This window comes from Streptomyces sp. O3 (assembly GCF_054788135.1).
Genome location: NZ_JBTVYK010000001.1, coordinates 1 through 55708, shown reverse-complemented (window position 1 = coordinate 55708; position 55708 = coordinate 1). Strand labels below are relative to the sequence as shown.

Annotated in this window: 53 protein-coding genes and 2 pseudogenes (1 of these 55 cut by a window edge); 14 read left to right on the top strand and 41 right to left on the bottom strand. The window is 71.5% G+C overall.

The genetic code is table 11. The features are described from left to right. From pheS to infC, 6 genes are all read right to left on the bottom strand, one after another. Window positions 1-108: the start of a phenylalanine--tRNA ligase subunit alpha gene (pheS, locus tag ACX6XY_RS00275; RefSeq protein ID WP_460324954.1), read on the bottom strand. It extends 1032 nt beyond the left edge of the window; 108 of the gene's 1140 nt are visible here — the first part of the coding sequence; its start codon is at window positions 106-108; its stop codon lies off the left edge, out of view. Window positions 109-223: 115 nt separating this feature from the next. Continuing rightward, window positions 224-1423, bottom strand: coding sequence for a sensor histidine kinase (locus ACX6XY_RS00270; RefSeq protein ID WP_460324952.1), 1200 nt, complete (start codon window positions 1421-1423; stop codon window positions 224-226). Between the two features lie 95 nt (window positions 1424-1518). Further along, complete coding sequence (locus tag ACX6XY_RS00265; RefSeq protein WP_460324950.1) at window positions 1519-2343, bottom strand: TrmH family RNA methyltransferase; 825 nt, start codon at window positions 2341-2343, stop codon at window positions 1519-1521. Window positions 2344-2463: 120 nt separating this feature from the next. After that, a complete protein-coding gene (gene rplT, locus ACX6XY_RS00260) occupies window positions 2464-2850 on the bottom strand; it encodes a 50S ribosomal protein L20 (RefSeq protein WP_156721572.1) in 387 nt (128 codons plus the stop codon). Between the two features lie 102 nt (window positions 2851-2952). Next, window positions 2953-3147, bottom strand: coding sequence for a 50S ribosomal protein L35 (gene rpmI, locus ACX6XY_RS00255; RefSeq protein WP_460324947.1), 195 nt, complete (start codon window positions 3145-3147; stop codon window positions 2953-2955). A gap of 95 nt (window positions 3148-3242) precedes the next feature. After that, window positions 3243-3896 (bottom strand): translation initiation factor IF-3, encoded by a 654-nt coding sequence (gene infC / locus ACX6XY_RS00250; RefSeq protein ID WP_460325320.1) that lies wholly within the window; start codon window positions 3894-3896, stop codon window positions 3243-3245. Window positions 3897-4281: 385 nt separating this feature from the next. Here infC and ACX6XY_RS00245 point away from each other — a divergent pair, with 385 nt between their 5' ends. Then, on the top strand, window positions 4282-4647 hold the full coding sequence (locus ACX6XY_RS00245; protein WP_460324944.1) for a DUF1844 domain-containing protein: 366 nt from the start codon (window positions 4282-4284) through the stop codon (window positions 4645-4647). Between the two features lie 41 nt (window positions 4648-4688). Here the strand turns inward: ACX6XY_RS00245 and ACX6XY_RS00240 are convergent, their stop codons facing one another. After that, window positions 4689-5426, bottom strand: coding sequence for an SseB family protein (locus tag ACX6XY_RS00240; protein ID WP_460324941.1), 738 nt, complete (start codon window positions 5424-5426; stop codon window positions 4689-4691). Between the two features lie 106 nt (window positions 5427-5532). Here ACX6XY_RS00240 and ACX6XY_RS00235 point away from each other — a divergent pair, with 106 nt between their 5' ends. After that, window positions 5533-6417, top strand: a complete 885-nt coding sequence (locus ACX6XY_RS00235; protein ID WP_460324938.1) for a serine hydrolase — start codon at window positions 5533-5535, stop codon at window positions 6415-6417. A 105-nt stretch (window positions 6418-6522) separates the two neighbouring features. Here the strand turns inward: ACX6XY_RS00235 and mycP are convergent, their stop codons facing one another. Together mycP and ACX6XY_RS00225 are read right to left on the bottom strand one after the other, a co-directional pair. Further along, window positions 6523-7716 carry a type VII secretion-associated serine protease mycosin gene (gene mycP / locus ACX6XY_RS00230; RefSeq protein ID WP_460324935.1) on the bottom strand — a complete coding sequence of 398 codons (1194 nt, stop codon included), beginning with the start codon at window positions 7714-7716 and terminating at the stop codon, window positions 6523-6525. A gap of 50 nt (window positions 7717-7766) precedes the next feature. Continuing rightward, window positions 7767-9176, bottom strand: coding sequence for a hypothetical protein (locus ACX6XY_RS00225; protein ID WP_460324932.1), 1410 nt, complete (start codon window positions 9174-9176; stop codon window positions 7767-7769). 194 nt (window positions 9177-9370) lie between these two features. Between ACX6XY_RS00225 and ACX6XY_RS00220 the strand changes: the two genes are divergently transcribed. Further along, window positions 9371-10573, top strand: a complete 1203-nt coding sequence (locus ACX6XY_RS00220; protein WP_460324930.1) for an amino acid deaminase/aldolase — start codon at window positions 9371-9373, stop codon at window positions 10571-10573. A 24-nt stretch (window positions 10574-10597) separates the two neighbouring features. Here the strand turns inward: ACX6XY_RS00220 and ACX6XY_RS00215 are convergent, their stop codons facing one another. Genes ACX6XY_RS00215 through ACX6XY_RS00200 form a run of 4 tightly spaced genes read right to left on the bottom strand, consistent with a single transcriptional unit; the run spans window position 10598 to window position 15207 of the window. Then, a complete protein-coding gene (locus tag ACX6XY_RS00215; RefSeq protein WP_460324927.1) occupies window positions 10598-11587 on the bottom strand; it encodes a DUF2510 domain-containing protein in 990 nt (329 codons plus the stop codon). 22 nt (window positions 11588-11609) lie between these two features. After that, a complete protein-coding gene (locus tag ACX6XY_RS00210) occupies window positions 11610-12404 on the bottom strand; it encodes a 3-oxoacyl-ACP reductase (RefSeq protein WP_460324924.1) in 795 nt (264 codons plus the stop codon). Window positions 12405-12409: 5 nt separating this feature from the next. Continuing rightward, window positions 12410-13834 (bottom strand): aldehyde dehydrogenase family protein, encoded by a 1425-nt coding sequence (locus ACX6XY_RS00205; protein ID WP_460324921.1) that lies wholly within the window; start codon window positions 13832-13834, stop codon window positions 12410-12412. A gap of 8 nt (window positions 13835-13842) precedes the next feature. Beyond that, window positions 13843-15207 carry a glutamine synthetase family protein gene (locus ACX6XY_RS00200; RefSeq protein ID WP_460324918.1) on the bottom strand — a complete coding sequence of 455 codons (1365 nt, stop codon included), beginning with the start codon at window positions 15205-15207 and terminating at the stop codon, window positions 13843-13845. A gap of 76 nt (window positions 15208-15283) precedes the next feature. Here ACX6XY_RS00200 and ACX6XY_RS00195 point away from each other — a divergent pair, with 76 nt between their 5' ends. The 3 genes from ACX6XY_RS00195 (at window position 15284) to ACX6XY_RS00185 (ending at window position 18373) form a co-directional block, all read left to right on the top strand. After that, window positions 15284-16024 (top strand): FadR/GntR family transcriptional regulator, encoded by a 741-nt coding sequence (locus ACX6XY_RS00195; protein WP_460324915.1) that lies wholly within the window; start codon window positions 15284-15286, stop codon window positions 16022-16024. Between the two features lie 158 nt (window positions 16025-16182). Further along, window positions 16183-17649 carry an ethanolamine permease gene (gene eat / locus ACX6XY_RS00190; protein WP_460324912.1) on the top strand — a complete coding sequence of 489 codons (1467 nt, stop codon included), beginning with the start codon at window positions 16183-16185 and terminating at the stop codon, window positions 17647-17649. 28 nt (window positions 17650-17677) lie between these two features. Next, window positions 17678-18373 carry a gamma-glutamyl-gamma-aminobutyrate hydrolase family protein gene (locus ACX6XY_RS00185; protein ID WP_460324909.1) on the top strand — a complete coding sequence of 232 codons (696 nt, stop codon included), beginning with the start codon at window positions 17678-17680 and terminating at the stop codon, window positions 18371-18373. A gap of 107 nt (window positions 18374-18480) precedes the next feature. Here ACX6XY_RS00185 and ACX6XY_RS00180 read toward each other — a convergent pair whose 3' ends face one another. Then, the gene (locus ACX6XY_RS00180) at window positions 18481-19473 is read right to left on the bottom strand and encodes a LysR family transcriptional regulator (protein ID WP_460324906.1); all 993 of its coding nucleotides are present in this window, start codon (window positions 19471-19473) and stop codon (window positions 18481-18483) included. Between the two features lie 70 nt (window positions 19474-19543). On the opposite strand from ACX6XY_RS00180, the gene ACX6XY_RS00175 reads away from it, so the two are divergent. Next, on the top strand, window positions 19544-20671 hold the full coding sequence (locus tag ACX6XY_RS00175) for a TDT family transporter (protein ID WP_460324903.1): 1128 nt from the start codon (window positions 19544-19546) through the stop codon (window positions 20669-20671). On the opposite strand, the gene ACX6XY_RS00170 is transcribed toward ACX6XY_RS00175, so the two are convergent. Further along, the gene (locus ACX6XY_RS00170) at window positions 20640-21386 is read right to left on the bottom strand and encodes a helical backbone metal receptor (RefSeq protein WP_460324900.1); all 747 of its coding nucleotides are present in this window, start codon (window positions 21384-21386) and stop codon (window positions 20640-20642) included. The two genes, ACX6XY_RS00175 and ACX6XY_RS00170, sit on opposite strands and share 32 nt — an antisense overlap. Before the next feature lie 7 nt (window positions 21387-21393). After that, window positions 21394-21942 carry a helix-turn-helix domain-containing protein gene (locus ACX6XY_RS00165; RefSeq protein WP_460324897.1) on the bottom strand — a complete coding sequence of 183 codons (549 nt, stop codon included), beginning with the start codon at window positions 21940-21942 and terminating at the stop codon, window positions 21394-21396. A gap of 315 nt (window positions 21943-22257) precedes the next feature. Between ACX6XY_RS00165 and ACX6XY_RS00160 the strand changes: the two genes are divergently transcribed. From ACX6XY_RS00160 to ACX6XY_RS00150, 3 genes are all read left to right on the top strand, one after another. Next, on the top strand, window positions 22258-23163 hold the full coding sequence (locus ACX6XY_RS00160; protein ID WP_460324894.1) for a 5'-3' exonuclease: 906 nt from the start codon (window positions 22258-22260) through the stop codon (window positions 23161-23163). Window positions 23164-23244: 81 nt separating this feature from the next. Next, complete coding sequence (locus ACX6XY_RS00155; RefSeq protein ID WP_460324891.1) at window positions 23245-24126, top strand: siderophore-interacting protein; 882 nt, start codon at window positions 23245-23247, stop codon at window positions 24124-24126. Window positions 24127-24316: 190 nt separating this feature from the next. Beyond that, the gene (locus tag ACX6XY_RS00150; RefSeq protein WP_460324888.1) at window positions 24317-25267 is read left to right on the top strand and encodes a pseudouridine synthase; all 951 of its coding nucleotides are present in this window, start codon (window positions 24317-24319) and stop codon (window positions 25265-25267) included. 322 nt (window positions 25268-25589) lie between these two features. Here the strand turns inward: ACX6XY_RS00150 and ACX6XY_RS00145 are convergent, their stop codons facing one another. From ACX6XY_RS00145 to ACX6XY_RS00090, 12 genes are all read right to left on the bottom strand, one after another. Beyond that, window positions 25590-28403 carry a DEAD/DEAH box helicase gene (locus ACX6XY_RS00145; RefSeq protein WP_460324885.1) on the bottom strand — a complete coding sequence of 938 codons (2814 nt, stop codon included), beginning with the start codon at window positions 28401-28403 and terminating at the stop codon, window positions 25590-25592. 73 nt (window positions 28404-28476) lie between these two features. Beyond that, window positions 28477-29370 (bottom strand): diacylglycerol kinase, encoded by an 894-nt coding sequence (locus tag ACX6XY_RS00140; RefSeq protein WP_460324881.1) that lies wholly within the window; start codon window positions 29368-29370, stop codon window positions 28477-28479. A 22-nt stretch (window positions 29371-29392) separates the two neighbouring features. Then, window positions 29393-30328 (bottom strand): twin-arginine translocase subunit TatC, encoded by a 936-nt coding sequence (gene tatC / locus ACX6XY_RS00135; protein ID WP_460324878.1) that lies wholly within the window; start codon window positions 30326-30328, stop codon window positions 29393-29395. Window positions 30329-30401: 73 nt separating this feature from the next. Further along, window positions 30402-30683, bottom strand: coding sequence for a Sec-independent protein translocase subunit TatA (gene tatA / locus ACX6XY_RS00130; protein ID WP_460324875.1), 282 nt, complete (start codon window positions 30681-30683; stop codon window positions 30402-30404). 200 nt (window positions 30684-30883) lie between these two features. Beyond that, window positions 30884-31081, bottom strand: coding sequence for a hypothetical protein (locus ACX6XY_RS00125; RefSeq protein ID WP_460324872.1), 198 nt, complete (start codon window positions 31079-31081; stop codon window positions 30884-30886). Window positions 31082-31091: 10 nt separating this feature from the next. Next, window positions 31092-31355 (bottom strand): hypothetical protein, encoded by a 264-nt coding sequence (locus ACX6XY_RS00120; RefSeq protein ID WP_460324869.1) that lies wholly within the window; start codon window positions 31353-31355, stop codon window positions 31092-31094. Between the two features lie 2 nt (window positions 31356-31357). Continuing rightward, window positions 31358-32344 (bottom strand): helix-turn-helix transcriptional regulator, encoded by a 987-nt coding sequence (locus tag ACX6XY_RS00115; RefSeq protein WP_460324867.1) that lies wholly within the window; start codon window positions 32342-32344, stop codon window positions 31358-31360. Window positions 32345-32358: 14 nt separating this feature from the next. Beyond that, window positions 32359-33312 carry a helix-turn-helix transcriptional regulator gene (locus ACX6XY_RS00110; protein WP_460324864.1) on the bottom strand — a complete coding sequence of 318 codons (954 nt, stop codon included), beginning with the start codon at window positions 33310-33312 and terminating at the stop codon, window positions 32359-32361. A gap of 153 nt (window positions 33313-33465) precedes the next feature. Continuing rightward, on the bottom strand, window positions 33466-33840 hold the full coding sequence (locus ACX6XY_RS00105) for an FKBP-type peptidyl-prolyl cis-trans isomerase (RefSeq protein WP_460324861.1): 375 nt from the start codon (window positions 33838-33840) through the stop codon (window positions 33466-33468). A gap of 56 nt (window positions 33841-33896) precedes the next feature. After that, window positions 33897-34856: an FKBP-type peptidyl-prolyl cis-trans isomerase gene (locus tag ACX6XY_RS00100; protein ID WP_460324858.1), complete on the bottom strand. Its 960-nt coding sequence runs from the start codon at window positions 34854-34856 to the stop codon at window positions 33897-33899. A gap of 115 nt (window positions 34857-34971) precedes the next feature. Then, complete coding sequence (gene pafA / locus ACX6XY_RS00095) at window positions 34972-36333, bottom strand: Pup--protein ligase (protein ID WP_460324855.1); 1362 nt, start codon at window positions 36331-36333, stop codon at window positions 34972-34974. Between the two features lie 9 nt (window positions 36334-36342). Then, complete coding sequence (locus ACX6XY_RS00090) at window positions 36343-37602, bottom strand: MFS transporter (RefSeq protein WP_460324852.1); 1260 nt, start codon at window positions 37600-37602, stop codon at window positions 36343-36345. A 152-nt stretch (window positions 37603-37754) separates the two neighbouring features. Here ACX6XY_RS00090 and ACX6XY_RS00085 point away from each other — a divergent pair, with 152 nt between their 5' ends. Next, window positions 37755-38759 carry a LacI family DNA-binding transcriptional regulator gene (locus ACX6XY_RS00085; RefSeq protein ID WP_460324849.1) on the top strand — a complete coding sequence of 335 codons (1005 nt, stop codon included), beginning with the start codon at window positions 37755-37757 and terminating at the stop codon, window positions 38757-38759. 105 nt (window positions 38760-38864) lie between these two features. Here ACX6XY_RS00085 and prcA read toward each other — a convergent pair whose 3' ends face one another. The 6 genes and pseudogenes from prcA to arc all read right to left on the bottom strand — a co-directional run bounded on the left by prcA (window position 38865) and on the right by arc (window position 44630). Then, entirely contained in the window at window positions 38865-39644 is a 780-nt protein-coding gene (gene prcA, locus ACX6XY_RS00080) for a proteasome subunit alpha (protein ID WP_460324847.1), read from the bottom strand. A 62-nt stretch (window positions 39645-39706) separates the two neighbouring features. Further along, a complete protein-coding gene (prcB, locus tag ACX6XY_RS00075; RefSeq protein ID WP_460324845.1) occupies window positions 39707-40552 on the bottom strand; it encodes a proteasome subunit beta in 846 nt (281 codons plus the stop codon). Next, window positions 40504-40692, bottom strand: a pseudogene (locus ACX6XY_RS00070) (endonuclease VII domain-containing protein); the annotation flags it as partial. The pseudogene ACX6XY_RS00070 and the gene prcB, both read right to left, overlap by 49 nt. A 57-nt stretch (window positions 40693-40749) precedes the next feature. Then, window positions 40750-40968 (bottom strand): ubiquitin-like protein Pup, encoded by a 219-nt coding sequence (locus ACX6XY_RS00065; RefSeq protein WP_460324843.1) that lies wholly within the window; start codon window positions 40966-40968, stop codon window positions 40750-40752. A 148-nt stretch (window positions 40969-41116) separates the two neighbouring features. After that, window positions 41117-42628, bottom strand: coding sequence for a depupylase/deamidase Dop (gene dop / locus ACX6XY_RS00060; RefSeq protein WP_460324840.1), 1512 nt, complete (start codon window positions 42626-42628; stop codon window positions 41117-41119). Window positions 42629-42863: 235 nt separating this feature from the next. After that, window positions 42864-44630: a proteasome ATPase gene (arc, locus tag ACX6XY_RS00055; protein ID WP_460324837.1), complete on the bottom strand. Its 1767-nt coding sequence runs from the start codon at window positions 44628-44630 to the stop codon at window positions 42864-42866. Window positions 44631-44883: 253 nt separating this feature from the next. On the opposite strand from arc, the gene ACX6XY_RS00050 reads away from it, so the two are divergent. Beyond that, the gene (locus tag ACX6XY_RS00050; protein ID WP_460324834.1) at window positions 44884-45195 is read left to right on the top strand and encodes a ferredoxin; all 312 of its coding nucleotides are present in this window, start codon (window positions 44884-44886) and stop codon (window positions 45193-45195) included. A gap of 10 nt (window positions 45196-45205) precedes the next feature. On the opposite strand, the gene ACX6XY_RS00045 is transcribed toward ACX6XY_RS00050, so the two are convergent. The 3 genes from ACX6XY_RS00045 to ACX6XY_RS00035 all read right to left on the bottom strand — a co-directional run bounded on the left by ACX6XY_RS00045 (window position 45206) and on the right by ACX6XY_RS00035 (window position 48259). Further along, complete coding sequence (locus tag ACX6XY_RS00045; protein ID WP_460324831.1) at window positions 45206-45772, bottom strand: hypothetical protein; 567 nt, start codon at window positions 45770-45772, stop codon at window positions 45206-45208. A gap of 232 nt (window positions 45773-46004) precedes the next feature. Further along, entirely contained in the window at window positions 46005-46910 is a 906-nt protein-coding gene (locus tag ACX6XY_RS00040) for a tRNA (adenine-N1)-methyltransferase (RefSeq protein WP_460324828.1), read from the bottom strand. A gap of 80 nt (window positions 46911-46990) precedes the next feature. Next, on the bottom strand, window positions 46991-48259 hold the full coding sequence (locus tag ACX6XY_RS00035) for a site-2 protease family protein (RefSeq protein ID WP_460324825.1): 1269 nt from the start codon (window positions 48257-48259) through the stop codon (window positions 46991-46993). A 152-nt stretch (window positions 48260-48411) separates the two neighbouring features. On the opposite strand from ACX6XY_RS00035, the pseudogene ACX6XY_RS00030 reads away from it, so the two are divergent. Further along, window positions 48412-49316: pseudogene (locus tag ACX6XY_RS00030) on the top strand (RecB family exonuclease). 15 nt (window positions 49317-49331) lie between these two features. Next, window positions 49332-50003 (top strand): response regulator, encoded by a 672-nt coding sequence (locus ACX6XY_RS00025; protein ID WP_460324822.1) that lies wholly within the window; start codon window positions 49332-49334, stop codon window positions 50001-50003. Window positions 50004-50119: 116 nt separating this feature from the next. On the opposite strand, the gene ACX6XY_RS00020 is transcribed toward ACX6XY_RS00025, so the two are convergent. The 4 genes from ACX6XY_RS00020 to ACX6XY_RS00005 form a co-directional block, all read right to left on the bottom strand. Further along, window positions 50120-51712: an ABC transporter substrate-binding protein gene (locus ACX6XY_RS00020; RefSeq protein ID WP_460324819.1), complete on the bottom strand. Its 1593-nt coding sequence runs from the start codon at window positions 51710-51712 to the stop codon at window positions 50120-50122. A 68-nt stretch (window positions 51713-51780) separates the two neighbouring features. Then, complete coding sequence (locus tag ACX6XY_RS00015) at window positions 51781-53397, bottom strand: ABC transporter substrate-binding protein (protein ID WP_460324816.1); 1617 nt, start codon at window positions 53395-53397, stop codon at window positions 51781-51783. A gap of 421 nt (window positions 53398-53818) precedes the next feature. Then, complete coding sequence (locus tag ACX6XY_RS00010; RefSeq protein ID WP_460324813.1) at window positions 53819-54523, bottom strand: HAD family hydrolase; 705 nt, start codon at window positions 54521-54523, stop codon at window positions 53819-53821. Window positions 54524-54679: 156 nt separating this feature from the next. Continuing rightward, the coding region (locus tag ACX6XY_RS00005) for a vitamin B12 dependent-methionine synthase activation domain-containing protein (RefSeq protein ID WP_460324810.1) at window positions 54680-55708 on the bottom strand (1029 nt) is incomplete at its 5' end.

The following is a 55708-nucleotide window of genomic DNA, read 5'->3' as shown; positions in this document are numbered from 1 at the left end:
GTCCGCGGCGGCGAAGGCGGCGAGCGCCTCGTTCTTCACGCGCTCGATCTCGTCCGGTTTCAACGCGTCGACCTGAACAGGGTCGTACGACTTATTGGGTGCCGACATCTCTTCCCGTACTTCCGATTGGCTTGGCTGGGGAGTCCCGCACACGACAAGGACACAATCGCGCCAAAGGTCGAGTCTAACGGTGTACGGGAAGGCGAAGGTGCCCGTGGGCCGCCTAGACCAGGTAGGCAGGCGTCGCCACGGGCAGCGTAAATCGGAACTCGGCGCCGCCCGCGGGCCCCCGGCCGACGGTGATGGCGCCGCCGTGGGCCTCCACGATGCCCTTGACGATGTACAGGCCGAGGCCGGTGCCGCCGCGTTTGCTGCCCCGCCAGAAGCGGGTGAAGACACGGCCCATCGACTCCTCGGGGATGCCGGGGCCTTCGTCGCTCACGGTGACTGTCGTTCCCTCCGCCTGGTGGCCCGGCCGTGCCGGGTCGTCCGGCCGTGCGGTGGTGTCCGGGCGCACGGCGGCCACCTCGATGGTGACAGTTCCCTCGCCGTGCCGCACCGCGTTTTCCAGCAGGTTGCTCAGCACCTGGTCGATCTTGTCCGGGTCCGCCCAGAGCGCGGGCAACGGCTGTTGCAGCCGTACCAGGAAACGGTCCGGGGGCTGACCGGCGGTGACATGGGCCTGGACGTGCCGTCCGACGGCCGCGCCGAGGTCGACGGGCTGGCGGCGCACCTCCAGGCGTCCGGAGTCGATGCGGGAGATGTCGAGAAGTTCGGCGATGAGCCGGGTGACGCGGCCCGCGTCGGCGTCGACGGTCTCCAGCATGAGGCGCTTCTGGTCGTCGGTGAAGCGGTCCCACTTGGCGAGCAGGGTGGCGGTGAAGCCCTTGACGGAGGTCAGCGGTGAGCGCAGTTCGTGGGCGACGGTGGCGATCAGTTCGGCGTGGCTGCGCTCGGTGCGGCGGCGGGCTTCGGTGTCCCTGAGCGAGACGACCAGGCGGCGTACCGGGCCGGTGGGGTGGGTGCGTACGTACCGGGCCGAGACCAGGACCTCCCGGCCGCCGGGCAGCAGCAGGTTGCGCTCGGGCTGTCCCTTGCGGGTGGCGAGGCCGCCGTAGGGGTCGGTGAGCTGCCACCAGCGGCGGCCTTCGAGGTCTTCCAGGGGCAGCGCGTGGTCCAGCGGCCGCCCGAGCGCGTCGGCGGCGGTCACGGCGGTGATCCGGGCGGCCGCGGCGTTGAAGCGGATGACGCGACCGGTCTCGTCGGCGACGACCAGGCCGTCCGGCAGGTCGTCCGGGTCCAGGCCGAGGTCCGGACCCTGGCCGGCGGGATCGTCCGCGCTGTCGCTGTCCGCGTGGGGCGTGCGGGTGTGCGGCGGTGCGCCGCCCTGGGCGCCGCGCGGTCCCCTGGTCCCGACAGTCATGTCCCCGTACCCCACCCTCTCACTGGCGCAGTGGGTCCCCGAGTCCGCCACACTACTAGCTGAGCGTCACCGCGCGGACCCCCTCCGCCAGCACTTCAGGCCCGTTGGGCGCGTGCGGAGGCGTAGAGACATACGGCGGCGGCGGTGGCGAGGTTCAGGCTCTCGGCGCGGCCGTGGATCGGGACGCGTACCACGGCGTCGGCGAGTGCGCGGGTCTCCTCCGGCAGGCCCCAGGCCTCGTTGCCGAAGATCCAGGCCGTCGGGGTGCCCATGGCGCCCTTGTCGAGCTCGGCGTCCAGGTCGTCGGCGCCCGCGCCGTCGGCGGCGAGTACCCGTACGCCGGTGTCCCGCAGCCCCGCCACGGCCTGTTCCACCGGGACGCCCACGGCGACGGGCAGATGGAAGTGCGAGCCGACCGAGGCCCGTACCGCCTTGGGGTTGTACAGGTCGACGGAGGCGTCGGTGAAGATCACCGCGTCGGCGCCCGCGGCGTCCGCGCAGCGCAGTACGGTGCCCGCGTTGCCGGGGTCGCGGACGTGGGCGAGTACGGCGACCAGCCGGGGCCTGGCCGCGAGGATCTCGGTGAGCGGCGAGTCCAGGAAGCGGCAGACGCCGACCAGGCCCTGCGGGGTGACGGTGGTCGAGATGTCGGTGATCACGGATTCGTCCGCGAGGTGTACGCGGGCGCCGCCGTCGCGCGCCGCGGCGATGACGTCGGCGTACCGCTCGGCGGCCTCCGCGGTGGTGAACAGCTCCAGCAGGGTGGGCTCGCCTCCGGCGCGGTGTCCGGCGGCCTCCCGTACGGCCTGCGGCCCCTCGGCGAGGAACCGGTGCTCCTTGGCGCGGAAGTTGCGCTTGGCCAGCCGCCTGGCGGCGGCCACCCGCGAGGAGCGGGGGGAGATCAGCTCGGGGGTGCCCATGGTCGGCGGCTCACCTTTTTACGTACGGAAGGGCGGAACGCGGAACGCGCCGGACCCGCAGGCATGCGCCTGCGGGTCCGGCGAAGGGCCTGTCACGGCCGGGGGAAGACGGCGCCTCGATCAGGCGGCGGTCTTCGGGGCGTTGACGTCGCTCGGGAGGGCCTTCTGGGCGACCTCGACGAGCGCGGCGAACGCGTTGGTGTCGTTGACCGCGAGCTCGGCCAGCATCTTGCGGTCCACCTCGATGTTGGCGGCCTTCAGACCCTGGATGAGGCGGTTGTACGTCATGCCGTTCTGGCGGGCAGCGGCGTTGATGCGCTGGATCCACAGCTGACGGAAGTCGCCCTTGCGCTTCTTGCGGTCGTTGTAGTTGTAGACGAGGGAGTGGGTGACCTGCTCCTTCGCCTTGCGGTACAGGCGCGAACGCTGACCGCGGTAGCCGCTGGCCTGCTCGAGGATCGCCCGACGCTTCTTGTGGGCGTTGACTGCCCGCTTCACGCGTGCCACGTGATAACTCCTTGTAGCGGGGCCGTGGTGATCGTCACACGGCCCGGTTCGTATAGGTCCCGGTCTCGGCGTCCGGCCCCCGTCGGTGCGGGGGCCGTGACGTCACTTGCCGAGAAGCTTCTTGATCTTCTTGGCGTCGCCCGGGGCCATCTCGGCGTTGCCGGTGAGGCGACGCGTCAGTCGGGACGACTTGTGCTCGAGCAGGTGGCGCTTGCCGGCGCGCTCGCGGAGCACCTTGCCGGAGCCGGTGACCTTGAAGCGCTTGCTGGAACCGCTGTGCGTCTTGTTCTTCGGCATAGCGCCGTTTCTCCTCGTCGGTGGCACTCCCCCGGTCGGAACCGGCAGGCGGGAGCGTCAGTTGTATCGGTTGCGTCCGGGGCTCGCGCCCCGGATCAGGCCTCGGCGGGCTCCTCGGAGGACGCCTCGGCGCCTTCCTCGTCAGCGGCACGGTCCCGACGGCTCTCCACCGCGGAACCCGCGGCTTCCGCCTTGCGGGCGGCCTGGGCCTCGCGGGCCTCGGCCATCGCCTCGGTCTTCTTCTTGTGCGGACCGAGAACCATGATCATGTTTCGGCCGTCCTGCTTCGGGTTCGACTCGATGAACCCGAGGTCCTCGACGTCCGAAGCGAGCCGCTGCAGCAGCCGGAAGCCCAGCTCGGGGCGGGACTGCTCGCGACCGCGGAACATGATCGTGATCTTGACCTTGTCGCCCTGCTTGAGGAACCGGACGACGTGACCCTTTTTGGTGTCGTAGTCGTGCGGGTCGATCTTCGGCCGGAGCTTCATCTCCTTGATGACCGTGTGCGCCTGGTTCTTGCGCGCCTCACGGGCCTTCATGGCCGACTCGTACTTGAACTTGCCGTAGTCCATGAGCTTGCAGACGGGCGGACGGGCGTTCGCCGCGACCTCGACCAGGTCGAGGTCGTACTCCTGCGCAAGCTCGAGGGCCTTGGCAAGCGGAACAATCCCGACCTGCTCGCCGCTGGGACCGACAAGTCGCACTTCGGGAACGCGAATCCGGTCGTTGATGCGGGGCTCGGCGCTGATGGATCCTCCTCGGTAGCACCACGCGACGGTCTGGCGGACTGCCGCGTAACGTCTCTATTCGTTAGACCTAACCGGCGGGGGCCACGAAAAATGCCCCGGACGATCACCTGCGGGGCTCCATCACTACCGGAGCACCGCCGTGTCGTACACGGGGCGCGCATCGGACGGCCACTGGAGTGGACCGTCTGACCGGTGACCCGCCGCCCTGAGGGCGACCAGGTGGGAGATCGGAGCCTCCACTTGTGGGCCGGACGCTCGTGTTGCACACGTGTGCCCAGCCGGTCGGTTCACCAGCATACCAGCGTTCGGGCCCGCCGCCGCCCGCCTCATCGGTGGGCCTACCCTGGACCGGCCCGTCGGATACCAGCAGGAAGAAGAACCAGGCATGAGCGACGACCCGACCACCGAGCCCACCGGCACCGACTTCGACAGCATGACCCGCGACATCGCGGAGGTCCCGGCGGTCGAGGTGATCGTGACGGTCGCGGTCAACCTGATGAGCGCCGCCGCGGTCAAGCTCGGGCTCACCGACGAGGGCGAGCGGCACAAGGACCTGGACGAGGCCCGCAAGCTGGTGCACGCGCTCGGCGGGCTGCTCGACGCCAGCGCCACCGAGATCAGCTCCTTCCACGCGGCGCCGCTGCGCGACGGGCTGAAGTCGCTCCAGCTGGCGTTCCGCGAGGCGTCGCTGGTGGCGGACGAGCCGGGCCAGGGACCGGGCGAGAAGTACACCGGCCCGGTCTTCGGCTGACCTCGGGCCGACGTGCGCGTTCGTCGGGCGGCCGACGGCGTTCAGGGGCGTACGTAGAGGGGCTCGCCCGGCGGGGTGGCCGTGGCGGGCAGCAGGGCCAGGTCGAGACCGCGCACCAGGCGGGCCCGCAGGACGTCGTCGGCGGCCAGCGCGTCGGCGACCTGCCGGGCCGCGGCGGCGGGCTCGGCGTCCGGGTCGAGCACCAGCGCGAGGGTGCCGTCCGCGCGGCCGGAGCCGAGGTAGGCCCGGATCACCGCGGGCGCCCCGGCGACCGCGGCCCGTACCGCGTCGGTGACCACGGGGTCGGCCAGCGGGTCGGTGGAGGTGCGGCCCTCGGCGAGGGCGAGCAGCGCCGGGCGGGGCAGTTCGAAGGCCACCGGGCCCGCCACGTCCAGCACGATCGTGTCGGCCTTCTCATGGGCGGCGGCGCGCAGCGCCTGCCCCAGCGGCACGGCGACCGGCCTGGCCTCGGGGTCCCAGCGGGCGAGCGCGGCGGTCGACGTGAAGGCGGGCAGTGCGGTACGGTCCCCGGCCTTGAGCGTGGGCACCGCCATGTCGCTGCTCTTCTCACGCTTCAGGCCGTTCGCGTCCGTCTCCGTCTCGCCCAGCACGGCGACGACCGGCACCAGCAGCCGGGCCCCGGCGAGCGCCCCGAGCACCCGGCTCGCGGTCTCGGCCGTCCTGTCCCCGGCCCATGCCGTGAGGGCCTCGGTCAGCCGCGGGTCCGCGGAACCGTCGTCGTCGGAGAATCCGGAGTCCGGGATGTTCTTGTTCGCCACAGACAGCGACCCTACCGAGCCCGTCCGCGCGGCACGCACGGCACTCCCAGCGGGTCGCCGAGGCCCCCTGCGGGGACGCACAAGTGTGCGACGCATCATGGAAGACATGCGAAGACGTCACAGACATGTGCCCGCGGCGGCCGCGCTGCTGCTCGGCTGGGGCCTGGTGAGCTGCGCCCCGGACCCGGCGAGCGCCGCGTACGACGGGGCGCCGCCGACGGACGCGGTCGCGGCCGAGCCCTCGGCGTACGCGGTGGTCGGGGAGGCTCGGGTGGACCCTGATGAGCGGCTGGCCGAGGCCCTGGCTCCGGTCGTCCCCGAGGACGGGCCGACGCGGGTGTCGGTCGCGGTGATGGATCTGGGCGACGGCGCGCTCGCGGTGTACGGCGACGACGAGACGTTCGACACAGCGAGCATAGTGAAGGTCGACGTGCTGGCGGCGCTGCTGCTGCGGGCGCAGGACGAGGGGCGCCGGCTCACGCCGCGGGAGCGCGAGTACGCCGCCGACATGATCGTCAACAGCGGCAACGAGTCGACGACGGAGCTGTGGGCGACCATAGGCCACGCCGAGGGCCTCGACGCCGCGAACCAGCGGCTCGGCCTGACCGGGACGCGGGCCGGTGAGCGCGGTGCGTGGGGGCTGACGCAGACGACCGCGGCGGATCAGGTGGCGCTGCTGCGGGCGGTGTTCGGCGGGGACGAGTCGGAGCTGTCCGAGGCGTCACGCGCGTACATCCAGGGGCTGATGGGGCGGATAGCCGACGGCCAGGGCTGGGGGGTGTCGGCGGCCGGGTCGGACGGCGCGCTGAAGAACGGGTGGCTGCCGCGGAGCACGACCGGGCTGTGGGACGTCAACAGCATCGGCCGGGTGACCGCCGACGGCCACGACTGCCTGATCGCGGTGCTCTCGGACGGCCACGCGACGAAGGAGGCCGGGGTGGCGCTGACCGAAGAGGTGTCCAAGGCCGCGGCCGCTTCCCTCACGAGCTGACGTCACGGGCCGACCGCCTCCGCCCTGTCCCGCTCCGCCGGGTGTGGCCGCTGCGCGGGACGCGGGAGCGTGCGGGTGTGTGCGGGGGTGTCACGGCAGGGGGTGTCACGGCAGCGGATCCCTGCCCGGTCTCGCGGGTCCCCGGTACCAGAGCAGGACGGCCGTCACCAGCAGGGTCGTCCCGAGGCCGCCCGCCAGCAGGCTGGCCCAGCCGGTCGACGTCCGGTCCGCGTCGGCCGGTTCCGGACCGGGGCCGAAGTACTCGCTGCCGTATGCGGCCGCCCGCGCGGGCCGCGGTGTCAGTTCGGCGCCCGCCTCGATGGCGGCGGCCGGGTCCGCCAGACCGTGGCCGCGGGAGTCGTCGCGGCCGCCGTCCGGGGCGTCCCGCGCGGTGTCCTGGAGCAGTTTCCTGATCTGGGCCGGGGTCAGGTCCGGGTGTGCGGAGCGCACCAGCGCGACGGCGCCCGACACGAAGGCCGCGGCGGAGCTGGTGCCCCAGCCCTCGACATACCGGCCGTCGGGCGCGGTCATGACGATGTCCTCGCCGGGCGCGCTGACGGTGGCGTACCAGCGGCGGGTGGAGAACGAGGCGCGGTTGCCCGACCGGTCCTCGGCGGTCACCGCGATCACGCCCGGATAGGCGGCCGGGTAGGAGACGTGGTCGCCCTTCTCGCCGCCGTTGCCCGCCGACGCGACGACGACGGCGCCTTTCTTCAGGGCGTACCGGACCGCGGCGTCCTCGGCCGCCGCCGGGTGGGCGGACTCGCTGTCGTCGCCGAGCGACAGGTTGATGACGTCGGCGCCGTGGTCGGCGGCCCAGCGGATGCCTTCGGCTACCGCGTTCCCGCGGGTGCTGCGGGCCTTTTTGCGGGACGGGTCGCCGTCTTCCAGGATCACCCGTACCGGGAGGATCGTGGCCTCGGGCGCGACGCCGAGTACGCCGTCGCCGCCGTCCGCGCCATGTCCGTGTCCCGCGATGATCCCGGCCATCGCGGTGCCGTGTTCGGCCCAGGACTCCTGGCCGCGCTCGGCGCCGAAGCCGATCATGTCCCGGCCCTCGATGACGTTGCCCCGGAGGTCCGGGTGCTCGGCGTCGACTCCGGTGTCCAGGACGGCGACGGTGACGCCCTTGCCCTGTGTGGTGCGCCAGGCCTCGCCGGTGTTCATGGCGTCCAGGCCCCACTGCCGGGCGCGGATCGAGTCGGCCTGCGCGGGCGCGGCGGGCAGCAGGACGAGCCCGGCCGCGGCGAGCAGCGCGGCGGTCTTGCGCAACGCGGCGGTCTTGCGCGGCGTCGTCATCCGGACGTCCCTTCGCGTCTCATCGCGCCTCATCGCGTCTCCATCGCGCCTCATCGGTCCTCGGGCTTATCGGCGGCGGCCTCGGCGGTCTTGCGCAGTCCGCGTTCCACCCGGTCGGCCAGGCCCTTCGCCTCATGGCCGAGCCCGGCCTGGCCGGGGGCGCTGGCGGCGTCCTCGGCCATCGCGTCGGCGACCGGCTGGGGCGCGTCGACCGTACGGCCGTCCACGAAGCCGGAGACCGCGAACACGACGACCGGGGCGTCGGCGAGGACGGACACCGTCCAGGACGCGCGCTGGCGGTCGCCGAAGTGCTCGGCGGCGGTGCCTCGTTCGGCGTACGCACGGGGCATCAGGTCCGCGCGCTCGGTGAGGCGGTCCTTGGTGAAGCGGGTCCGCAGCGCACGCATCGCCTCGGCGTCCGCCCGGCTGAACGCCATGCCGACGGTGGTGACATGGCTGCGGGTGTCGTCGGTGTACGTGGCGCGTACGACGCGTTCGCAGCCGATCGGTTCGAGCGCGGCCAGCAGCGGCGGGGCGAGGGCGGCCGCGCAGTCGCTGTCCGGGGCGACGGCGATCCGGGTCCACCGCCGGTCGGCGCCGCCGGGGCCCGCGTCCTCGCCCTTGACCACGGGGGGCAGGAGGGTGTCGACGGGTTCGTTGTGCCAGCTGTCCGCGGCGGCCGCGAACGCCGAGCGGGCCGCGTCGTCCGAGGATTCGCCGGTCAGCCAGCTGCCGGCGACCGCGCCGCCGATGAGTCCGAGGCCCAGGACGGCACAGGCCGCGGCGGCGACGGCGCGGAGCCTGCCGCGGGCGGGGACGGGGACGGGCCGCAGGCGGGTCGTGTCGTCGTGCGGCGGGTGCGCGTTGGCGTCGCCCGGCGACGGCTGGTCGAACGGGCCCGGCGGGCGGGTGCCGGGCCGCTCCGGTATGCCGTCTGTCCGGGGAGAGTTCCCGGCGGCGAGCGGTGCGTCGGCCCCGGCCGGGGGACCCTCCCCACCGCCTCCCGCGAACCCGGACCCCCCGTCCGCGGCGGCGGCACGCCACGACGCGGAACGCGGGGCCGCGGACGGACCCGACGGGACGGCGAACTCGTCCCCGGAGGCCGCCGCACCGGCGCTCGGCGCCCCCGACGCGGCCGGGTGAGCGGCCGACACGGCCGCAGACGGATGTGGCGGGGCGGCAGGCCCGTGCGCCGAGGCCGTCGCGCCGTCGGTCGGCGCGGCCGGGAAGGCGGCCGGCACGCCCTCGGCCGGGGCCGTGGACGGTCGCGGCAGGGCGGTGGGCCTGTGCGTCGGAGTCGCCGGGCCGTCGGTCGGTGCTCCCGGCTCGGCCGGGTGGGTGGTGGGGGCCGAGGTGTCGGCGTGTGGATGGCCGGGGGGCGTCGGGGAGCGGTCCGGGAGACGGGTCGCCGGGTTCGGGGGCGGCGGGGGGACGGGGGCGCGTCGCGCTTCCGTGCTCATGCACCCCCCGTTTCTCGCTCTCGGGCCCCGTCTTGGGTGTTCGTGGGGACGGCCCGTTCACTCGCTGTACGCGCGTCACTCTACGGGCTGCCGCAGGTCGGCCGGGACCCGATCGGCGACCAGGGGCCGATCTGCCCCGTTCGTCCCGTTGCCCGCTACTACCCTCTGGTAATCGCGTCTGGCAGGCTTCACTCATGACCGTCCGCGCATCCGACCGCACCCGCTACGACCGGGCCACCGCGCACCTCGACGCGCCCGTCGCGATCGTCGACGTGGAGGCGTTCGACGCGAACGCGGCGGATCTCGTGCGGCGGGCCGCGGGCAAGCCGATCCGGGTGGCGAGCAAGTCCGTACGCTGCCGGGCCCTGCTGGAACGCGTGCTGAGCCGGGACGGCTTCGCGGGCGTCATGTCGTTCACGCTGGCCGAGTCGCTCTGGCTGGCCAGGTCCGGCTTCGACGACGTCCTGCTCGCCTATCCGTCCGCCGACCGGGCCGCGTTCGCCGAACTCTCCGCCGACCCCAAGCTGGCCGCGGCGGTGACCGTGATGGTCGACGACCCGGCGCAGCTGCGGCTGATCGACGAGGCCAGGGACGGCGGCGGCGAAGAGGTGCGGGTCTGCCTGGAGTTGGACACGGCGCTGAAGCTCCTCGGCGGCCGGGTACGGGTCGGCGCCCGGCGGTCCCCGCTGCACTCCCCCGCCCAAGTCGCCGAGCTGGCCCGTGCGGTGGCGCACAGGCCCGGCTTCCGGCTGGTCGGGATCATGGCGTACGAGGGCCATGTCGCCGGGGTCGGGGACCGGCTGGCCGGGCGGCCGCTGCGCTCGCGGGCGATCCGGCTGATGCAGTCGGCGGCCCGCCGCGAACTGGCCGCCCGCCGGGCGGAGGCGGTGCGCGCGGTGCGCGCCGTGGCACCGGACCTGGAGTTCGTCAACGGCGGCGGCACGGGCAGTGTGCAGCACACCGCGGCCGAGGACGCGGTCACCGAGATCGCCGCGGGCTCGGGGCTGTACGTCCCGCGGCTGTTCGACGACTACACGTCGTTCACCGGCCGTCCGGCCGCGCTGTTCGCCCAGCCGGTGGTGCGCAGGCCGGGCGTCGGTGTGGTGACGGTGCTCGGCGGCGGCTATCCGGCCTCGGGCGCGACGGGCGCGGACCGGCTGCCGGTGCCGTGCCTCCCCAAGGGGCTGCGGTACGACCCGCAGGAGGGACCCGGCGAAGTGCAGACGCCGCTGCTCGGGTCCGCCGCCGACGATCTGCTGATCGGCGACCGGGTGTGGTTCCGGCACGCCAAGGCCGGGGAGTTGTGCGAGCGTTTCGACGCGCTGCACCTGGTGGAGGGTGAGCGGGTCACCGCGACCGTGCCGACGTATCGCGGTGAGGGCCGTACGTTCCTCTGACCTCTCGGGCCTCGGGCCTCGTCGCTAGGACGGGCCGATGCTGCTGCCCACGCCGCCCGTACCGCCGCCGCTGTCGCCGATGGGGCGGATGTCCTTGGTGATCTCGTCCATCCGGGACAGCTTCGGCCCGGCGGACCCGGCGTCGAAGGCGAACCGCACCACGACCAGGGACTCGGTGCCGATCGTCGACGGGAAGACGAGGGACTGGACGTAACCGCCGGGGCCCGCGCCGGTCTTGACCTGCCAGCGGACGAAATAGCCGCTGCGGCCCGCCACCGCGACCTGCCCGGCCGCGATCTTCTTGGTGGAGGTGAGTCCGCCGTGCGGCTTCCGGCCGATGCCGTCTTCGCCGTAGGCCTTCTCGGCCCAGTCGGAGATGTCCGTTTCGGCGACTTCCTTCGCGGTGTCGCCGTCATCGGAGTCGGCGGCGCTGCTGGTGACCGTGCCGTGGTAGCAGTAGCCCGTGCCGCCGGGACAGTCGTAGATCTCCTTGGTGCGCATGGTCAGTTCGGCGCCGACCGTGTGGTCTGGCTTCTCCCAGCCGTCCAGGATCGGCAGGGTGATGCCGTTGAGCTGGTCGACCAGTCGGCCGGAGTCGTCGGCGGACGTGTTCGGGGACTCGCTGGGCTCGTCCGTGGAGTCGTCGGCCGGGGCGTCGGTCGCCTCGTCGCCGGGCTCGTCGCCGGCCGGATCGGACGCGGACGCGGGTGCGCTCGAGGAGCCGCCGTTCTTGGCCTCGCCGCCGTTGTCGTCGTCCTTGCCGAGTACGACGACGCCCGTGACGATCGCGGCGACCAGGACGACCCCCGCGACGGTGAGCGCGATCACCTTGGCCCGGCCGGAGGCGTCGCCGGGGCCCGGCGTCCCCACCGCCGGCGGGGGGCCGAAGCCGGTCTGCTGCTGGTCCGGTTGCGGGGCGCGGGTGTGCTCCGTCCACGCGGTCCCGTCCCACCAGCGTTCAAGGGACGGAACCGACGGATCCGGGTACCAGCCGGGCGGGGTCGTCATGCTCATGCGGCCACTTTATCGACAGGATCTACAACGGAGTGACGTAGGCCCCGGCGATGCCGCCGTCGACCAGGAAGTCGGTGGCGTTGACGAAGGAGGAGTCGTCGCTGGCGAGGAAGGCGACCGCGGCCGCGATCTCCTCGGCGTCGGCGAACCGTCCGGCCGGGATGTGCACCAGACGCCGCGCGGCCCGCTCCGGGTCCTTGGCGAACAGCTCCTGGAGGAGAGGGGTGTTCACCGGGCCGGGGCAGAGCGCGTTGACCCGGATGCCCTCGCGGGCGAACTGCACGCCCAGTTCACGGGACATGGCCAGCACGCCGCCTTTGGACGCGGTGTACGAGATCTGCGATGTGGCCGCGCCCATGACGGCCACGAAGGAGGCGGTGTTGATGATGGAGCCGCGGCCCTGGCGTCGCATATAGGGGATGGCGGCCTTGCAGCATAGGTACACGGAGGTGAGGTTGACGTCCTGGACGCGCTTCCACGCCTCGAGGCCGGTGTCCAGGATGGAGTCGTCGTCGGGCGGTGAGATCCCGGCGTTGTTGAAGGCGACGTCCACGCTGCCGTAGGTGTCGTACGCCGCCTTGAACAGGGCGTCGACCTGCTCGGCGTCGGTGACGTCGACCCGTACGAAGGCGCCGCCGACCTCGTCGGCGGCGGCCTTGCCCGCGCTCTCGTCGATGTCCCCGCAGACCACATGGGCCCCCTCGGAGGCCAGGCGACGGGCGGCGGCCAGGCCGATGCCGCTGCCCGCGCCGGTGATGACGGCGGTACGGCCCACCAGGCGGCGGCAGATGTTCTCGGTGTCGGTGTTGCCGGTCATGGTCCTCAGGCCTCCGTGCTGATGAAGACGTTCTTGGTTTCGGTGAAGGCGGTCAGGGCGTCCGGGCCCAGTTCACGGCCGAGACCGGACTGGCGGTAACCGCCGAACGGGGTCCAGTACCGGACGCTGCTGTGGGAGTTGACGGACAGGTTCCCGGCCGCGACGGCGCGCGCGACGCGGATCGCCCGGCCCGAGTCGCGGGTCCACAGGGAGCCGGAGAGGCCGTACTCGGTGGCGTTGGCGAGCCGTACGGCGTCGGCCTCGTCGTCGAAGGGCAGCACCACGGCGACCGGTCCGAAGACCTCGTCGACGGCGACGCGCGCGTGGGGTTCGACGGCGGTCAGCACGGTGGGCGGGAACCAGAAGCCGGGGCCTTCGGGCGCGCTGCCGGTGATCGCCTCGGCGTCGCCGGGGATGTAGGACCGTACCCGCTCCAGCTGGGCCCTGGAGATCAGCGGGCCCATCTGGGTCTTGTCGTCCGCCGGGTCGCCGACGGCCACCGACTCGACCGCGGGGGCGAGGAGTTCCAGGAAGCGGTCGTAGACCGGGCGCTGGACGAGGATGCGGGTGCGGGCGCAGCAGTCCTGTCCGGCGTTGTCCAGGAACGACATGGGAGTGGCGGCCGCCGCGGCGTCGAGGTCGGCGTCGGCGAAGACGATGTTCGGGCTCTTGCCGCCGAGTTCGAGGGTGACTCGCTTCACCCGGTCGGCGCACTTGGCCATGATCCGCTTGCCGACACCGGTCGATCCGGTGAACACGATCTTGGCGACGCCGGGGTGTTCGACCAGGGCGTTTCCGGCGGTGTCGCCCGCGCCGGGCAGCACCTGGAAGAGGTGTTCGGGAAGGCCCGCGGTGAGGGCGAGTTCGGCCAGGCGCAGCGCGGTGAGCGGGGTGGTCTCGGCGGGTTTGAGGAGTACGGCGTTGCCCGCGGCGAGGGCGGGGGCGGTCCCCCAGGCGGCGATCGGCATGGGGAAGTTCCAGGGCGCGATGACGCCGACGACGCCGAGGGGTTCGAGGAAGGTGACGTTCAGGCCGCCGGGCACCGGGATCTGGCGGCCGTTGAGGCGTTCCACTCCCCCGGCCGCGTAGTCCAGGAGGTCGCGGACGTTGCCCGCCTCCCAGCGGGCGTTGCCCAGGGTGTGGCCCGCCTCCCGGACTTCGAGGCGGGCGAGTTCCTCGATGTGGTCGTCTACGGCCGCGGCGAAGCGGCGCAGTAGCCGGGCCCGGTCGGCGGGGGGCAGGGCCGCCCACTTCAGCTGCGCGGCGGCGGCCCGTGCGACGGCGGCGTCGGCCTCGGCGGGGGTGGTCGCCGGGACGGTCGCGATGACCTCCTCGGTCGCGGGGTTGAGCACCTGGTGCTCGTGCTGCTCGGACGGGTGGGGCTGCTCGGACGGGTGGGGCTGCTGGTGCTGGTGCTGCGGATCGGACACGTCGGGCCTCACATGCGTTCAAAGGAGCGGCGAAGCTCCCAGTCGGTCACCGCGGCGTCGAAGGCGTCCAGTTCGACCCGCGCCATGTTGCGGTAGTGCGCGACCACGTCGGCGCCGAAGGCGGCCTTGGCGACGGGGCTGTTCTCCCAGAGTTCGGCGGCCTCGCGCAGGGTGGTGGGGACATGCTCGTACTCGGCGGTGTAGGCGTTGCCGTCGCAGGGCTCGGGGAGTTCGAGCCGCTGCTCGATCCCGTACAGGCCCGCCGCGACCAGTCCGGCGACGGCCAGGTGCGGGTTGACGTCGCCGCCGGGCAGCCGGTTCTCGAAGCGCAGGGAGCGGCCGTGGCCGACGACGCGCAGCGCACAGGTGCGGTTGTCGTGGCCCCAGGCGACGGCGGTCGGGGCGAAGGAGCCCGGCTGGAAGCGCTTGTAGGAGTTGATGTGGGGGGCGTAGAGGAGGGAGAAGTCGCGCAGCGCGGCGAGCTGCCCGGCGAGGAAGTGCCGCATGACGGGGGACATGCCGCCGGGTCCGTCGCCCGCCATGACGTTGACGCCGCTGGCGTCGGCGAGCGAGAGATGGATATGGCAGGAGTTGCCCTCGCGCTCGTCGTACTTGGCCATGAAGGTGAGCGAGACGCCTTCCTGGGCCGCGATCTCCTTGGCGCCGGTCTTGTAGACGGCGTGCTGGTCGCAGGTGACCAGCGCCTCGTCGTACTTGAAGGCGATCTCGTGCTGGCCGGGGTTGCACTCGCCCTTGGCGGACTCGACGGTCAGGCCCGCGGCGGCCATCTCGTTGCGGATCCGGCGCAGCAGCGGCTCGATCCGGCCGGTGCCGAGCACGGAATAGTCGATGTTGTACTGGTTGGCCGGGGTCAGGCCGCGGTAGTCGCGGTCCCAGGCCTGCTCGTAGGTGTCCTTGAAGACGATGAACTCCAGCTCGGTGCCGACCCACGCGGTGAAGCCGTGTTCGGCGAGGCGTTCCAGCTGGCGGCGGAGGATCTGCCGGGGTGCGGCGACGACCGGGGAGCCGTCGCCCCAGGCGAGGTCGGCGATGAGCATCGCGGTGCCCTCGTTCCAGGGGACGCGGCGCAGAGTGTCCGGGTCGGGGCGCATGGCGAAGTCGCCGTAGCCACGGTCCCAGGAGGACATCTCGTAGCCGTCGACGGTGTTCATCTCGGCGTCGACGGCGAGCAGGTAGTTGCAGCCCTCGGTGCCGTGCTCCAGGACCTCGTCGAGGAAGAACGGCGCGGCGAACCGCTTGCCCTGCAACCGCCCTTGCATATCGGGGAAGGCCAGGACGACAGTGTCGATCTCACCGCTGGCGACGAGGGCGCGCAGTTCCTCGATCCCGAGCGGGGGTGTGCGGTCAGCCACGGGATTCTCCTCCTTCGGGCTTCGGGAGTCTTAAGGTATGGGTGGTGACCATTGATTGGGAAGGGGGAACCGCGACATGCCACGAACCGGTGACGACGACCGGCCGGCGGAGGACCGGCTGACACCGGTGCTGCGCCCCGTGCGTGCGGGCAACGGCTTCGAGGAGGCGCTGGAGCAGATCCTCCAGGTCCTGCGCCTCGGGCTCGTCCCCCACGGCGAGCGGCTGCCCGCCGAGCGGGAACTGGCGGACCGGCTGCGGATCAGCCGGGTCACGCTGCGCGAGGTGCTGAAGGTGCTCCAGGACCAGGGGCTGGTGGAGAGCCGACGCGGCCGGTACGGCGGCACGTTCGTACGCGAGAGGCCGCAGCCGCCGGGCGACGGCGAGCTGCGGCGGCGGGTCGCGGCGGTGGACGTCGAGGACGTGCTGCGCTTCCGCGAGGTCCTGGAGGTCGGCGCGGCCGGGCTCTGCGCGGCGGACGGGCTGGACGGGGAGCGGGCCGACCGGCTGCGCGCGGCGCTCGCCGCGACCCACGACGCCCCGTTGACCGAGTACCGCAGGCTCGACACGCTGCTGCATCTCACGCTCGCCGAGCTGTCCGGGTCGGCCACGCTGACGGCCCAGTACGCCGCCGTACGGGCGCGGGTGAACGACCTGCTGGACGGCATCCCGATCCTGGTGCGGAACCTGGAGCACTCGCAGCAGCAGCACACCGCGCTCGTCGAGGCGGTGCTCGACGGCGACGCGGACGGCGCGCGCGAGGTGATGCGCGAGCACTGCGCGGGCACGGCCGCGCTGCTGCGGGGGTTCCTGACCTGACGCCCACGCGGCCGCCGTCGGGCCCACGGCCGCCACCGGGCCCACGGCCGCCTCCAGGCCGCATCCGTAACAGTCGTTTAACGCACAGGTCTTGCGCTGCCGCCGACGCGCCCGCAAAGGTGTGGCCCCACACCTTTGCCCCGAGACAGGAGCGCTCCATGGCCGAGGGCACCGAATCGCGTACCCCACCAGCCGCCACCGCCCAGGGCGGCTTCGACGAGGACCGCTATCTCCAGCGGCGCACCCTGCGCCGGGGCAGCGCGGGCTGGCTGCTGCTCACCGGCCTCGGCGTCGCCTATGTGGTCTCCGGCGACTTCTCCGGCTGGAACATCGGCCTGTCGGAGGGCGGGTTCGGCGGGCTCGCCGTCGCCATGCTCCTGATGGGCGCGATGTACGCCTGCCTGGTCTTCGCCCTCGCCGAGCTCTCCGCGATCCTGCCCACCGCGGGCGGCGGCTACGGCTTCGCCCGGCGCGCGCTCGGCACCTGGGGCGGCTTCCTCACCGGCACCGCGATCCTCATCGAGTACATCCTCGCGCCCGCCGCGATCTCCATCTTCATCGGCGACTACATCGAGTCGCTCAACCTCTTCGGGCTGACCTCCAGCTGGCCGGTCTACCTCGGCTGCTTCGCCGTCTTCATCGGCATCCACCTGTGGGGCGTGGGCGAGGCGCTGCGGTTCAGCCTGGTGGTGACCGCCGTCGCGGTGGCCGCGCTGCTGATCTTCGCGGTCGGGGCGCTCACCGAGTTCAGCGCGGACGGCCTGAACGACATCCCGGTCGACGCCGAGGCCTTCGGCGCCAACTCCTGGCTTCCCATGGGGTTGCTGGGCATCTGGGCGGCGTTCCCGTTCGGCATGTGGTTCTTCCTGGGCGTCGAGGGGGTGCCGCTGGCCGCCGAGGAGGCCAAGGACCCGGTGCGCTCGATGCCGAGGGCACTGTCGATCGCCATGGGCGTCCTCGTCCTGCTCGCGCTGGTCACCTTCTTCGCGGCGACCGGGGCGCACGGCGCGGACTCGATCAAGGAGGCGGGCAACCCGCTGGTCGTCGCGCTCCAGGGCGACGGCGAGCCGACGGCGCTGTCCCGCTTCGTCAACTACGCGGGGCTCGCCGGTCTCGTCGCCTCCTTCTTCTCCCTGATCTACGCCGGGTCGCGGCAGCTGTTCGCGCTCTCCCGCGCGGGCTATCTGCCCCGGTTCCTGTCCCTGACGAGCGGCCGCAAGGCCCCGTACCTGGGCCTGGTCATCCCCGGCGCGATCGGTTTCGGGCTCGCCGCGGGGACCGGCGACGGCGGGCGGATGCTCAACATGGCGGTGTTCGGCGCGACGATCTCGTACGCGATGATGGCGCTGTCGCATATCGTGCTGCGCCGCCGCGAGCCCGGACTGCACCGGCCGTACCGGACGCCGGGCGGCGTCGCCACCTCGTCGGTCGCCTTCGCGCTCGCGCTGTCCGCGCTGGTGGCGACCTTCCTGGTAGACCAGACGGCGGCGTTCATCGCGCTCGGCGTCTACGCGATCGCCCTCGCCTATTTCGCCTTCTACAGTCGGCATCGGCTGGTCGCTACGGCGCCCGAGGAGGAGTTCGCGGCGCTGGCCGAGGCCGAGGCCGAGCTCGAACGTGACTGACCCCGTGACGACCGGAGGAGACCGAGCCGTGTCCAAGCCGCTCATCGGCATCAGTACCTACCTGGAGGCGTCGGCCAGGTGGGGAGTGTGGGACCTGCCCGCCACGCTGCTGCCCGCCGGTTACTCCCGGCTCGTCCAGGCGGCCGGCGGACTCGCCGCGATGCTGCCGCCCGACGACCCGGACCAGGCCGCCCAGGTGGTGGCGCGCCTGGACGGGCTGGTCATCGCGGGCGGACCCGACGTCGAGCCCGTACGGTACGGGGCCGAGCCCGACCCGCGTACCGGACCGCCCGCCCGCGAGCGCGACGCCTGGGAACTGGCCCTGATCGAGGCCGCGCTGGCGTCGGGGACGCCGCTGCTCGGCATCTGCCGGGGGATGCAGCTGCTGAACGTGGCGCTCGGCGGGACGCTGGCGCAGCATCTGGCCGGGCACACGGCGGGGGTCGGCGTGTTCGGCGCGCACGCGGTGAAACCGGTGCCGGGGACGCGGTACGCGTCCGTCGTGCCCGCGGAGACGTCCGTGCCGACATACCACCACCAGGCGGTGGACCGGCTCGGCCGGGGCCTGGTGCCGTCCGCGTACGCCGCCGACGGCACGGTGGAGGCCGTGGAACTCCCCGGCGACGGCTGGGTCCTGGGCGTCCAGTGGCACCCGGAGATGGGCGAGGACGTACGGGTGATGCGGGCGCTGGTCCAGGCGTCGGAAGCTCGCCGGGCGGGCTGAAAGATCTCAGCCCGTCCGGCGATTGAGGACATCCTTTTCGCCGTCCGCAGGACTTTCGGGAAGGGGCGGGGTGGGGGATCAAGTCCTGACCGCGCCACCGACGCCGGTCAGCCGACCCCCCGCCGCGTCAGCGACAGCAGGTCGCGGGCCGGGCCCGTGGGCCGGTGGCCCGTCGTCCACACGGCCCGCAGATCGCGCCGCAACCCCACCCCCCGAACCGGCACCTGCACCAGCCGCCCCGCCGCCACCTCGTCCCCCACCGCCAGCTCGCTCAGCACGGACGGCCCCGCCCCGCTCACCACCGCCGCCTTCACCGCCGTGGTGGAGGACAGTTCGAGCAGCGGCCTGACCAGGCCCCCGTCCTCCGCGAGCGCCGCGTCCAGGACCTGCCTCGTGCCCGAGCCCCGCTCCCGCAGGATCAGCGGCGTCGCCGTGAGCTCGGCCGGGCCGAGCGGCGCCCGCCGCTTGGCCCACGCGTGCCCCGGAGCCACCACGACGACCAGGCTGTCCCGCGCGATCACGGCCCCGCTGAGCCCGCCGGGCACATCGAGCCCCTCCACGAACCCGAGGTCCGCCTCACCGGCGAGCACCTGCTCGGCGACCGCCACGGAGTTCCCGGCCAGCAACGACACCGCGGTGTCCGGCCGTTCGCGGCGCAGCGCGATCAGCCACCCCGGCAGCAGATACTCGGCGATCGTCATGCTCGCGGCGACCCGCAGCCGGGAGTCCCGGCGGTCCCGCAGCGCCTGCGCCCCGACGTCGAAGGCCTCAGCCGCCTCCACGATCCGCCGCGCCCAGTCGGTGACCAGCACCCCGGTGTCGGTCAGCCGCGATCCGCGGGGCGACCGGTCCACCAGGGCGACCCCCAGCTGCCGCTCCATCGCCCGCACCCGGCTGCTCGCCGCGGGCTGGCTGATCCCCAGCTCCCGTGCCGCCCGCCCCAGGCTGCCCAGCCGCGCGACGGCGAGCAGCAGCTGCAACGCGCCCAGCTCGGGCACCCGGTGGGGCAGCCCCGCGGCCACGTCGCCCGCACCCGCAGCGCTCGCTGCTGCACCCGCCGCGCCCGCCGCGTTCGCCGCACCCGCCTCACTCGTACTCATAACCCCAGCTTATGCCCTGATAGAGAGAAGCCCCCTGGTGAGGGGCGGGTACGCCGCGGACCCTTGAGCCATGGCCACGTCCGCGCACCCACACCCCCTGACCACGCCCGCACCCGCGGTCGCGCCCGTCCCCCGCTACTCCGCACGGCTGCGGCACCTGGGCCCCAACTGGTACGCCGCGGTCATGGGCACCGCGATCGTCGCCACGGCGGGCAGCGCCCTGCCGACGCCGATACCGCGCGCGGCGGCCGTCGCGGTCTGGGCGCTGTCCGCGCTGGCGCTGGCCGCCTTGCTCACCGCCCGCGCGGGACACTGGCTGCACCATCGCGACCAGGCCCGCGCCCACCTCCTGGACCCCGCCGTCGCCCCGTTCTACGGCTGCCTGGCGATGGCGCTGCTCGCGGTCGGCGGCGGCACGCTCAGCGTCGGCCGGGACCTGATCGGCGCGCGGGCCGCGCTCGCCGCGGACGCCGTGCTGTTCACCGCCGGCACCCTGACCGGGCTGCTGGCCGCCGCCGCGATCCCGTATCTGATGGTGACCCGGCACACGATCGACGCCGGTACCGCGACCCCTGTGTGGCTGCTGCCCGTCGTCGCCCCCATGGTGTCCGCCGCGCAGGGCCCCCTGCTGCTGCCCCACCTGCCCGCCGGACAGTGGCGCGAGGCCATGCTGCTGGGCGGTTACGCGCTGTTCGGCCTGAGTCTGCTGGCCACGCTGGTCATGCTGCCGCTGGTGTTCGGCCGCCTGGTGCGGTACGGGCCGCTGCCGCTCGCCCTCACGCCGAGCCTGTTCCTGGTCCTGGGCCCCCTGGGGCAGTCGACGACCGCGGTCAACGCGCTGGCCGATGTGGCGCCGGGCGCGGTCGCCCCGGCGTACGCCTCCGCCTTCGGGGCCTTCGCGGTCGTGTACGGGGTGCCGGTGCTGGGGTTCGCGCTGCTGTGGCTGGCGCTGGCGGGCGCGCTGGCGGTGCGCGCGTGGCGGCGCGGGATGCGGTTCGCGATGACCTGGTGGGCCTTCACCTTCCCGGTGGGCACCTGCGTGACGGGCGCGGCGGGGCTGGCGCGGCACACCGGCCTGGACGCCTACGGCTGGCTGGCGGCTGCGCTGTTCGGCTTCCTGGCGGCGGCCTGGGCGGTGGCCGGATTCCACACGCTGCGCGGGCTGTTCAGCGGTGCGCTGCCCGCAGCGCCGCGCTGAGCCGGGCGGGTGCGGCCGCCAGCGAGGGCCCGTACCAGGTCAGCATCCGGCCGTCGACGAGGGCGGCGGGCACGCCGGGGAAGGCCTCGGGCCCGTCGTCGGGCGTGAAGCGGTACGGCTCGTCGGGCAGCACGACCAGATCGGGTCCGGCCGCGCGCAACTCGGCCGCGGGGACGCGCGGATAGCGCTCCGGATGATCCGCGTAGAGGTTGTCGACGCCGAGGCGGGCCAGCAGGTCACCGGCGAAGGTGTCCCTGCCGAGCACCATCCAGGGCCGCCGCCAGACCGGTACGACGGCCCGCGGCCTCCCGCTCGCCCGGTCGGCCGGCCGCAGCGGCGGCGGCGCGCGCCAGGCCCGCTCGGCGTCGGCCAGCCAGCCGGGACGGGGCAGACGGCAGCCCCGTACGAGAACCCGGTCCAGCTCGCGGAACGCGTCGGGCAGCGTGCGGACCTCGGTGACCATGACGTCGAGCCCGGCGGCGCGCAGGGCGGCCAGGTCCGGCTCGCGGTTCTCCTCCTCGTTGGCGATCACCAGGTCGGGGGCGAGCGCGATGATCCGGGGCACGTCGGGATTCTTGGTGCCCCGGACCCGTACGACGCCCCGCTCGTCGAGATCCGCCGGGTGGCTGCACCAGTCCGTGGCCCCGACCAGCAGTCCGGGCGCGCTGACGGCGACCGCCTCGGTCAGCGAGGGCACCAGGGACACCACGCGCATCCGGCCGCTACTCCGGCTCGGCCTTGATGTGCTCGGCCACCGCCACCAGCAGCACGCGCGTGTCGGGCACGGCCGACCGCCAGCGGTGCCGTACACCGCCGGACAGGAACAGCGTGTCGCCGCGGGCGAGCCGGTAGGCCCTGCCCTCGGCCTCCACTTCGACGGCGCCCTCGGCCACGTACAGCATTTCGTCGTTACGGTGCTGGAACTCGCGGCCCGCGTCGTGCTCGCCGACGAACTCCACGGCGTGCAGCTGATGCTGACCGCGCACCAGCTGCCGGGTGCGCGACGCGCCGAGCGGCTCCGCGGCCGCGCGTACCACCTCGACCGTGCGCTCCGCCTCGGCGGCGCACAGCAGTTCGGCGGCGGTCGTGCCGAGCGCGTCCGCGACCCGCTCCAGGGATGTGCGGCTGGGCCGGGCGCGTTCGTTCTCGACCTGGCTCAGGAACGGCACCGAGAGGCCGCTGCGCCGGGCGACCGTGGCGAGCGTCAGGCTCAGCGACCTGCGCCTGCGGCGGATGGCCACACCGACCCGGACGGATTCCTTGTCGCCCATGCTCCGGCCCCCCTCTGTCCGTGCGTTCGCCGTATCGGTCCCGGTCTGTGAAACCCCTGCGCTAGGCACCTTACGCAAGGCGCGGCGTCCCCGCCCCGCCAACCGCTCTCCCGCGTGAAGCGCCCGGTACGCGGGTGCGGTGCGCGGGGCCGGTGCACGGGGCCGGTGCACGGGTGTCCGTACACAGGCGAAGGTAGCGCCCCGCTGTCAGTGCCGTGCGGCAAGATGCCTGATGTGACACACCACAAGACGCGATCCACGACACAAGCGACGACCCAGCCAAGTCGAGGGGCCGCCCAGCCGACTCGACGGCTCATGCTCCTGGACACGGCATCGCTCTACTACCGGGCGTACTTCGGGGTCCCCGACTCCGTACGGGCCCCGGACGGCACCCCGGTCAACGCCGTGCGCGGACTGCTCGACTTCATCGCCCGCCTGGTGCAGGACCACCGCCCGGACGACCTGGTGGCGTGCATGGACGCGGACTGGCGGCCGCACTGGCGGGTCAAGCTGATCCCGTCCTACAAGGCCCACCGGGTCGCCGAAGAGTCCGCCGATGGGCCGGACACCGAGGAGACCCCGGACACCCTCTCGCCTCAGGTGCCCGTCATCGAGGAGGTGCTCGACGCACTCGGGATCGCCCGGATCGGCGCCGCGGGCTACGAGGCGGACGACGTGATCGGCACGCTGACCGCGCGCGCCACGGGCCCGGTCGACATCGTCACCGGCGACCGCGACCTCTATCAGCTGGTGGACGACGCGCGCGGCGTCCGCGTGCTGTACCCGCTCAAGGGGGTCGGCACGCTCCAGCTCACCGACGAGGCGGTGCTCCGCGAGAAGTACGCCGTGGACGGCCGCGGCTATGTGGATCTGGCCCTGCTGCGCGGCGACCCGAGCGACGGACTGCCGGGCGTCCCCGGCATCGGCGACAAGACGGCCGCGAAGCTGCTCGCGCAGTACGGGGACCTGGCCGGGATCATGGCCGCGGTCGACGACCCCAAGTCGAAGCTCACCCCGGCGCAGCGCAGACGCCTGGACGAGTCGCGGGCGTATGTCGCCGTGGCGCCGAAGGTGGTCCGGGTGGCCACCGACGTCCCGGTGCCGGACCTCGACGTCGCGCTGCCCCGCGAGGCGCGGCACCCGGCCGCGCTGGACGCGCTCGCCGCGCGCTGGGGCCTGGGCGGAGCCCTGACCCGTCTGCTCAACGCGCTGCGCGCCTAAGGCACCCCTTAAGCCGAGATGTTAGCTTAGGTTTACCTAAGTCAGTCGTCGATCGGCGACCGTCGGCCAGGGGAGGCATCCGTGACAGCACGTCCGGCAGCGCGTCCGGCAGCACGCAGCGCAGCGCGCACCGCAGCACCGAAGACCCACCGCGCGGAGGTGATACGCGGCGAGCAGCTCACTCCGAGCATGCGGCGCGTGGTGCTCGGCGGCGACGGCCTGGCCGACTTCGCCACGGGCGACTGCACCGACCACTACGTCAAGCTGCTGTTCCCGGCGGACGGGGTGGCCTACCCCGAGCCCTTCGACATCCAGCGGATCCGCGCCGACCTGCCGCGCGAGCAGTGGCCCGCCCAGCGCACCTACACGGTCCGCGCCTGGGACCCCGTGCGGCGGGAGCTGACCCTGGACTTCGTCGTGCACGGCGACGCGGGCCTCGCCGGACCGTGGGCCGCGCGGGCGCGGCCCGGCGACGTACTGCACCTGCTGGGCCCCGGCGGCGGCTACGCCCCGAGCGCCGACGCCGACTGGCATCTGCTGGCCGGTGACGAGAGCGCGCTGCCCGCCATCGCCGCCTCGCTTGAGCGGCTTCCCGCGGGCGCCACGGCGCACGCCTTCGTGGAGGTCGCGGGCCCCGCCGACGAGCAGCCGGTCAGCACCCCCGATGGCGTCCGGATCAGCTGGCTGCACCGCGGCGACCGCCCGGTGGGCGCGGCCCTGACGGAAGCCGTGCGGAACCTGCGCTTCCCCGCGGGCGACGTGCAGGCCTTCGTCCACGGCGAGGCCGGGGCCGTGAAGGAACTCCGCAGATATCTGCGCGTCGAGCGCGCCGTGCCGCGCGAGCGGCTGTCGATCTCCGGCTACTGGCGGCTCGGCCATAACGAGGACGGCTGGCAGGCCTCCAAGCGCGACTGGAACGCACAGGTGGAGGCGGAACAGGAGCCCGCCAGCGCGGCGGCCTAGGCCCTGTCACCGCCTTCCCGCCGTCCGCCCGGAGGGCGGGGACGCGTGCATGGCGTAGCGGGTCCGGGGAGATCAGGGGAGACAGGGCATAGGCCCTGTCGTCGCCTTCCGGGCGGGCGGCGGGGAGTACGCCGACGGGGCCGGGCGGCCTGCTGAGCCGGTGCCGCCGTGCGCCTCGTACGCTGGCGGGGTGCCCCGACGTAAGCCCCGCATCCCGCCCTCGCCGCTGCCCCAGCGGCACGGCATCGACCCGGTCCGCCTGCGGCTGCCCCTCGACGGCGCCTGGGCGACCGTACGGGACCACCTCGCCGACCGGCTGCCGGTGGACCCGGCGGCGGTGGACGCGCTGGTGCGCGGCGGGGATGTGGTCACGGTGGACGGGCCCGTCACTCCGGACACCCCGTACCAGGCGGGCGCGCACGTCTGGTTCCACCGCGAGCTGCCCGCCGAGGCGCCGGTGCCGTTCGCGATCGACGTGGTGTACCAGGACGCGCGGCTGGTCGTCGCCGACAAGCCGCACTTCCTGGCCACCACGCCGCGCGGCCGCCATGTCACCGAGACCGCGCTCGCCTGGCTGCGCCGGGATCTCGGCCTGCCCGAGCTCAGCCCCGCGCACCGCCTCGACCGGCTCACCGCGGGCCTGGTGATGTTCACCGTGCGGCCCGCCGACCGCGGCGCGTACCAGTCGCTGTTCCGCGACCGGCTAGTGCGCAAGGAGTACGAGGCGATCGCCCCGCACTCCCCCGCGCTCGCCCTGCCGGTCTCGGTCCGCAGCCGGATCGAGAAAGTACGGGGCCGGATCGACGCGTACGAGATTCCGGGCGAGCCGAACGCCGAGAGCCGCGTCGAACTGCTCGAACACCGCACGGGCCTGGGCCGGTACCGGCTGCTGCCCCGCACCGGCCGGACCCACCAGCTACGGGTGCACATGAACGCGCTCGGCGTCCCGATCCTCGGCGACCCCGTCTATCCCGAAGTCACCGAGCCCGCCCCGGACGACTTCGGCCGCCCCCTGCAACTGCTGGCCCGCGCGCTGGAGTTCACCGACCCCCTCACCGGCCGCGCCCACCGCTTCACCAGCCGCCGCACGCTGACGGCCTGGACCGCCCCCGACGAGTGGCGATCCCGACCGCCCGGCTAGGCCCCTCCGTCTCTCCGCTCTCCGCGGATCTCTGCGGATCAGCCCGCGCCCGGTGCGCCAGCGGCTGATGTCGCGGTGGCGTGCCAGGCGCGGCCCTCGTACTGGACGTGCTCGGGTCTGTGCCCGGTGCGGCGGGAGTGCGCCCGCCGGACGAGGGGGGACCAGGCCCCGCCCGGCGGCCGGGCACACACACGCGCGCCGCAGGGCGTGTGCGGCCTGAGCCAACCGGGCCGAGGCCACCGACGACGCCACCGCCGTCCGCTGGCCGAGGCCAGCTTGCCCAGGCCCAGCCGCCCGCGCCGCGGCGGCCACCCGCCCGGCCTCAGCCGACCGACGAGTACGCCACCACGCCCCGGCGCAGCGCGTCCACCGCTCTGCGGGCGCTCTTCGCGACCGTGCTGCCGTCGGCGGGGGCGGCCGCGGCGATCTGCCCGAGCACGTCGATCACCTGCTTGCACCAGCGCACGAAGTCGCCCGCGGGCATCTCGGCCTCGCGCAGCACCTCGTCGAGCCCCTTGCCCGAGGCCCACATATACGCGGCCCAGGCGAACCCGAGGTCGGGCTCGCGCTGCCCGACCCCCTCGGCCTGGTTGATCTTGAACTCGTCTTCCAGGGCGTCAAGACGCCCCCAGATCCGCACCATCTCGCCGAGCGCCGTCTTCGCCCCGCCCGCGGGCAGCTTCGGCGCCAGCGCGTCGTCCGAGACCCTGGCCTCGTAGACCAACGCCGAGACGCAGGCGGCCAGTTCGGCGGGGCCCAGCCCCTCCCACACGCCGTCCCGCAGGCATTCGCTGGCCAGCAGGTCCAGTTCGCCGTACAGCCGGGCGAGCCGCCTGCCGTGCTCGGTGACCTCGTCGCCCCGCAGGTAGTCGAGTTCGGTGAGCAGGGCGACGATCCGGTCGAAGGTGCGGGCGATGGTGTTCGTCCGCCCCTCGATGCGCCGCTCCAGGTGCTTGGTGTCGCGCTGCAGCCGGTGGTACCGCTCGGCCCAGCGCGCGTGGTCCTCGCGCTCGTCGCAACCGTGGCAGGGGTGCGCCCGCAGCTCCGCGCGCAGCTGGGCGAGCTGCCGGTCGTCGGCGGCGGCCGAGCGCCCGCGCCGGTGCTTCTCGGGCCGCAGGTGTCCCGCCTTGGTCCGCAGCGCGGACGCCAGGTCGCGCCGCGACTGCGGCGAGCGCGGGTTGAACGACTTCGGGACGCGCATCCGCTCCAGCGGCTCCACCGGCACGGGGAAGTCCATCGACGCGAGCCGCTTCACCTGCCGCCCGGCGGTCAGCACCATCGGGCGCGGACCGTCGGCGTGCTCCAAGCCGCGGTGGCCGTTGGACCGCCCGGCGGGCAGCCCCGGATCCAGGACCAGCGCGAGACCCGCGTACTTCCCGGTCGGCACATGGATCACATCGCCCGGCTTGAGCTTCTCCAGCGCGGCGGCGGCCTCGGCCCTGCGCTGCACCGCGCCCGCCTTGGCCAGCTCCGTCTCGCGGTCCTTCAGTTCGCGGCGCAGCCGCGCGTACTCCTCGAAGTCCCCGAGGTGGCAGGTCATGGCGGCCTGGTAGCCCTCCAGGCCCTCTTCGTTGCGCTGTACCTGCCGGGAGATCCCGACCACCGACCGGTCGGCCTGGAACTGCGCGAAGGAGGTCTCCAGGAGCTCGCGGGAACGGTGCCGCCCGAACTGGTGCACCAGGTTCACGGCCATGTTGTACGAGGGCCGGAAGCTGGAGCGCAGCGGGTAGGTCCGGGTCCCGGCGAGCCCGGCCAGCGCCTCGGGGTTCATGCCGCGCTGCCAGAGCACGACGGCGTGCCCCTCGACGTCGATGCCGCGCCGCCCGGCGCGCCCGGTCAGCTGGGTGTACTCGCCGGGCGTGATGTCCGCGTGCTGCTCGCCGTTCCACTTGACGAGCTTCTCCAGCACCACGCTGCGCGCGGGCATGTTGATGCCCAGGGCGAGGGTCTCGGTGGCGAACACCGCCTTGACCAGGCCCTGGACGAACAGTTCCTCGACGACCTCCTTGAAGGTCGGCAGCATGCCCGCGTGGTGGGCGGCGATGCCGCGCTCCAGGCCCTCCAGCCACTCGTAGTAGCCCAGGACGTGCAGGTCCTCATGGGGAATGGCGGCCGTGCGCTCTTCGACCAGGTCGCGTACGCGCTGGCGTGCGTCCTCGTCGTTCAGCCGCAGCCCCGCGTACAGGCACTGCTGTACGGCGGCCTCGCATCCGGCCCGGCTGAAGATGAAGGTGATCGCGGGCAGCAGCCCTTCGGAGTCGAGCCGCTCGATCACCTCGGGGCGGCCCGGAGTCCAGATCCTGGAGCGCTGCCGCCGCTCGCGCTCGCGGTCGGCCTCGCGCAGGTTCTTGCCGCGTCTGCGGTCCCGTCCGAAGGTCTGGCGGCTGGCCTCCATGCGGGCCATCCGCTCCAGATCGGGGTTGACGGCGCGCTTGGCGGACGCCGAGTCCTCCTCGAAGAGGTCGTACATCCGACGGCCCGCCAGCACATGCTGGAAGAGCGGGACGGGCCGGTGCTCGGAGACGATCACCTCGGTGTGTCCGCGCACGGTGTCCAGCCAGTCGCCGAACTCCTCGGCGTTGGACACCGTGGCCGACAGGGACACCAGGGTCACCGACTCCTGGAGGTGAATGATCACTTCCTCCCAGACGGCGCCCCGGAAGCGGTCCGAGAGGTAGTGCACCTCGTCCATGACCACGTACCCGAGGCCGAGCAGCGTCTGGGAGCCCGCGTAGAGCATGTTCCGCAGCACCTCGGTGGTCATCACGACCACCGGGGCGTCGGCGTTGACGCTGTTGTCCCCGGTGAGCAGGCCGACCTTGTCGGCGCCGTACCGCCGGGTCAGGTCCGCGTACTTCTGGTTGGAGAGCGCCTTGATGGGGGTGGTGTAGAAGCACTTCTTGCCCTGCTGGAGGGCGAGGTGCACGGCGAACTCGCCGACGATCGTCTTGCCGGAGCCGGTCGGGGCGGCCACCAGCACGCCCTTGCCCGCTTCCAGCGCCTGGCAGGCCTCTATCTGGAAGGGGTCGAGACCGAATTCGTACATCTCGCGGAAGGACGCGAGCGCGGTGGCCTGCTCGGCGGCCCGCCTACGGGCTGCCGCGTATCGCTCGGCCGGTGAGAGGTCCTCTGTCATCTTGTTCTTGAGCCTACCCGCCGACACTGACAGCGGGCGCGATCTTTGTTCAGCAGGCCGTTCAGCAGGCCGGTCAGCAGGCCGCGAGCACCCGCGCCGCGCCCGGCACACAGCGGGCGGTCAGCGGCAGCGGGCCGAGCGACTCCCCGTCCGCGTACCCGGTGAGCCCCGGCGCCTCCAGCGTGATCGAGGCGACCCGGTGCACGGTGACCTTGGGGTGGTCGAGGTGGGTGCCCCGGTACACCTGCGGGAAGACCCGCAGGAGCGTGCCGCGGCCGCAGTCCCCGACGACGGTGACGTCGAAGAGCCCGTCGGCCAGGTCGGCGTTCGCGCAGATCCGCATGCCGCCGCCGTACGAGGCTCCGTTGCCGACGGCTATCAGTGTGGCGTCGATCTCCCGTACGGGCCCGTCGTCGAACCGGACGCGGTACGGGACGGGCCGGAAGGCTGCGAGCTCGGCGAGCATCGCCAGGTCGTAGCGGAAGCGTCCGGCGGGCCAGCGCATCCGGTTGCCGCGGTCGTTCACGCGGGAGTCGAATCCGGAGGCGAGTACGGTCCCGAACCACCGCTCGCCCACCCGCCCCAGGTCGACGTCCCGGATCCGGGCGCCCTTGAGCGCGTCGGCGGCGACCCGTGTCGCCGCCCCCGGATCGCGCACCGGCAGGCCGAGGGCGCGGGCGAAGTCGTTGCCGGTGCCGACGGCGATCACGCCCAGCGGGGTCCGGGTGCCCGCGACCGCCTGCAGTCCGAGGTGCGCCATGCCGTCGCCGCCCACCGTGACGAGCGCGCCGGTCCCGGCGGCCACGGCGGCGCGGGCCCGGCGCAGCGCGTCGTCGGGGTCGGCGCCGACGAGGGTGCGTACGGAGAACCCCGCGGCGCGCAGCGCGGAAGCGGCCGGGTGCGCCGCGCGGGCGCCCCGGCCGCGTCCCGCGGTGGGGTTGACGAAGAGGGTGATCTCACTGGTCACGGCCGGACCCTACAAGATCGCCTCAGGTCACGTCGTCGAAACCGTTCATCCGGTGGTCGCCGCCGGACTTCGACTGTCCGGGCACCGTGTGGCCGCCGGACAGCGGCTCGGGCCCGCCGACCGGCTCCGGCGTCAGGTCCAGGTCCGATGCCTCGTCGTCGCTCAGCTCGGGGTCCGCGCGGCGGCCCTTGCGGCGGTCGTTGAGCAGCGAGAAGCCCACCGCGCCGAAGTACAGCAGGACCATGGGGATCGCGAGCGCGAGCATCGACAGCGGGTCGGTGGGCGTGACCATCGCCGAGAACACGGCGATGCCCAGCACCATGCCGCGCCACCAGCCGAGCATCCGTCTGCCGCTGATCACTCCGCCGAGGTTGAGCAGGGACAGCACCAGGGGCAGCTGGAAGGCCAGGCCGAAGGCGATCACCAGCTTCACCGACATGCCGATGATGTCGTCCACGCTGATGTAGTTCTGCGCGCCGTCGACGCTGAACTCGAGCAGCACCGGAACGGCCAGCGGCAGGATCACGTACGCGAGGTACCCGCCGAGCAGGAAGAGCGGGGTGCCGATCCCGACGGTCCACAGGGCGTACTTCTTCTCGCTGCGGTGCAGACCGGGGGCGACGAAGGCCCACATCTGGTACAGCCACACCGGCGCCGCCGCGACCAGCGCGGACACGACGGCCACCTTCACATACGTGGCGAACGGGGAGGTGATGCCCGTCTGCGACAGAATGGCGCATTTCCCGTCCCGTGCCGCCGCCTCGGCCTCGTTCACGCACCGGGGCACCGGCTCGCTCAGGAACCCGGCGATGTCCTTGGCGAAGAACAGCGCCACGATCGCCAGCGGCACGATGGCGATCAGCGATTTGAACAGCCGGTTACGCAGCTCGCGCAGGTGTTCCACCAGGGGCATCCGCCCCTCGGGGTCCTTGGGCTCCTTGCGGGCGGACTTGAGCAACCCACGTCCTCGTCTTAGGGGGTGGCCCGCCTACGGCGGCGGCCACCCGGATGCCTGCGGAAATAAGGTGGGCTCAGCCCTGCGCGCGCTTCGGCTCGTCCACCGGACGCGCGCTGGTGACGTCGCCGGGGGCGGCCTGGATGGTCCTGGGCTGGGCCTCGTCCGACGACGACTCCGCCTTGCCGCCGTCCGCACCGGCGGCGGACGAGTCGGTCTTCATCGCGGCGGCCTCGCTCTTGAGGATGCGCGCGGACTTCCCGAGCGAACGGGCCATGTCCGGCAGCCGCTTGGCGCCGAAGAGCAGGAGAACGATCCCCAGGATGATGACGAGCTGCCAGATACCGATCTGACCCATGAGTGCCTACCTTCTCACCGAGACCTGTGGACAATGGATGCGACCATGAGGACCACTCCCGAGGCTCGCACTGGTCAGCAATCGTAACGTGCGGCGGTAAACGCCTGGCAATGCCCGTACATACTCCCGTTGTCGGGCCCGGCCCCAGGCGCCCGCCCCCGGCCCTCGGAGGGGCGGTCGCCCTCGGGGGAGTGCTGCGGTCAGCGCGGCGTCTCGCCGGTGCGGGCCAGGTCGGACGCGGCCTGCTCCAGGTTCTGCGCCGCCCGGTTGATCTGCCGCGCGGTGGCGTCGACCTGCCTCCCCAGCCGTCTGACCTCCAGGAACACCCGTACGGCCAGCACGCCGAGCACGGCCGCGCCAAGGAACCCCAGGGCTATCGCGATCATGGGCCAGAGCATGCGGGCCAGCCTAGACCGTGGAGTGCAGACGCAGCGTCCGCACTCCACCGCCGGTGAGCAGTTCCACGATCCGTTCTCCAGCGGGTTTCCGGACCGGCGCGGCGCATTCCGGACAGGTGAACGAGTAGAACGTGGTGCGCGGGCTCGCTCCGATCGCCAGCCGCAGCGCACCGGCGGACAGCTCGAAACGGGCCCGGCAGTCCGGGCAGGCGGCCCGGAACAGCACCGGCGCCGACGACCTGGCGAGCTCGGCCACCTGGGACACGGCAGACATGTTCACGCCCCCTCTTCCCGTCCGTCGTACGCGGTTTCCCCTCCGTCGTACGCGGCGAGCGCCTCCCGTGCCGCCTGCCGCGCGCTGGCCGCGAGCCCCTCCGGCGACACGATCCGCCCGTCCGGGCCCAGCCGCAGCGCCAGTCGGCGCAGCGAACTCGGATCGGGCGTGCGCAGGGTGATCCGCAGCCCGCCGTCCGGCAGCTCGTCCGCGCTGTCGTGCGGGTAGTACTCGGCCACCCAGCGCCCGCCGGGCCCCACCTCGACCACCACCTCGGGGTCATCGGCGGACGGCTGCACCAGGCCCTCGGACAGGTCGCGCAGCTCCAGCTCGGGCGGGGCGGCCGGAGCGTCGAGGATACGGATCTCGGCGACCCGGTCGAGCCGGAAGGTGCGCCGGGCCTCCGACAGGCGGCACCAGGCCTCCATATAGGTGTGCCCGACCGCGAACAGCCGGATCGGGTCGACCTCGCGCTCGGTCAGCTCGTCCCGCGTCGGCGAGTAGTAGCGCAACCACAGTCTGCGCCGCTCGGAGATGGCCCGGTCCACCTCGGCGAACACCCCGCCCTCGGACTCGAAGGTCACCGACAGCCGGTCGCTGGCCCCGGCCGTGTCACCGGCGGCCGCCTCCAGCTTCGCGGTGGCCCGCAGCAGCGCCTGCCGGTCGCCTTCCCGCAGTCCGGGCAGCGTGGCCACCGCGCGGGCCGCCACCAGCAGCGCCGTCGCCTCGTCGGCGGCCAGCCGCAGCGGCTCGGCGACATCGTCGGGGTTGTGCCACCAGATCCGCTCGCCGTCGGTGTCGATGTCCAGCAGATCCCCGCCGCGGAAGCTGGTCCCGCACAGCGGCAGCACATCGAGATCGGAGATCAGCTCGTCCTCGCTCACCCCGAAGGCTCGGGCGACATCCCCGATCCGGGCGCCGGGGCGCTCCCGCAGATACGTCACCAGCGACAGCATCCGCCGCGTCTGGTCGATCGCGTTCGTGGCCATCTTCCGTCTCTCCCTCAGCCCTTGGCCACGGCACGCAGCCGGTCCACGACATCGGCCCGCAGCTCGGCGGGCTCCAGCACCACCACATCGGCGCCGAACTCCACCAGCCAGGCGTCCAGACCGTGCCCGTACGGAATCTCCAACTCATCCCATCCGCCGCCCAGTTCCCGCACCGAGGCAGCCCGCGCGCGCAACGGGTACCCCGCGCCCGCACGCAGTTCGATCCGCGCCGTACGGTCGGCCCGCTCGCCCGCCCAGCTCGCGACGGTCTCCCGTACCCGCACCACGTCCGGCACGTCGGCGGTGAACTTCCCGGCGCGGGAACGGACCTTGCCGGTGATCCGGGAGAGCCGGAAGACGCGCTCCGCGCCACGGTCGCGGTCCCAGCCCGCCAGATACCAGTGGCCGCGCCAGCACTCCAGCGCCCACGGCTCCACCTGGCGCGCCTCAGGCCGGGCCGCGGTGGCCTTGCGGTAGTCGAAGACGACCGGGCGGCGGTCACGGCAGGCCAGCATCAAAGGCTCGAACGCCGCCTCGTGCACCGGGATGCGCGGCTCCAGCGCGCTGTGCGCCTCGCCCGGACCGTCCTCTTCCGGCATCCCCGCGGCGCGCAGCTTCTGCAGCGCCCCGCTGGCCGCACCCGCCAGTCTGGCCTGCTGCCACACCTTGGCGGCCAGGCCCAGCGCGGCGGCCTCTTCGGCGTCCAGAGTGACCGGCGGCAGCCGGTTGCTGTCCCGGCGGGCCAGATAGCCGACCTCGCCGTCGAGGTTCTCGACCGTCTCGATGACCAGGCCGAGCTCGCGCAGATCGTCCTTGTCCCGCTCGAACATCCGGTTGAAGGCGTCGTCCTGCTCCGCCTCCAGATAGGCCTCGATGGATCCGCGCAGCTCACGCTTGCTCAGCGGCCGTCGGGTCCCGAGCAGACACAGCGCCAGATTCATCAGTCGCTCTGCCTTGGCAATCGCCATCGACGCCCTCTCCACCCTCCCACACGTGCTGCTCTACGACCGTTGACCGTACCGCTCCACGGTCGCCTGGCAAAAGCCGAGGGCCCATGCCGGTCGGCATGGGCCCCGCAACGCGTCAGGCCGGACCTCGGTCAGGCCCTGATCAGCTCTCGGTCAGATCGAGACCAGGTCGCAGACGAAGATCAGCGTCTCGCCCGGCGCGATCCTGCCGCCGGCGCCGCGGTCGCCGTAGGCCAGGTGCGGCGGGATGGTGAGCTGTCGGCGGCCGCCGACCTTCATGCCCTGCACACCCTGGTCCCAGCCGCTGATGACCTGACCGGCGCCCAGCTGGAAGGCCAGCGGGGTGCCGCGGTTCCAGCTGGCGTCGAACTCCTCGCCGGAGGAGAAGGACACGCCCACGTAGTGGACCTGGACGCTGTCGCCCGCCTTCGCGACCGGGCCGTCGCCCTCCCAGATGTCCTTGATCTCAAGGTCCTTCGGGGGCTCCCCGCCCGGAAAGTCGATCTCGGGCTTGTCGATGTTCTTCACGTCACTCGCTCCTGCTTGTCCTGCTGGGCAACCGGGACAGTCTCGCAGATCCGCCGCTACATCTTGGCCAGGATGTCCACCGAGAAGACCAGCGTCGAGTTCGCGGGGATGCCTTCCTTCTTCTCGTCCCCGTAGCCCAGGTCCGGCGGGACCACGATCAGCACCCGGCTGCCGACCTTCTTGCCGGTCAGCCCCTGCGACCAGCCCTTGATCACCTGGTTGAGCCCGAACTGGGCCAGCTGGTCACGCTGGTACGAGGCGTCGAACTGCTTGCCGCCGTCCCACAACACGCCCTTGTACTGCACCAGGACGCCGTCCGTGGCCTCCAGTTCCTCGCCGTCGCCCTCCAGGACGTAGTTCGCGACCAGCTTCTTCGGCGCGTCCTTCTCCGGGACGTCGATCGACGGCGCCTTGCCGTCGGTGTTGGCGCCCACCTTCGGCAGGTCGATGTCGTCCTGCGCGACCTCCGTGCCCTTGACGGAGCTCTTGCCGTTGAAGGAGTCCACGATGTCCACGACGAACACCAGGGTGTCGGTGCCCTTGATCCCCGCCTGCGGCTGGCCCTGCTCGCCGTAGCCCAGCTCCGGCGGGATCGCCAGCTCGACCCGGCTGCCGATCTTCTTGCCGACCAGCCCCTGGTCCCAGCCCTCGACGACACGGCCCACGCCGATCTGGAAGACGGCCGGGGCGCCACGGTCGTAGGAGTCGTCGAACACCTTGGCCGTGTCCCAGATCTGGCCGAGGTAGTCGGCCTGCAGGTAGTCCCCCTTCGCCACCTCCCCGCCGTCGCCCGCGATCACGGTCTCGACCTGGAGGTCGGAGGACGGCTCGCCCGACCCCTTGGCCACAGTCGGCTTCTCGCCGAACTTCACACCCTTGGTGATCTCCGGCAGGGAAGCGGACTCCACGGTGGGCTCGGCCGTGGTCTTGACGCTCTTGTCGCCCTTCTCATCGCCGCAGCCGGCGAGCGCCAGCAGTCCGGCGGGAACGGACAAGAGCAGGGAACGTCGGCGCACGGCGGGCCTCATCATCGGTCGATCTTGCGGGGTCGGATGCCCGCAACTCTACGACGCGCACCGGGCGCCGTACGACAGGCGTACGGCGCCCGGTGTCGCGCTCGCTCGGCCCGCCTCACATCCCGGCGATCAGCTTCTCCACCCGGTCGTCCACCGACCGGAACGGATCCTTACACAGCACCGTGCGCTGTGCCTGGTCGTTGAGCTTCAGGTGCACCCAGTCGACCGTGAAGTCACGGCGCTGCTCCTGGGCCCGGCGGATGAAGTCGCCGCGCAGCCGGGCGCGGGTGGTCTGCGGCGGCACCGACTTGCCCTCGAAGACCAACAGGTCGTTGCAGATCCGGGCCGCCTGCCCCTTTCTCTCCAGCAGGTAGTACAGACCACGGCGGCGGTGGATGTCGTGGTAGGCGAGGTCTATCTGCGCGACCCGCGGGTGCGACATGGTCATGTTGTGCTTGGCGCGGTACCGCTCGATGAGCTTGTACTTCATGACCCAGTCGATCTCGGTGTCGATGCGGTCGAGGTCCTCCTCCTCGATCGCCTCCAGCGCACGGCCCCACAGTTCCAGCACTCGCTCCACCGTGCCGGTGCGGATGCCCCGGCGGTCGACGAAGTCCACCGCCTTCTCGTAGTACTCGCGCTGCACGTCCAGCGCCGACGCCTCCCGGCCGCTGGCCAGCCGCACCTTACGGCGGCCGGTCGTGTCGTGACTGACCTCGCGGATGGCCCGGATCGGGTTCTCCAGGGTCAGATCGCGCATCACCGTGCCCGCCTCGATCATCCGCAGCACCAGATCGGTCGCGCCGACCTTCAGCAGCATGGTCGTCTCGGACATGTTCGAGTCGCCGACGATGACATGCAGCCTGCGGTACCGCTCGGCGTCCGCGTGCGGCTCGTCGCGCGTGTTGATGATCGGCCGGGAACGGGTGGTCGCCGACGAGACCCCTTCCCAGATGTGCTCGGCACGCTGGCTGACGCAGTACACCGCGCCCCGCGGGGTCTGGAGCACCTTGCCCGCGCCGCACAGCAGCTGACGGGTCACCAGGAACGGGATGAGAATGTCCGCGAGCCGGGAGAACTCCCCGTGCCGTGCCACCAGATAGTTCTCGTGGCAGCCGTAGGAGTTCCCCGCCGAGTCGGTGTTGTTCTTGAACAGGTAGACGTCGCCCGCGATTCCCTCCTCGTGCAGGCGGCGTTCGGCGTCGACGAGCAGGCCCTCCAGGATGCGCTCGCCCGCCTTGTCGTGGGTGACCAGCTCGGTCACGTTGTCGCACTCGGGAGTCGCGTACTCCGGATGCGAACCCACGTCCAGGTAGAGGCGGGCGCCGTTCCGCAGGAAGACGTTGCTGCTGCGGCCCCATGACACAACACGGCGGAAGAGGTAGCGCGCCACCTCGTCAGGAGACAGACGGCGCTGTCCCCTGAACGTGCACGTGACGCCGTACTCGTTCTCCAGCCCGAAAATGCGGCGGTCCATGACTGAACATTACGCCTGACGGCCCGCACTGAAACCGGGTTCGACAGCACCGTTTCGATCACTTTCGGACGACCCGGCCACGCTGGCCGTGCGAACCGGGGCCGACAGCACCCGAACGGTCGCCATCAGAACCAGCGACGCGGCCACTCCCCCGCCGCCCGCGACCACGAATCCCCACGCGGTGCCGCCGCCCTCGATGGCCGGGCCCGCCGCGCCCGTACCCACCGCGGCCCCTACCCCGAACGTGGTCACCAGCCAGGAGAACGCCTCGGTGACCGTCCCCGTCGGCGCGTGCCGGTCCACCACGATGAACGCGCACGCCAGCGACGGCGCCAGGAACACGCCCGACAGGACCGCCAGCGCGCACATCGCCAGCACACCCGGCGTCAGCGCCAGCGGCAGGTACCCCAGCGCCAGCAGCCCCACCAGCACCCGCAGCCGCCGCTCCGGCACCCCCGGCCAGTGCCGCGCCCCGTACAGCACACCGCCGGCCAGCGCGCCCAGGCCGAGCGACGCCATCAGCCAGCCGTACACCGCCTCGCGCCCCTGGTCGTCCGCGTAGGCCACACCCGCCACCGTGATCGAGCCCAGCGCCAGGCCCACGAAGAAGAACGCGCCCAGCAGCGCCAGCAGTCCGGGCGAGCGCAGCGCCCCGAGCCAGTGCGCCGCGCGCGGGGCCGAGCGCCACGCGCGCGACGGGCCCGACACCACGACCGATACCGCGCCCGCGACCCCGATCACGTTGATGATCAGCAGCGCGGCGGCGGGCGACCACAGCGACACCAGCAGGGTGACCAGCAACGGCCCCACCGTGAACAGGATTTCCTGCGCCACCGCGTCCATCGCGTACGCCGTGTGCACCCGGTCCTCGCGGCCCAGCACGCTGGGCCACAACGCCCGCAGCCCGCCCTCGAGCGGCGGCGTGAAGAACCCCGCCACGCCCACCGCCGCGTAAGCGAGCGGCAGCGCGCCGATCCCGGCGAGCGCGAACACCGCCATCCCCGCCGCCGACACGACGGCCACCGGGAACATCACCCGCGGCTGCCCCCGCAGATCGACCGCGCGGCCGAGCAGCGGCTGCCCCAGCGCCATGGCGAGCCCGTAGACCGCCGCCAGCGCGCCCGCGAGCGTGTAGCTGCCGCCCTCGGAACGGGTGAACAGCACGATCGCGATATGGCCGGTCGCGCTCGGCAGCCGTCCGACCAGCGTTCCGGTGAGCAGCCTGGCCGCATGGCGCGTCCGCAGCAGGTCCACGTATCCCGCGACCATTCTCAGGCCCCTCTCGCCCACGCCGGTCACTCACACCGAAGTTTTACGTATAACGTCTGCTGTCATACGTACCATGACCCCAACCATCGGGTCCACCCCACCAGACCCCCGCCCCCCTCCGCGGGCACCCCGCGGGACGAAAGGAGCCCCCCGTGGCACGGCCCACGAGCAAGGACGTGGCCCGCGCCGCCGGAGTCTCACAGGCCGCCGTCTCGCTCGTACTCGGCGACAAGTGGCGCGGCCGCGTCTCCGAGCGCACCGCCGAACGCGTCCGGACCACCGCGCGCGACCTCGGCTACCGGCCCAACCTCGCCGCCCGCAATCTCCGCCTCGGCACCACCCGCACCGCCCTGCTGGTCGTCCCCGCCCTCACCAACGACTTCTTCGCCCGCGTCTACACCGGCGCGGCCCGCGTCGCCGCCGCCCACGACTTCGGCGTCGTCCTCTATCCCTCGCCCGAAGGCGTCGGCCCCGCCAAGGACCCCTTCGCCTCCGCCCGCACCGCGCTGGACGGCGTCATCGCCTCCTCCATGGCCGCGGGCGCGCTCACCGCCATCCGCGGCGCCGACCTCCCCCTCGTCATGCTGGACAGCGACCCCGCCGACCCGACGCCCGCCGCCCATGTCAACGTCGACCTCGCCGACGGCATGCGCCAGGTGACCGAACACCTCCTCGCCCTCGGCCACCGCCGCCTCCTCCACCTCGCGGCCGACGTCGACTCCTGGACCTTCCACGTACGTGCCCGGACGCTCACCGAGACCCTCGCCGCCGCCCCCGACGCCACCGCGCGCACCGCCCACGCCGCGCTGGCCGTGCACCAGGCGCGCGCCACCGCGGAACACGCCCTCACCGCGCCCGGCCCCCGCCCCACCGCCCTCATCTGCGATGACGACATCATCGCTGCGGGCGCCGTCAAGGCCGCCCGCCGACTCGGCCTGCGGGTGCCCCGCGACCTGTCCGTCACCGGCTTCGACGACCTCACCCTCGCCACCGCCGTCGACCCCGAGCTCACCACCGTCCGCCTGCCCGCCGAGCGCGTCGGCGAACGCGGCATGCGGGCCCTGCTCGCCGTGCTCGACGGCGACGCCCCCGCCCCCGATCCGCTCCCCGTGGAGCTCGTCGTACGGGACTCCACAGCGCCGCCGCCCCCGCGCTGACCCGCCCGGCGCCGCCGCCGACGCCGCCCCGGCGTGACGCACCGCGCCCCCGTGCCGTACCGGACGACACGGGGGCGCGCGATGACGCGAGGGAGCGGGGTCGGGCTACTGCTCGCCCGTGCCGCTCGTCTCGCCGGGCTCCTCGTCCGTGTCCGACGGGGCCTCCGTCGGCGCGGCGGCCGGAGCCTCCACCTCCAGCAGACGGCTCAACTGCCGCCCCACGATCCGCTTGAACTTCCGCTGCTGCGGGCGCGTACGGTCCAGCACCGCCACCTCAAGGCGCTCCGCGGGGATCTCCCGCTCGCCGCCGTTCGGCTCGCGCGACAGGGCCTGGACCGCCAGCTGCAGCGCCTCCGCCAGGCTCATGCCGTCCCGGTGGCGCTGATCGAGGAAGCCGCTGATCTGCTCGGCGTTGCCCCCGACCGCCACCGCGCCGTGCTCGTCGACGATCGACCCGTCGTGCGGAAGCCGGTAGATCTGGTCGGCCGCCGCCTCCGCGCCCACCTCGGCGACGACCAGCTCCACCTCGTACGGCTTCTCGGCCTGGCTTGAGAAGATCGTCCCCAGCGTCTGCGCGTAGACGTTCGCCAGGCCACGGGCCGTCACATCGTCACGGTCATAGGTGTATCCGCGCAGATCCGCGTAACGGACGCCGCCGATCCGCAGGTTCTCGTACTCGTTGTACTTGCCGGCGGCGGCGAAACCGATCCGGTCATAGATCTCGCTGAACTTGTGCAGCGCACGGGACGGGTTCTCACCGACGAACACGATGCCGTCGGCGAACTGCAACACAACAAGGCTCCGGCCTCGGGCGATTCCCTTACGGGCGTACTCCGCCCGGTCCGCCATGGCCTGCTGGGGTGAGACATAGAACGGCGTCGACACCGGCTATCCGTCCCTTTCTGTCAGTGACAAGTGCATTCCGGACTCCGCGACCGCGCGGCCCGTCAGAGCAACGCGGCGCGCGGACCGTCAGGCTGCTCAAGGCGCCCCTGAGTGATCTGGCGGGCCAGCTCGGAGGACTCCTCCTCCGACAGCCTCCGGAAACCCTCATCCGTGATCACCGTGACGATCGGGAAGATGCGACGCGCCATATCCGGACCGCCCGTCGCCGAGTCGTCGTCCGCGGCGTCGTACAGCGCCTGCACCACCAGTGTCGTCGCCTGCTGCTCCGTCAGATCGTCGCGGTACATCTTCTTCATCGACCCGCGGGCGAAGATCGAGCCCGAGCCCGTCGCCGCGAACCCCGGCTCCTCGGAGCGCCCGCCCGTCACGTCGTACGAGAAGATCCGGCCCTTCTCACGGTCCAGGTCATACCCCGCGAACAGCGGCACCACGGCGAGCCCCTGCATCGCCATACCCAGGTTCGAACGGATCATCGTGGAGAGCCGGTTCGCCTTACCCTCCAGCGAGAGCTGCGCACCCTCCACCTTCTCGAAGTGCTCCAGCTCCAACTGGAAGAGCTTCACCATCTCCACCGCGAGCCCGGCCGTACCCGCGATCCCCACCGCCGAGTACTCGTCGGCCGGGAACACCTTCTCGATGTCCCGCTGCGCGATCATGTTGCCCATGGTGGCCCGGCGGTCGCCGGCGAGCACCACACCGCCCGGAAACGTCACCGCGACGATCGTCGTCCCGTGCGGCGCCTCGACCGTGCCCTGTCCGGGCGGCAGGGCACGGTTGCCGGGCAGCACGTCCGGCTGGTGCTCGGCGAGGAAGTCCACGAAGGACGACGATCCCGGCGTCAGGAAGGCAGCTGGTAGACGCCCGGTGCTACGAGGATTGGCTTCCACGAGTTTCCTCCCAGGTATGCGATGGCCCGTCTCAGCGCGTCCGGGTCATCCCCCAACTCACCGATGGCCGAATTGCAGTTGAAGCACAGTACGCCACGGACCCTACCCGTCGCGTGGCAGTGATCCACATACGCGGAGGGGCCGATGCCCCGGACCCCCCGCCGGACTGACACCTTCGATACGAAGGTGAATCCGCGCTACTGTCCGCCCTTTTGAACGAAGGACCGCACGAAGTCCTCGGCATTGGACTCGAGGACGTCGTCGATTTCGTCCAGCACGGAGTCCACGTCGTCCGACAGCTTCTCCTGGCGCTCCTGGAGGTCCTCCGAGGCCTGCGCGTCCTGCGCGGTCTCCTCGACCTCCTCGGTGGAACGCGTGGCCTTCTGCTGCCCGCCGTCGGTGTCCTTGGTCGCCATATCCCTCACCCCGCTCCGGTAAGTACGACTCGTACGACTCGATTACATCGGTCAAGATCAGACCCTACAAGCCCGGTCCGACATCGGCCCCGCACTTGCTTACTACAACGTGCGAGGACCACCTCGATGATTCCCGCACGGCGGCGCTTTAGCCTCCGGAGAGCACGCGGACCAGGTCTTCCGCCGTGCGGCAGCGGTCCAGCAGCTCTTTTACGTGGTTTCGCGTTCCGCGCAGGGGTTCCAGGGTGGGGACGCGCTGCAGGGAGTCGCGTCCGGGGAGGTCGAAGATGACCGAGTCCCAGGAGGCCGCGGCCACGTCGTCCGCGTACTGCTCCAGACAGCGGCCGCGGAAATAGGCGCGGGTGTCCTCCGGAGGCTTCGTCTCGGCCCGCTCGACGCCGGACTCGTCCAGGAGGCGCTTCATCCTGCCGCGGGCCACCAGACGGTTGTAGAGGCCCTTCTCCGGGCGTACGTCGGCGTACTGGAGGTCGACGAGGTGCAGCCTGGCGGCGTCCCAGTCGAGGCCGTCCCGGCGCCGGTAGCCCTCCATGAGCTCGCGCTTGGCGACCCAGTCCAGCTCGCCGGCCAGGCTCATGGGGTCGGTCTCCAGGCGGCCGAGCACGTCCTCCCAGCGGGTCAGGACGTCCTTGGTCTGTTCGTCGGCGTCGGAGCCGTAGCGCTCCTCGACGTACTTGCGGGCGAGCTCGAAGTACTCCATCTGGAGTTGCACCGCGGTGAGTGTCCGGCCGCTGCGCAGCGTGATCAGGTGCTGGAGCGTGGGGTCGTGCGAGACGTGGTGGAGGGTGCGGACGGGCTGGTCGACGGCGAGGTCCACGTTGATGAAGCCGTCCTCGATCATGGACAGGACGAGGGCGGTGGTGCCCAGCTTCAGGTAGGTGGAGATCTCGGAGAGGTTGGCGTCGCCGATGATGACGTGCAGGCGGCGGTACTTCTCGGCGTCCGCGTGCGGCTCGTCGCGGGTGTTGATGATGGGGCGCTTGAGGGTGGTCTCCAGGCCGACCTCCACCTCGAAGTAGTCGGCGCGCTGACTGAGCTGGAAGCCGTGCTCATGGCCGTCCTGGCCGATCCCGACCCGCCCGGCGCCGGTGATGACCTGGCGGGAGACGAAGAACGGGGTCAGGTGCCGGACGATGTCCGAGAACGGCGTCTCCCGCTTCATCAGGTAGTTCTCGTGGGTGCCGTAGGAGGCGCCCTTGTTGTCGGTGTTGTTCTTGTAGAGGTGGATGGGCTGGGCGCCGGGGAGCTGGGCCGCGCGTTCGGCGGCTTCGGCCATGATGCGCTCGCCCGCCTTGTCCCAGAGCACGGCGTCGCGGGGGTTGGTGACCTCCGGGGCGCTGTACTCGGGGTGCGCGTGGTCGACGTAGAGGCGTGCGCCGTTGGTGAGGATGACGTTGGCCAGGCCGATGTCCTCGTCGGTGAGCTGGCTGGAGTCGGCGGCCTCGCGGGCGAGGTCGAAGCCTCGGGCGTCGCGCAGCGGGTTCTCTTCCTCGAAGTCCCAGCGGGCGCGGCGCGCCCGGTGCATCGCCGCCGCGTAGGCGTTGACGATCTGGGATGAGGTGAGCATGGCATTGGCGTTGGGATGGCCGGGGACGGAGATCCCGTACTCCGTCTCGATGCCCATTACTCGCCGTACGGTCATGCGGCCCTCCTTGCCCGGCGGCGCTCCCCTTCGGGTGCGGCGCTCTAGTACCGCTGTTGCTCCGGTGCGCGTGCGGTGCCCGTCCCCGCACTGCGCGACGCGGCGGTACCGACGAGCCTAGAGCGCCTTTGCGCTGGTGGGGAGATTGATTCGGTCATTGCTCGGGTGATCGTGGTGGCCTGGAATGCAGTCGGCTGCGGGTACCCGTGTGGGGCACCCGCAGCCGCCCTGGCTTTTACAGGTACTGGCCGGTGTTGGCCACGGTGTCGATGGAGCGTCCGGTGTCCGCGCCCTGTTTTCCGGTGACGAGGGTACGGATGTAGACGATCCGCTCGCCCTTCTTGCCGGAGATGCGGGCCCAGTCGTCGGGGTTGGTGGTGTTGGGCAGGTCCTCGTTCTCCTTGAATTCGTCGACGCACGCCTGGAGGAGGTGCGCGACGCGGAGGCCCTTCTGGTTGTGCTCCAGATAGGCCTTGATGGCCATCTTCTTGGCGCGGCCGACGATGTTCTCGATCATGGCGCCGGAGTTGAAGTCCTTGAAGTAGAGGACTTCCTTGTCGCCGTTGGCGTAGGTCACCTCGAGGAAGCGGTTCTCCTCGGACTCCGCGTACATCTGCTCGACGACGGACTGGATCATGGCGGTGGCGGTCGCGTCGCGGTCGCCGGTGTGCTCGGCCAGGTCGTCGCTGTGCAGGGGCAGCGTGGACTTGAGGTACTTGCTGAAGATGTCCTTGGCCGCCTCGGCGTCCGGGCGCTCGATCTTGATCTTCACGTCGAGACGTCCGGGGCGCAGGATGGCCGGGTCGATCATGTCCTCGCGGTTGGAGGCGCCGATCACGATGACGTTCTCCAGGCCTTCCACTCCGTCGATCTCGGCGAGGAGCTGCGGGACGATGGTGTTCTCCACGTCCGAGCTGACGCCGCTGCCGCGGGTGCGGAAGAGTGACTCCATCTCGTCGAAGAAGACGATGACGGGGGTGCCCTCGCTGGCCTTCTCACGGGCACGCTGGAAGACGAGGCGGATGTGCCGCTCGGTCTCGCCGACGTACTTGTTGAGGAGTTCGGGGCCCTTGATGTTGAGGAAGTAGCTCTTCCCCGCGGGCTGTCCGGTGACCTCGGCGACCTTCTTGGCAAGGGAGTTGGCGACGGCCTTGGCGATGAGCGTCTTGCCGCAGCCGGGCGGGCCGTAGAGCAGCACGCCCTTGGGGGGCCTGAGCTCGTGCTCCTTGAAGAGGTCGGGGTAGAGATAGGGGAGCTCGACGGCGTCCCGGATCATCTCGATCTGGCCGCCCAGTCCGCCGATCTTCTCGTAGGAGATGTCGGGGACTTCTTCGAGTACGAGCTCTTCGACCTCGCTCTTGGGGATGACTTCGTAGACGTATCCGGATCGGGGTTCGAGCAGTAGCGCGTCGCCGGCCCGGATGGTGACGTCCAGCAGGGGCTCGGCGAGTCGTACGACTCGTTCCTCGTCGGTGTGTCCGACGACCAGGGCGCGCTCGCCGTCCTCAAGGATCTCCTTGAGGGTGACGATGTCTCCGGCGCTCTCGAACTCCATGGCCTCGACCACGTTGAGCGCCTCGTTGAGCATGACTTCCTGGCCGCGCCGGAGCTCGTCGAGTTCGACGCTGGGGCTGACGTTCACCCGGAGTTTGCGGCCTCCGGTGAAGATGTCGCAGGTGCCGTCCTCGTTGGCCTGCAGGAAGACGCCGAAGCCGGCGGGCGGCTGCGCGAGCCGGTCGACCTCTTCCTTGAGGGCCACGATCTGGTCACGGGCCTCACGGAGTGTGTTCGCGAGTCGTTCGTTCTGTGCGGAGACTCCGGCCAGGTTGGTCTGCAGCTCGACGATGCGCTCTTCGAGAATCCTCGTATGGCGCGGTGAGTCGGCGAGCTTGCGTCGCAGGACGGCGATCTCCTGCTCGAGATAGGCAATCTGACCGGCAGGGTCATCGGACCCTCGACCCGGGCGGATGCCGCGGTTCATGTCGTCGTCGTGGGCTGCCACGGTCCTCACCTCCTCCAAGGGGAGCTGGACGCTTCCTGACCCTACCTGGGCCGGTGCGGATTGAAACCCCTAGATCCACAAGTCGGTCGGGGTGTGTCCGATCTTCACCCTTGCGTACTCCCTCACGCCAGGTGAATACCCACCGAACAACATCGGAAAGCGGGCGGTTGTATCGTCGAATCGTTCAACACCCGTCAGGGCTGGCCCGACTTGCACCGTGGCGGGCGGTCCGACGCAGGAAGCGGCAGGAGAGATGACCGTGCAGCACGAGGCGCCCACCGTCGACGGCGGCGAGGCACTGGAGGTCTGGATCGACCAGGACCTCTGTACCGGCGACGGCATCTGCGCGCAGTACGCGCCGGAGGTCTTCGAGCTCGACATCGACGGCCTGGCCTATGTGAAGAGCGCCGACGACGAGTTGCTACAGGACGCGGGGGCGACCACGCCTGTGCCGCTGCCGTTGCTCACGGACGTCGTGGACTCCGCGAAGGAGTGTCCGGGCGACTGCATCCATGTGCGGCGGGTCGCGGACCAGGTCGAGGTGTACGGGCCTGACGCCGCGTAGCGGCGGAGCGTCACGCCCTGTGCGCGCTCGCCTGCGGTGAGCGTACGAAGGCCCCGTCTTTCCACTGCCACTTGGCCCGCTGCTTCTGGTCCGGGCAGCAGCGGGGCACGTCGGGCGACGAGTAGCCGAGCAGGGTGGCGGTGACGGTGTCGTCGCGTACGGCGAAGTCGCTGACGCTGAGGCGGTCGGCGGGGTCGACGAGGGTGGCGACGACGCGGGGCGTGCCGGTCGTGGCGCCGGTGATGACGTAGACGCCGCTGGGCGGGGTGCCGGAGCCCGCGGCGCAGCGGGCTACGGCGACGGTCTCGGGGCGGCCATCGCCGTCCAGGTCCGCGGAGGCCTGCCGCTGGACCTGCGGCCGGGCGGCGGCGCCGCACTCCATGGGGTAGTCGACGGCGGCGGCGTCGGGGGCGCTGGCGGGCGGGGGCGCCGGCTGGGCGGCCGCGGTGGCGTCACGGGGCTGGACGAGGGTGGAGAGCGCCACGACTCCGGCGAGCGCCGCGGCGGTGGCGAGCCAGTGCACGGGGCGGGTGCGGGTGTGGGCGTGCGCGAGTTCCGGGACGGCGGGGTGCTGCACGAGGAGGGTCTCCTGTGAGGACTGTGCCGGTGGGCTGTGCCGGTGGGGGTGGCCAGCATCGTGCCATACCTCACAGGGGTGCGGAACGCCGGGGTTCGGTTGTCAAGGGGTCCGATCGTCAAGGGGTTCGGCCGTCAACGAAAAGCCGCCGCCCCCGAGTTCTCCGGTGGTGCCGGGAACTCGGGGGCGGGGGTAGTTCGTTGTGGGGTGTAGTGCGGTCAGTGGGTCGGCGTCAGCGGCCGGGGACGCCTCCGCCCGCGTTGGGGCCGGAGTAGTCCTCGCCGTAGGCGCCCTTGGAGGGACGGCGGCGGCGCATGGGGGGCTCGACGCCGTCGGCGAGACGGCGGGCGGTGAGCAGGAAGCCGGTGTGCCCGATCATGCGGTGGTCGGGGCGGACGGCGAGGCCCTCGATGTGCCAGTTGCGGATCATCGATTCCCAGGCGGTGGGCTCGTTGAAGCAGCCGATCTCGCGGATGGACTCGACGGTGCGGGCGAGCTGCGTGGTGGTGGCCACGTAGCAGCAGACGATGCCGCCGGGCACGAGGGCCTTGGAGACGGCCTCCAGGCACTCCCAGGGGGCGAGCATGTCGAGGATGACACGGTCGACCTCGGTGTCGCTGAGGTTGTCCTGGAGGTCCCCGACGGTCAGCTCCCAGGCGGGGTGGGGGCCGCCGAAGTAGCGCTCGACGTTCTGCCGGGCGATGTCGGCGAAGTCCTGGCGGCGCTCGTAGCTGTGCAGCATGCCCTGGTCGCCGATGGCCCGCAGCAGGAAGCTGCTGAGCGAGCCGGAGCCGACTCCCGCCTCGACGACGCGGGCGCCGGGGAAGATATCGGCGAAGGACAGGATCTGTCCCGCGTCCTTGGGGTAGACCACGGCGGCGCCGCGGGGCATGGACAGGACATAGTCGGGGAGCAGGGGGCGCAGCGCGAGGTAGGCGACGTTTCCCGTGGTGCGGACCACGCTGCCTTCGGGGGCGCCGATCAGTTCGTCGTGGGGGAAGGAGCCCTTGTGGGTGTGGAAGTTCTTCCCGGCCTCGAGCGTGAACGTGTAGTGGCGGCCCTTGGGGTCGGTGAGCTGCACCTGGTCCCCGACCTTGAAGGGCCCGCGGCGGCGGGCGGCACCGGTCGGTTCGGACATGTGACCAGGGTACCGGCCTGGTGCGGGGCCGCTGACCACGGGTGGCCGCGGCTCAGTCCGGGCTGGCCATGGGCCGCGGCTCAGTCCGGCCTGGCCATGGCCTTGACGAAGGCGCGCTCGACGTCGGCGGTGGAGAGTACGCCGTAGATCTCGCCGGTGTCCTCCAGGACGAGGTATTCGGTGGCGGGGTGGGCGCGCAGGGTTTCGAGGAGTTCTTCGCCCGAGAGCTCGGCGGAGAGCTTCATCTCGTCGGTGAGGTCCTGGGCGAGACCGCTGACGGCGACCCAGGGGCGGCGGTGCTCGGGTACGGAGACGATCGCGGCCTCGCGGACGACGGCGAGGGGGTCGCCGTGGGCGTCGACGACGACGAGGGCGCGGGCGCCGGACGCGTTGGCCCGGCGCAGGGCTTCGGACAGGGGGGTGTCGGACTCGACGGGGACGGCGCGGCGGGTGAGGGTGCGGGCGCGCAGCGCGGGGAGGTGTTCGCGCAGGCGCGCCATGCGCAGGCTGTTGCCCGCGCCGGTCCAGATGATGGCGGCGAGGATCGCGGCGAGCAGGGCGTCCATGACGGTGTTCATGCCGAAGTCACGGTCGGGGTCGCCGATGGCGTCCGACTGGGTGAGCAGGGGCAGGCCGATGAGGACGGCGACGGCGAGGGCGCGGCCGAACCAGGCGGCGGCGACGGTGCCGGTCATGGGGTTGCCGGTGATCTTCCAGACGACGGCGCGGAGCATACGGCCGCCGTCGAGCGGGAGGCCGGGCAGGAGGTTGAAGGCCGCGACGATGAGGTTGGAGATCATGAGTCCGGCGAGCAGGACTCCGGGGACGGTCCCGGCTTCGACGGTCCGCATGCCGAGGTAGAAGGCTCCGGCGAGCAGGAGGGAGAGCAGGGGGCCGACGAACGCGAGGAGGAACTCGCGGCCGGGCGTCTCGGACTCCTTCTCGATCTCGGAGACGCCGCCGAAGAACTGGAGCTGGATGCGGCGCACGGGGAGTTTGTAGCGCAGGGCGACGACGGTGTGGGCGAGCTCGTGGACGAGGACGGAGGCGTAGAAGGCGACGGCGAAGAAGAGGGAGACGAGATAGCGGGCGTTGCCGAGCTCGGGGAGCACGCGTTCGAGCTGGCCGCCGAACACCCAGGTGATGAGGGCGGCGACGAGAAACCAGCTGGGGGCGACGTATACGGGCACGCCGAAGGGGCGTCCCATGAGGAGGCCGCCGCCGGGCTCGCGGGGGCGCTCGGGCTTGCCGGTGGGTTTCTGCGGGAGCTGCGGCGTGTCGTTGCCGGTCGCGGGGTCCGTCTTCCCGTTGCCGGGCTGCGGCTGTCCGCTCCCGCCGCTGTCGTCCACTGTGTTCCCTCAGTCCCTTCGGGTCGGGTGTCTCTCGTCGTGGTGTGACGTGGTCACGGTGGTGTGTCGTCGTGTCACGATCATGCAGTGCGAGAGGGTCTGACGTCGATGGTATTCGGCTGCTGTCAGTGGCGGGTCGTAGGGTCGCGGGCATGGACTCCAGTACCGATGCCGCCGTGTCCGTGGCGGGCCCGGCGTCGCTCTCGCCGTCGCGGGCCAGTGACTTCATGCAGTGCCCGCTGCTGTACCGGTTCCGGGTGATCGACAAGCTGCCGGAGAAGCCGAGCGAGGCGGCCACGCGGGGCACGCTGGTGCACGCGGTGCTTGAGCGTCTGTTCGACGCGCCGGCTGAGGAGCGTACGGCGCCGCGGGCGAGGGCGCTGGTGCCGGGGCAGTGGGATCGGCTGCGGGAGGCGAAGCCGGAGCTGTCGGAGCTGTTCGCGGACGCTGACGAGCGGGTCGCGGGTGAGCGGCTGGCGCGGTGGCTGGGGCAGGCCGAGGAGCTGGTGGAGCGGTGGTTCACGCTGGAGGACCCGTCGCGGCTTGAGCCGGCCGAGCGTGAGCTGTTCGTGGAGGCGCGGCTGGAGTCGGGGCTGCGGCTGCGGGGGATCATCGACCGGGTGGACGTCGCGCCGACGGGCGAGGTGCGCATCGTCGACTACAAGACGGGCAAGGCGCCGCGTCCGGAGTACTCCGAGGGCGCGCTGTTCCAGATGACGTTCTACGCGCTGGTGGTGTGGCGGCTGAAGGGCGTGGTGCCGCGGCGGCTGCAGCTGGTGTATCTGGGCAGTGGTGATGTGATCACGTATGACCCGGTGATCGCGGATCTGGAGCGGGTGGAGCGGAAGCTGCACGCGCTGTGGGACGCGATCCGCCGGGCCACGGAAACGGGTGACTGGCGGCCGCGGCCGACCAAGCTGTGCGGCTGGTGTGATCATCAGGCGGTGTGTCCGGAGTTCGGCGGTACTCCCCCGCCGTATCCGCTCCCGGTCAAAGGCAGGCCCTGAGGCCGCCGGGTTCCGGCGGGGTGGGGCAGGGCAGAATGGGCCCGGTCTAGCTAAGGAGATGTGTTGTGGCGATCCGCGTCCTACTGGTCGACGATCAGCCGCTGCTGCGTACGGGCTTTCGGATGATTCTGGAGGCTGAGCAGGATCTCGCGGTCGTCGGGGAGGCCGGGGACGGTCTGCAGGCGCTCGACCAGGTCCGGGCGCTGCAGCCCGATGTGGTGTTGATGGACATCCGGATGCCCCGGATGGACGGGGTCGAGGCGACTCGGCAGGTGACCGGGCCGGGGCGGGACGGTCCGGCGAAGGTGCTGGTGCTGACCACGTTCGATCTGGACGAGTATGTGGTGGAGGCGCTGAAGGCGGGAGCCAGTGGCTTTCTGCTGAAGGACGCCCCGGCGCATGAGCTGGTGCAGGCGATCCGGGTGGTGGCCGCGGGTGAGGCGATGCTCGCGCCGAGTATCACGCGGCGGCTGCTCGACAAGTACGCCGGGCATCTGCCGTCGGGGGACGAGCCGGTGCCGGACACGTTGCACACGTTGACCGAGCGTGAGGTCGAGGTGTTGAAGCTGGTGGCACGGGGGCTGTCGAACGCGGAGATCGCGGCGGATCTGTTCGTCAGTGAGACGACGGTCAAGACCCATGTCGGCCATGTGCTGACGAAGCTGGGGCTGCGCGACCGGGTACAGGCCGCGGTGTACGCGTACGAGAGCGGTCTGGTGCGTCCTGGTGCGCAGTAGCTGGCTGACCCGCGCGGTAGCCGATCCCGTGGCGCGGGAGCACTGATCGGGACGCGAGAGCGGGCCGCCCCCTCACAGGGGCGGCCCGCTCTCGTCGTAGTGGGGTCGTGCGGAGGTCAGTGCCTGGCGATCTCCCAGAAGCGGAAGACCGTGGAGGCGTCGAGGCACCACTCGACTCCGGTGATGTTCTCGCCGACGGCCGCGTACTGCTTGCCCTGCCAGATCGGGATGACGGGCAGGTCCTTGGCGACCAGGTCCTGGAGTTCGCCGTACTGCTTCTCGGTGGCGGAGCGCTCGGTGAGTGCGGCGGTGCCGGGGATGATGCGGTCGGTGATCGACTTGTTGGTGTAGTTGTTCACCAGGACGTTGTCGTCACCGAAGAACGGCTGGGTGAAGTTGTCCGGGTCCGGGTAGTCCGGGATCCAGCCCTTCACATAGACGCCGTACTTGCCCGCCTTGACGGCCTCGTTGTACGGGTCGATCTCCGCGGACTTGACGTCGGCGTCGAACAGACCGCTGTCGTTGAGCTGCTTGGCGATCGCCTCGAACTCCTGGACGTTGGCGGGCCCGTAGCGGATCGGCGTCGCCCAGAGCGTGAGCTTCACCTTGCCGGTGATGCCGTCGGCGCGCAGTGCCTGTTCGGCCTTGGCCTTCTGCGGGCGTCCGCTGTAGGTGTCGAAGAAGGAGGTGGTGTGGCCGGTGATACCGGCCGGGACGACGGAGTAGAGCGGCGCCGCCGTACCCTGGTAGATCTTGTCGACCAGGGCCTCGCGGTCGAGGAGGTAGGCGATGGCCTTGCGGACGCTGAGCTTGCCCGCGACCGGGTGGTTCATGTTGAAGACCAGGTGCTGCACCTGGGCGCTGGAGCCCTCGACGATGTCGATCTTCGCGGCGGCGTCGTCGGTGCGCCGTTCGATGTCCGCGATGTCGGCGGCGGCGAGTCCGCGATAGGCGACGTGCACGTCGCCGTCGAGCAGGGCCTGCTTCAGCTCCTTCTGCTTCTGGTCGCCTTGGAAGAGCTTCAGGGTCACCCCCGAGTTGTTGACCTCGGCGTTGCCCTGGTACCTGCCGTTGACCTTGAAGACCGCTTCCTTCTCGCCGAAGGAGTCCAGTGTGTACGGGCCGGAGCCGACGGCCCTGTCGTCGGTGCGCAGCTCGTCGAAGTCGTAGGAGCGGTGGTCCACGATCGAGCCGGCGCCGGAGGCGATCTTGCTGGGGAAGGTGGCGTCGGGCACCTTCAGTTTGAACACGACGGTCTTGGCGTCGGGCGTCTCGATGCGGTCGATGGAGGTGAGCATGACGGCCGGGCCGTCGTCATGGTTGATGTTCCGGACGCGGTCGAAGGAGAACTTGACGTCCTTCGATGTGAGGGCGTTGCCGTTGCTGAACATGAGGCCGTCACGCAGGGTGCACTCGAAGACCTTGGTCTCGGCGTCGGTGAAGCCGCACTGCTTGGCGGCCTCGGGCTCGGGTTCGGTGCCGCCCTTGGGGAAGCTCAACAGCGACTGGAAGACGTTGTTGAACAGCAGCCAGGAGCCTGGGTCATAGCCCGCGGCGGGGTCGACGGCCTGGACTTCGTCGGACATGCCGACGACTACGGGCTCGCCCGAGCCCGCGGAGTCGCCCTGGTCGCTGCCGCAGCCGGTGAGCAGTCCGGCGGCGAGCCCCGATGCGAGCAGGGAGGCCGGCCACTGGAGGTGCTTCTTCACGATGTTCCTTGTTCCTTGCGCTTCGGTGGTACGCGTGCTGGTAGGTCGGACAGGGGCAGGGTCGCTCGTCACTCGCTGACGCCGCGACCGAGTTCCCACAGTTGAAGGTTGGAGGAGGAGTTGAGGGCCCACTGCACGCCGGTGATGTCGTCCCGCGCGGCGACGTACTGCTTGCCCTGCCACAGCGGCAGCACCGGAACATCCCTGGCCACGATGTCCTGGATCTTCTCGATGCTGTCGGCCGCGGTGAGCCGGTCGGCCTCACGGCGCGACTGCGGGATGTGCTGCTCGCGGATCGTCTTGTTCGCGTAGGGCGACTTGAGGAAGTTGTCCTTGCTCAGGAACGGCGCGATGAAGTTGTCGGCGTCGGGGAAGTCGGGGAACCAGCCCATGCCGAAGACGGGGTACTGGCCGTCCAGTTGGGCGGGACGGTAGGCGTCCCATTCGGCGCCCTCGATGGTGACGTCGAACAGACCGCTGGCGTTCAGCTGCTTGCGCAGCTCCTCGAACTCGCTCTTGGTGGCCGGTCCGTAGTGGTCGGTCGTGTAGTGCAGGGTGAGCTTGGCGGGGATGGAGACGTCGGCCTTGGTCAGGGTGGTCCGGGCGCGGTCGACGCTGGGCGTGCCGTACAGGTTGCGGAACGAGTTGGTGTGCCCGACGACCGTGGCCGGAACAAGCGAGTAGAGCGGCTCGGCGGTGCTGCCGTAGGTCTCGGCGATGAGCTTCTCGCGGTCGATGACCTGGGCCATCGCCTGGCGTACGGCTTTGTGGCCGACCGCGGGGTCGGCGGTGTTGAAGGCGAGATAGCGGATCTCGAGGCCGTCCATCTCGACGAGGTCGATGTTGCCGTCGGATGCCTCGGACAGCTCCTTGATCTGCTGTGGCGACATGGTGCGGGTCATCATGTCGATGCCGCCGTCCTTGAGCGCCCGGCCCATCGTGTCGGTGTCGGCGAAGGAGCGCAGCTCCACCTTGTCGCTCTTCGGCTTCAGGGCCCCCTTGTAGTGGGGGTTCCTGGTGAAGACGGCCTTGACCAACTCCTTTTCCTCGCCCTTGGACTTGACCTCGGCCTTGAGGGAGTACGGTCCGGACCCGTCCACGGCGAAGCCCGCGCGGAGCTTGTTCGCGTCATAGGACTTGGGGTTGACGATGCCCGCGGCCGGAGTGGCCAGTTTGTGCGGGAAGGTGGCGTCCGGCGAACCGAGGTGGAAGATCACCTTGCGGTTGCCCTGGACCTCGATGGTGTCGATTCCAGCCACCAGGTTGAGCGGGCCGTTCTCGTCCTTGATGGTCCGTACCCGCTCGATCGAGTACTTCACGTCCTCGGCGCTGACGTCACTGCCGTCGGAGAACTTCAGCCCCTCGCGCAGGGTGCACTCGTAGCGCTCGCTGTTGGTGTCGGTGAAGCCGCACTGCTCGGCGGCCTCGGGCTCCGGCTCGCCGCCGCCGCGCGGCATGTGCATCAGGGTCTGGACGGTCTGCCGGAGTATGTTCCAGGAGCCCGCGTCGTAGGCGAACGCCGGGTCGAAGGGGGCGGGGGCCTGTGTGGACGCGGAGAACTGGTCGGTGGTGCCGACGACGATCGCGCCGTCACCCCCGGAACCACTGCCCGATCCGCCGCAGGCGGCGAGCACCGGGGCAAGCAGGCCGATCGCGGCGGGCAGCGCCCATGTCCTTCGGTTCATTCTCGAAAGTCTCCAGCGTTGGCCCCGCTGCTCTCGGCAACGGGGGTGTGTCGCCGAACACGGGAGTTACGTCGATGTTCTCGACCATGAGATTAGTCCGCGACGCCAGGACAACTGGAGCACCCCGGAGTTGACCGCTCATCACGCAGCGACACCGCAGGGCGACGCACCGAAATCCGAACAGTGGAAGGTTTCGTACACTCGACGACCAATCAGGACACATGGGAGCCGCAGGTCGCCCATATCGGGCGGCCCGTGCACACATGTCGAAGCGCGTCGACGGCCCGGAGCGTGAGAAACGTCACGCATTCAACTGAGGTACGGGACGCCGGAATTCAGCCATCCGCTGAGGTCACGGAAAATGCACGGCCCAACGCTCTGCGTTTCCCGCGCATTCAGCGGAACACGCTCGGTATGCGAATCATTGCACTCCTGTCATCAGGTTCCGCAGAAAGGAAAGGTCTACTTCCTCGAGTGAGTCGACGACCGTACGGCCCGTGGCCGGTGGGATCGGCGCGACCGACGGCACCGCCACGACGCGGCAGCCGGCGGCTTCGGCGGCGGCGACACCGGTCGCGGTGTCCTCGACGACGGCGCATCGGCCCGGCTCGGCGTCCAGTCCCGCCGCCGCGAGCAGATACGGCTCGGGGTGGGGTTTCGTACGCGCCACCTCGTCGCCCGCGACGGTCAGGGCGAAGTGGTGGCGGCCCAGCGAGTCCAGCACGCGGTCGATGATGCGGCGGTGGGAGGCGGAGACCAGGGCGGCCGGTACGTTGTGCTCCGCCAGCTGGGCGAGCAGCCGCGCGGCGCCCGGCATCAGCGGCAGAGAACGGCTGATGCGCTGCTCGAAGGTCTCGTTGAGCAGCACCGTGAGTTCGGCGAGGGTGATGTCGGCGCCGGTGGCCTCGATCAGGAAGCCCGCGCTGCGTGTCATCGGGCCGCCGACGACGACATGCCGCCAGGACTCGTCGAGGGTGTGGCCCAGCTGAGCGAAGGCCTCGACCTCGGCTTCCCACCAGAAGCCCTCGGTGTCCACCAGAGTGCCGTCCATGTCGAGCAGCACGGCTTGCAGGGCGGAGCCGCCTTCGGCCGTTCGGGTACCGACGGCGGGGACCGTACTCGTCATCCGCGCACACCTCCATGAGGGACGAGAAGGCCGGTCGCCCTTCCTTACGGGGAGTCCCCCGGAGGAAAAACGACCGGCCTGCACTGGACCGACCAGTGTACGGCGCGTCGCGTGATCGCGCCTGGCAATAAAGGGTCCTGCCCTCGACCCCGGCCCTCAGCGGGCGTTGAAGTACTTGGCCTCAGGGTGGTGGATGACGATGGCGTCGGTGGACTGTTCGGGGTGCAGCTGGAACTCTTCGGAGAGCTGGACGCCGATCCGCTCGGGCTCCAGGAGCTCGGCGATCTTCGCGCGGTCCTCGAGGTTCGGGCAGGCACCGTAACCGAGGGAGAAGCGCGCGCCCCGGTAACGCAGGTCGAACATGCCCTCCATGTCGTCGGGGTCCTCGCCCGCGAAGCCGAGTTCGGTGCGGACGCGGGCGTGCCAGTACTCGGCCAGCGCCTCGGCCAGCTGGACGGACAGGCCGTGCAGTTCGAGGTAGTCACGGTAGGCGTTCGCCTCGAACAGCTCGGCCGTGGCCTCGCCGATCCTGGAGCCGACGGTGACGACCTGGAGGCCGACGACGTCGGTTTCGCCGGACTCTTCGGGGCGGAAGAAGTCGGCCAGGCACAGACGGCGGCCACGACGCTGGCGGGGGAACGTGAAACGCGTCCGCTCGCCGCCCTTCTCGTCGAGGATGATCAGGTCGTCGCCCTTGGACACGCACGGGAAGTAGCCGTGCACCACGGCCGCCTCCAGGAGGTTGTCGGTGTGCAGCTTGTCCAGCCAGCCGCGCAGCCGGGGGCGGCCCTCCGTCTCGACGAGTTCCTCGTAGCTGGGGCCGTCGCCGGTACGGGCCTGCTTGAGGCCCCACTGGCCCTTGAACAGCGCCCCCTCGTCCAGCCAGGACGCGTATTCCTTGAGCTGGATGCCCTTGACGACACGCGTGCCCCAGAACGGCGGGGCGGGGATGGGGTTGTCGGTGGCCGTGTCGGAACGGGCCGGGCCTTCCGCCGGGTTCTCCTCCACCGCGACGCTGGCGGCAGCCTTGACCCGGCGTTGCTTGAGCTCGGGCAGGGTCGCTCCGGGCACGCCGCGCTTGACCGCGATCAGTGCGTCCATCAGGCGTAGGCCCTCGAATGCGTCGCGGGCGTAGCGGACTTCGCCGTCGTAGATGTCGTGGAGGTCTTGTTCGACGTAGGCGCG

What these genes read in the sequence shown, in the direction of transcription:
- ACX6XY_RS00270 (WP_460324952.1), bottom strand. Translation starts at nt 1,423, where the DNA reads ATGACTGTCGGGACCAGGGGACCGCGCGGCGCCCAGGGCGGCGCACCG.
- ACX6XY_RS00265 (WP_460324950.1), bottom strand. Translation starts at nt 2,343, where the DNA reads ATGGGCACCCCCGAGCTGATCTCCCCCCGCTCCTCGCGGGTGGCCGCC.
- rpmI (WP_460324947.1), bottom strand. Translation starts at nt 3,147, where the DNA reads ATGCCGAAGAACAAGACGCACAGCGGTTCCAGCAAGCGCTTCAAGGTC.
- ACX6XY_RS00245 (WP_460324944.1), top strand. Translation starts at nt 4,282, where the DNA reads ATGAGCGACGACCCGACCACCGAGCCCACCGGCACCGACTTCGACAGC.
- ACX6XY_RS00235 (WP_460324938.1), top strand. Translation starts at nt 5,533, where the DNA reads ATGCGAAGACGTCACAGACATGTGCCCGCGGCGGCCGCGCTGCTGCTC.
- mycP (WP_460324935.1), bottom strand. Translation starts at nt 7,716, where the DNA reads ATGACGACGCCGCGCAAGACCGCCGCGTTGCGCAAGACCGCCGCGCTG.
- ACX6XY_RS00225 (WP_460324932.1), bottom strand. Translation starts at nt 9,176, where the DNA reads ATGAGCACGGAAGCGCGACGCGCCCCCGTCCCCCCGCCGCCCCCGAAC.
- ACX6XY_RS00220 (WP_460324930.1), top strand. Translation starts at nt 9,371, where the DNA reads ATGACCGTCCGCGCATCCGACCGCACCCGCTACGACCGGGCCACCGCG.
- ACX6XY_RS00215 (WP_460324927.1), bottom strand. Translation starts at nt 11,587, where the DNA reads ATGAGCATGACGACCCCGCCCGGCTGGTACCCGGATCCGTCGGTTCCG.
- ACX6XY_RS00210 (WP_460324924.1), bottom strand. Translation starts at nt 12,404, where the DNA reads ATGACCGGCAACACCGACACCGAGAACATCTGCCGCCGCCTGGTGGGC.
- ACX6XY_RS00195 (WP_460324915.1), top strand. Translation starts at nt 15,284, where the DNA reads ATGCCACGAACCGGTGACGACGACCGGCCGGCGGAGGACCGGCTGACA.
- eat (WP_460324912.1), top strand. Translation starts at nt 16,183, where the DNA reads ATGGCCGAGGGCACCGAATCGCGTACCCCACCAGCCGCCACCGCCCAG.
- ACX6XY_RS00180 (WP_460324906.1), bottom strand. Translation starts at nt 19,473, where the DNA reads ATGAGTACGAGTGAGGCGGGTGCGGCGAACGCGGCGGGCGCGGCGGGT.
- ACX6XY_RS00175 (WP_460324903.1), top strand. Translation starts at nt 19,544, where the DNA reads ATGGCCACGTCCGCGCACCCACACCCCCTGACCACGCCCGCACCCGCG.
- ACX6XY_RS00170 (WP_460324900.1), bottom strand. Translation starts at nt 21,386, where the DNA reads ATGCGCGTGGTGTCCCTGGTGCCCTCGCTGACCGAGGCGGTCGCCGTC.
- ACX6XY_RS00165 (WP_460324897.1), bottom strand. Translation starts at nt 21,942, where the DNA reads ATGGGCGACAAGGAATCCGTCCGGGTCGGTGTGGCCATCCGCCGCAGG.
- ACX6XY_RS00160 (WP_460324894.1), top strand. Translation starts at nt 22,258, where the DNA reads ATGCTCCTGGACACGGCATCGCTCTACTACCGGGCGTACTTCGGGGTC.
- ACX6XY_RS00145 (WP_460324885.1), bottom strand. Translation starts at nt 28,403, where the DNA reads ATGACAGAGGACCTCTCACCGGCCGAGCGATACGCGGCAGCCCGTAGG.
- tatA (WP_460324875.1), bottom strand. Translation starts at nt 30,683, where the DNA reads ATGGGTCAGATCGGTATCTGGCAGCTCGTCATCATCCTGGGGATCGTT.
- ACX6XY_RS00125 (WP_460324872.1), bottom strand. Translation starts at nt 31,081, where the DNA reads ATGCTCTGGCCCATGATCGCGATAGCCCTGGGGTTCCTTGGCGCGGCC.
- ACX6XY_RS00120 (WP_460324869.1), bottom strand. Translation starts at nt 31,355, where the DNA reads ATGTCTGCCGTGTCCCAGGTGGCCGAGCTCGCCAGGTCGTCGGCGCCG.
- ACX6XY_RS00115 (WP_460324867.1), bottom strand. Translation starts at nt 32,344, where the DNA reads ATGGCCACGAACGCGATCGACCAGACGCGGCGGATGCTGTCGCTGGTG.
- ACX6XY_RS00110 (WP_460324864.1), bottom strand. Translation starts at nt 33,312, where the DNA reads ATGGCGATTGCCAAGGCAGAGCGACTGATGAATCTGGCGCTGTGTCTG.
- pafA (WP_460324855.1), bottom strand. Translation starts at nt 36,333, where the DNA reads ATGGACCGCCGCATTTTCGGGCTGGAGAACGAGTACGGCGTCACGTGC.
- ACX6XY_RS00090 (WP_460324852.1), bottom strand. Translation starts at nt 37,602, where the DNA reads ATGGTCGCGGGATACGTGGACCTGCTGCGGACGCGCCATGCGGCCAGG.
- ACX6XY_RS00065 (WP_460324843.1), bottom strand. Translation starts at nt 40,968, where the DNA reads ATGGCGACCAAGGACACCGACGGCGGGCAGCAGAAGGCCACGCGTTCC.
- dop (WP_460324840.1), bottom strand. Translation starts at nt 42,628, where the DNA reads ATGACCGTACGGCGAGTAATGGGCATCGAGACGGAGTACGGGATCTCC.
- ACX6XY_RS00050 (WP_460324834.1), top strand. Translation starts at nt 44,884, where the DNA reads ATGACCGTGCAGCACGAGGCGCCCACCGTCGACGGCGGCGAGGCACTG.
- ACX6XY_RS00040 (WP_460324828.1), bottom strand. Translation starts at nt 46,910, where the DNA reads ATGTCCGAACCGACCGGTGCCGCCCGCCGCCGCGGGCCCTTCAAGGTC.
- ACX6XY_RS00015 (WP_460324816.1), bottom strand. Translation starts at nt 53,397, where the DNA reads ATGAACCGAAGGACATGGGCGCTGCCCGCCGCGATCGGCCTGCTTGCC.
- ACX6XY_RS00010 (WP_460324813.1), bottom strand. Translation starts at nt 54,523, where the DNA reads ATGACGAGTACGGTCCCCGCCGTCGGTACCCGAACGGCCGAAGGCGGC.